The organism is Gandjariella thermophila, assembly GCF_005405885.1.
Classification (GTDB): domain Bacteria; phylum Actinomycetota; class Actinomycetes; order Mycobacteriales; family Pseudonocardiaceae; genus Gandjariella; species Gandjariella thermophila.
Map to the genome: position 1 here is coordinate 1 of NZ_BJFL01000026.1, position 57,671 is coordinate 57,671.

The window sequence follows — 57,671 nt, forward strand, 5'->3', positions numbered from 1 at the left end:
ATCGCCAACTTTAAAACTTGGAGGATCATGCACACCGACTACCGGCGGCCCATCGAGACCTTCTCGGAAACCATCTCAGCGGTAATCGCCCTACACTTCTACGCAACCGCCTGAATAAGCCTCATCGTTTTCCTACCACAGAACACGACTTACAGGCGGGGCCGTTGCGTTACCAGTCTACTACAGGACTTGCTGCCGACCAGATCGAGGAGCTTGTTGCTCGCATTTGGCAGATCGCCTCCTGCAATAAAAAGCAAGTCTGGCCTCCGGTGGTGGGACTGTATCGCGCTGTCGTACTCACCTTGGTATACGTCCGGCAGAATCTGAACCAGGCGGCTGTGGGCGACCTGTTCGGAGTCAGCCAGTCGACCGTATCGAGAGTTTATCGATCCATACTTCCGCTGATCGGGCAGGCGTTGTGCCTGCACGTTCCGAACCTCGAAGAGGCGATCCGCGGCCGACTCGTCCTGGTCGACGGAACCGATGTGCCCACCGGCAACCGCGCAGGTCACGAGGAGAATTACTCTGGCAAGCGCCGCCGGGCCGGACTCAACATTCAGGTTGCCGCCGATACCAACGGAGGCCTGTTGGGAATATCGATACCCTTGCCTGGGGCAATGCATGACCGAAAATCGTTTACTGAGTGCGGCTGGGAAGATCTTCTGGCCGATGTCCCAGTCATCGCCGACCCTGCCTACCAGGGAACTCACGCAATCACGCCTCGCAAGAAACCCAAGGGTGGCGAGCTCTCTATCGGCGACAAGGCAAACAACAAGATGATCTCCTCACTGCGCTCTGCCGTCGAACGATGCATCGCCCATGTCAAGAACTGGAAGATACTTGCCACCGGCTTTCGAGGGCGCCTCGCCGAGCTTCCGAATGTCATCCGAATCGTCACCGCACTGGAGTTCTACCGACTTGGCTGGTAAGGGCTCTGAATAACGCTCTATCATAACCGAAGTTATCATTCTCGTTGTCACGGCGACACCATGCGAACAATGATAGCTGCAGTTATCATAATTGGAGCTATCATTCTTCGCAGGGCGGGCGCGGACAGCGCGGTCTGTCCGTGACGGCAGGGATCAGCTCGCTGCGGCGGCGGGTTGGGGTGTGGGTTCGCCGTCGCGGGAGCGGAGACGCTGGGAGATGACCGTGCTGATGCCGTCGCCGCGCATGCTGACGCCGTAGAGGGCGTCGGCGACCTCCATGGTCGGCTTCTGATGGGTGATGATGATCAGCTGGGAGGTGTCGCGCAGCTCCTCGAACAGGGTGATCAGCCGGCGCAGGTTGGTGTCGTCCAGCGCGGCCTCCACCTCGTCCAGCACGTAGAACGGCGAGGGGCGGGCGCGGAAGATGGCGACCAGCATGGCCACCGCGGTCAGCGACTTCTCCCCGCCGGAGAGCAGCGACAGCCGCTTCACCTTCTTGCCCGGCGGCCGGGCCTCCACGTCCACGCCAGTGGTGAGCAGGTCGTCCGGGTCGGTGAGCACCAGCCGGCCGGCGCCGCCGGGGAACAACCGCTCGAACACGATCTCGAACTCGCGGGCCACGTCCTGGTACGCGGTGGAGAACACCTCGAGGATCTTGTCGTCCACCTCCTTGACCACGGTGAGCAGGTCGCGGCGGGTCGCCTTGAGGTCCTCGAGCTGGGTGGACAGGAACTTGTAGCGCTCCTCCAGGGCTGCGAACTCCTCCAGCGCCAGCGGGTTGACCTTGCCGAGCTGGGCGAGATCCCGCTCGGCGCGCTTGGCCCTCCGCTCCTGGGTGGCCCGGTCGTAGGGCATCGGCTGCGGCTCGCTGACCTGCTCCCCGCGCTCCCGGGCCGCCTCGTACTCGGCCAGCTCCTGCGGGCTGGGCGGCACCGGCACGTCCGGGCCGTACTCGGCGAGCAGGTCCTCCAGGCCGATGCCGTAGTCCTCGACGATCTTGGTTTCCAGCTGCTCCAACCGCAGCCGCTGCTCGGCGCGCAGCACCTCGTCCCGGTGCACCGCGTCGGTCAGCTTCTCCAGCTCGGTGGACAGCTCGCGGACCCGGTTCCGCACGGTGGCGAGCGCGCTCTCCCGGGACTCCCGCTCGGCCTGGGCGCGGTCCCGGTCGGCCTGGGCGCGGCGCAGCGAGTCGGCGATCCGGTCCAGGGCATGCTCGCCGGCACGGACCACGGCATCGGCGACCGCGGCGCCCCGCTCCCGGGCGGCGCGGGCCCGGGCGGCGCGCTCCCTTGCCTCGCGCTCGGTGCGGGCGGCCCGGCGCAGCGAGTCGGCCCGACCGGAGAGCGACCGGTGCCGTTCCTCGGCGGTGCGCAGGGTGAGCCGCGCGTCCATCTCGGTCTGCCGGGCGGCGGCCAGCGCCTCGGCGGCCTCGTCCCGCTCCCGGCTGTCCGGCTCGTCCTCGATGGGCTGCTCCTCGGCGGCGGCCAGCCGTTCCTCCAGCGACTCGAGCTGGGCCAGCGCCTCGTCGCGGTTGCGCTCCATCTTGTCCCGCTGGGTGCGGACCCGCTCCACCTCGGCGGCGGCCGCGTTGGCGGCCTGGCGCAGCCGGGACAGCCGCTCGGTGGACCGGGCCCGGCGCACCTTGGCCTCGTTGAGCCGCTCGCGGATCTCGGCCACCCCGGCGCGGCGGTCCTGCTGCTCGGCGCGGGCGCCGTCCAGCGCGGCGGACGCCTGCTCCAGCCGGCGCTCGGCGGCGGCGAGCTGGTCCTGCGCCTCGTCCACGGCGGCCTGCACCTCGAGGACGCTCTGCGCGCGCTCCGACCCGCCGACCGCCCAGTCCCGGCCGAACACCTCGCCGGCCCTGGTCACCGCCCGGACCTCGGGGTGCGCGGCGACCAGCGACCGGGCCGCGGGCAGGTCGTCGACCAGCGCCACCCGGTCCAGCGCGCGTTCCACCGCCGGCCGCAGCGCGTCCGGGGCACGCACCAGGTCGACCACCCAGCGGGCGCCGCCCGGCAGCACCGGCCACCCACTTCTGTCCACTGTGGACGAAGATCCGCCGACCAGCACGCCGGCCCGGCCGGCGTCGTCGGTACGGAGCAGTTCCAGCGCGGCCACCGCGTCGTCGCCGCCGGCCACGGCGACCGCGTCGGCGATCGGGCCGAGCGCGGCGGCCAGTGCGGCCTCCGCACCGGGCTCGACGGTGAGCAGCGCGGCCACCGAGCCGAGCAGCCCGGGCAGCCGGGACCCGGCGGCGAGCAGCGCGCCGGCGCCATCCTTGCGGGCCAGGCCCATGGACAGCGCGTCCACCCTGGCCTTCCAGGAGGCGATCTCCTTCTCCGCGGTGCGCTCGGCCCGCACCAGCTCGTCCACCCGCGCCTTGGCGTGCTCGTTGGCCTCGACGGCGCGGCGCAGCCTCTCGTCCAGGTCGGCGTCGCCGGAGTCCTCGGTGTCCGTGGTGGCCTGCTGCTCGGCCAGTTCCTCGGCGGCCGTCTCGGCACGCTCGGTGGCCTCGGCCAGCGTGGTGGACAGCCGCTCGATCTCGTCCGCGGTGTCGTTCGCCTTGCCGCGCAGCGCCTCCACCTGGCTGGACAGCCGGGCCAGGCCCTCCCGGCGGTCGGCGATCGCGCGGACCGCGGCGCGGTGCGCCTTCTCCGCCTCGGCGACCCGCTCTTCCAGCTCGGCCCGCCGGGTCAGCGCGTCGGAGAGCGCGGCGCGGGCGGCCTCCACGCCGGCGGCCAGCTCGGCCTCCTGCGCGGCGGCGCGCTCGGCCTCCGCCTCCAGGTGCTCGGGGTCGCGGCCGCCGCGTGGCTCGTCGGTCTCCGTGGTCAGGTGCCGGTGCCGCTCGGCGGCCAGCCGGACGGTGCCGCGCAGCCGCTCCTGGAGCGCGGACAGCTTGTACCAGGTGTCCTGGGCGCGGGTGAGCCGGGGCGCGTCCGCGGCGAGCTGCTCCTCCAACTCGGTCTGCTGGGCCTGGGCGAGTTGCAGCGCGCTCTCCACCTCGGCCCGCCGGGCCCGTGCGGCGGCCTCGTCGGCCTCCTCCCTGGCCAGCTCGGCGCGCTGGGTGGCCAGGTCGTCGGCGTGCAGCCGGAGCCGCGCGTCGCGCAGGTCGGCCTGCACGGCCTGGGCGCGCCGGGCGATCTCGGCCTGCTTGCCCAGCGGCTTGAGCTGGCGGCGCAGCTCGGCGGTGAGGTCGGTGAGCCGGGTCAGGTTGGCCTGCATCGCGTCCAGCTTGCGCAGCGCCTTCTCCTTGCGCTTGCGGTGCTTGAGGACGCCGGCCGCCTCCTCGATGAACGCCCTGCGCTCCTCCGGCTTGGACTCCAGGATCGAGGCGAGCTGGCCCTGCCCGACGATGACGTGCATCTCCCGGCCGATGCCGGAGTCGGACAGCAGTTCCTGGATGTCCATCAGCCGGCAGCCGTTGCCGTTGATCTCGTACTCGTTGGCGCCCTCGCGGAACATCCGCCGGGTGATGGAGACCTCGGTGTAGTCGATGGGCAGGGCGCCGTCGGAGTTGTCGATGGTCAGCGTCACCTCGGCGCGGCCGAGCGGGGCGCGGCCCGACGTGCCGGCGAAGATGACGTCCTCCATCTTGCCGCCGCGCAGGCTCTTCACGCCCTGCTCGCCCATCACCCAGGCGAGCGCGTCAAGCACGTTGGACTTGCCCGAGCCGTTCGGCCCGACCACGCACGTGATCCCCGGTTCGAAGCGGAGCGTGGTGGCCGAGGCGAAGGACTTGAAGCCCTTCAGCGTCAGGCTCTTCAAGTGCACCGGCGTTGACCTCTCGACCTTCGGCTGCGGTAGGTATCCGGTCGAGAGTACCGGGGTCCCCGGTCCGATCCCGTGACGCGACCCGCGGCGGGTGTCGGGCGGCGCCGCATCAAAGCTGGTCAGCACGCGGAAGTGGGTGACGCCACGCGCGTGGCGTCACCCACCGAAGGCGACGTGACCTGCGTTGATGACGGTCAGTGAGGTTCCAGCCGGACGAGGACGTTGTTCGAACTGTTGACCACGTCCATGTACTGGATCCTGTCCATCTGCATCGAGGAGGCCGCCGGTACGGTCTCGCTGCCCGGGTAGTCGTTGCGCCACCAGGCGCTGGACTCGGTGGTGCCGTCCTTGCCATGCACCACGAGCTGGCAGCGCTGGTTGGCCGGCAGGTTGTCCATGTGCAGCTGGACCTCGGTGCCCCAGCGCTGCGCGGCGAGTTGGGCATTGGCCTTGACACCTGTGGCAGGGTCGGTGGCAGTCCAGGTCACCGCGGCGGCAGCCGGCTGGGTGGGTTTGTCGAGCAGCTTCTCGCCGAGCACACCACCGGCCGCGATGATGCCCGCGACGAGGACACCCACCGCGCCGAGTACGAAGCGCTGCCGGGTGCGTCTGCGCAACTTCTTGGCGAGCCGGCGGCTCCGCAGCTTTGGTGGCCCGCCGGTGTCGGGCCGGCCTGGTGGCCCGATGCTGCCGCCCTCCCGCGGTCCGGGCAGCGGCGGCGGCCCATCCGGTGGTGGCGACCACTGTGCCGGTGCTGGCGCCTGGTACCGCCGCGTCACCCCGACCTCGGCCTCCACGAGGTCCTCCTCGGTGAGATGGCTGAGCAGCCCGGGTATCGGCGCGAAGCGAACCAACTCGTCCCGGCAGGTCGGACACGCGCTCAGGTGCTGCTCCAGCTCGACGCGGTCGCCCGGGTCCAGCGCCCCGAGCACGTAGGCGCCGAGCGAGATGGTGTGCTGGCAGGTCACGGCTCGGTCACCCCCCGTTCCTCCAACGCCCCACGCAGCGCCCGCAACGCGTAGAACGATCTCGACTTGACGGTGCCCGGCGGGATGCCGAGCACCTTGGCCGCCTCGGACACGGTCCGCCGGCGGTAGAAGAGCTCGATGATCACCCGCTGGTGATCGGGACTGAGCGCCCGCATGGCATCTGCCACCTGCCACGTCTGCAGGACGTGGTCGAACTGATCCGCGGCCGGCGGCAGGTTCTGGTCCTCCATCGGTACCTCCGCCACCCGGGCACCTCGGCGACGGTATCCGGAGACGATCAAGTTTCTGGCAACTGTGTACAACCACGGGCCCGCCCGCTCGGGTACCAGTGACTCCGAGTTCTTCCAGGCCCGCAGTAACGTCTCCTGGACGATGTCCTCGGCGTACTGGTAGTCCCCACCGACCGAGCGCAGCACGTAACTCAGCAGCGGCCCGCGCCACCTGCCGTACAGCTGCCGTACCACGTCATCGCCCCGCTCGGGGGTGTTGTCCACGCCCCTGTACTACGCCACGCCTCGCCGCACCGGTTCAGCGACGCGCCACCCGGTTATACCCCGTTCCTAAAAACCTCCGTCCCGACCATCCGACCGACGACGAAGGGACGTCCGTACCGTAGCCCGTCCGGACGCACCCGTTGATTTATGAACGGCGTCACGGTACGCATCCGAACCAACCGGTTCCCATCGCCGGAGATTCCATGATCGTGTCAGCGCGGCGGCATCCCAGCGGCGGGGCGCGCCGGGCCCACCGGCCCCGCGGGCCCCGGCGGCGGATCGCCGTGCCGGCCGGCTCGGGCCGGATGACCTCGGCCGGGGCCCGCGGCGCGGCGGGTGCGACACGATCGCGGTCGCGCGCGTCAGCCGCGAAGGGAGGCCGCATGTTTCGACACACGCAGCGGGAACCCCGAACCCGAACGTTCCTCACATTTCTTCCTTCCGTGCTGGCCGCGGTGGCGGCAGTGGCGGCGGCGAGCGGGTGCGCGACCCACCAGCCGGCCGAGTCGGCGGCCACGGCAGCCGCGCCGACCACGGCACCCGCCGGCCGCGCCGTGGACCTCGCCCTCCGCGACGGGACGCTGGTCGACGCCCAGGGCCGCGCGCTCTACGTCAACGACCAGGAGCGGGGCGGGGTGCTGCGCTGCGTGGGTCCCTGCCTCGACACGTGGATCCCGGTGGCCGCGCCGCGGTCCGGGGCGCCGGCCGGGCCGGTGCCCGGTCTCGGCGTGCTGCACCGCTCGGACACCGGCCTGGACCAGCTCACCTACCTGCGCCAGCCGCTGTACGAGTTCCGCGACGGGGACGCACCCTCCGGCTTCGGCGGGAACGGGGTGCGCGACACCTTCCACGGCACCGAGCTGACCTGGACGGTGGTGCGGATCACCAGCCCGGGCAACCCCACCGCGAGCCTGGACCCGGTGCGCTGACCCGCCGGCATGCGCGGGATCAGCGTTCGAAGAACCCCGGGGGCGCGCCCTTCGGCTCGGACCACCGCTCGACCACCGAGTCCACCCGGCCGGGCGCCTGCGGGGAGCGCAGCGCGTCCAGCAGCCGCCGGCAGCCGTCCTCCGGCCCCTCGGCGACCACCTCGACCCGGCCGTCGGACAGGTTGCTCGCGCTGCCGCGGAGGCCCAGTTCCAGCGCCACGCTGCGGGTGAACCACCGGAACCCGACACCCTGCACCTGGCCGTGTACCCATGCGGTCATACGCACGTTCGCCGCTGCGGTAGCCACGCCAGACATGGTGCCGCAGCACGGAAGCGACCCGCACGGTGGCCCGCGAGCAGGGCGGACGACGAGTCCGCCACGGCCGCAAGACCCCTGGACGTGACCTCGTGGTGGTACGGTGCCGCGCCGTGAACGCTGCGCCCCGCGGTGGGTCCCGCTCGCGGCTTGCCACCTCCCCGCTGGTGTCGCTCGCCGCCTCCGGGCTGGCCGTGGCCACGGTGTTCGCCTCGGTCGCGGCCATCGCCGCCGGGCACCGCGCGGACCGCGCGACCCCGCCGGGGCAGACCGTGCCCGGCATCAACGTGATCTCCCCGCAGGAGGTCAGCGTGACGTCCACGGTGAACACCGGCACGTCCATCGCGCCGGAGTCGGCCACCCCGACCGAGACAACCACCGTCTCGGCGTCGACCTCCCGCGGCCGTGTCACGTCCAGCACCGAGACGCCGGACGGCACCGCCGCGACGACCGCACCGGTGGTCGTCACCGACCGGACCACCACGTCCAGCCCGTCGAGGACGATCCTTCCGCCGCCGCCCACCCCGACGACCACGCCCACCCCCACGACGACGAGCACCACCCCCACGCCGTCCGGGGCGAGCGGTCAGGCCTCGAAGCGGTAGCCCATCCCCGCCTCGGTGAGCAGGTGGCGCGGGCGGGCCGGTTCCGGCTCCAGCTTGCGACGCAGCTGCGCCAGGTACACCCGCAGGTAGTGGGTCTCCGTCGCGTAGGCCGGCCCCCACACCTCCTGCAGCAACTGCTTCTGGCTGACCAGCCGGCCACGGTTGCGGACCAGCACCTCCAGCACGCCCCACTCGGTGGGGGTGAGGTGCACCTCGGCGCCGTCCCGGTGCACCCGCTTGGCGGCCAGATCCACGGTGAACGCTCCGGCGTCCACCACCGCCTCACCGGCGTCCTGCGGCTGGGCGGCGCGGCGGACCGCGGCGCGCAGCCTGGCCAGCAGCTCGTCCATGCCGAACGGCTTCGTGACGTAGTCGTCCGCGCCCGCGTCCAGCGCCTGCACCTTGTCCGAGGAGTCGGTGCGCGCGGAGAGCACCAGGATCGGCACCGTGGTCCAGCCGCGCAGGCCGGCGATCACTTCGGTGCCGTCCAGGTCGGGCAGCCCGAGGTCGAGCACGACGACGTCCGGCTTGCCCTCGGCGGCCACCTTGAGCGCCGCGGTCCCGTCGTAGGCGGTGAGCACCTGGTAGCCGCGCGCGGCGAGGTTGATCCGCAGTGCCCGGACGATCTGCGGCTCGTCGTCCACCACGAGCACCCTGGTCATACCGCACCCTCCGCGACCTGCACGGACGCCTGGTCGGCCGGCAGGGACACCACGACGGTGAGCCCGCCGCCCGGGGTGTCCTCGGCGCGGATGGTGCCACCCATCGCCTCGGTGAAGCCCTTGGCCACGGACAACCCCAGGCCGATGCCGCCCGCCGCGTCCCGGTCGCCGAGCCGCTGGAACGGCGTGAACACCGACTCGGACGCGCCCTTCGGCAGGCCCGGGCCGTGGTCCACCACGCGCAGTTCGACGGTGCCGCCGTACTCGCTGGCCCGCACCGCCACCGCGGGCTCACCGAGCGGCTCCGGCAGCCCCTTCCTGGGCACCGGGCGACCGTGCCGCAGCGCGTTGTCCACCAGGTTGGCCACCACACGTTCCAGCAGCCCGGCGTCGGCGAGCACCGGTGGGAGGCGCTCATCCACGTCCACCGCGACGGTGCGGCCGCCGTCCACCCCGGCCAGTGCCCTGGCCACCACCTCGTCGTAGCCGACCGGGCGAAGCCGCGGCGCGACCGCGCCGGTGGCCAGCCGGGAGGAGTCGAGCAGGTTGTCCACCAGGCCGGCCAGCCGGTCGGTGGACTCCTCGACGGTGGCCAGCAGTTCCCCGGTGTCCGCGTCGGACAGCCGCAGCTCGGGGTCGCGCAGGCTGCCGATCGCCGCCTTGATGGAGGTGAGCGGCGTGCGCAGGTCGTGGCCCACCGCCGAGAGCAGCGCGGTGCGCAGTTCGGTGGTCTCCGCGCGCCGCTGCGCCTCCGCCGCCCGCACGGCCATCCGCTGCTGGCGCAGCGCGAGCAGCGCCTGGCCGGCGGCGGCCTCCAGCACCCGCCGGTCGGCCGCGGGCAGCGCCCGGCCGCGCAGCGCCAGGTGCACCTCCGGGGTGACCGGCACGTCCACGTCCGCCTCGTCCGGCTCGTCGCACGGTTCCGGGCCGACGCAGGCCACCCGCTGCCACGTGCCCTCGTGTTTCTCCAGCAGCGCGACGGAGGTGAGCCCGAAGTTCTCCCGCACCTTCTCCAGCAGCCGGGCCAGCGGCTCCGGGTGGGTGAGCACGGTGCGCGCGTACGAGGCGAGCAGCGCGGCCTCGGTGCCGGCCCGGGCGGCCTGCTCGGCCCGCCGGGAGGCCCGGTCCACCACCAGCGACACCAGCACCGCCACGATCACCATCACCACCAGGGCGATCACGTTCTGCGGCTCGTAGATCGTGACGCTGTAGAAGGGCTGGGTGAAGAAGACGTCCAGCAGCACGGCCGCGACCGCCGCGGCGAGCAACGCCGGCCCGAGCCCGCCGACGAGCGCCACCACCACCGTGGCGAGCACGAACGCGACCGCGTCGGTGGCCTGGGAGACGTGGCCGCGGAGCACCGTGCCCAGCCCGGTGACCACGACCGGTAGCACCGGGGCGAGCGTCCAGCCGGCGAGCTTGCGGCTGCGCGGCAGCACGCCGCGCGCCCACTTCAGGCCACGCCGCCGGGCCGCCTCCTCGTGGGTGACCATGTGCACGTCGATCGGGCCGGACGCCTGCACCGTGGTGGCGCCGATGCCCTCCTCGAACAGCCGGGCCAGCCGGGACCGGCGGGAGGTGCCGAGCACGAGTTGGGTGGCGTTGACGCCGCGGGCGAAGTCCAGCAGCGCGGTGGGCACGTCGTCGCCGACCACGGTGTGGAAGGTGGCGCCCACGTCCTCGGCCAGCCGGCGGAACCGGCCCAGCGCGTGAGGCGGGATCCCGGACAGCCCGTCGCCGCGCAGCACGTGCACGACGAGCAGCTCGCCGCCGGCCTTGGTGGCGATCCGCCGAGCCCTGCGGATCAGCGTCTCGCTCTCCGGGCCGCCGGTGATCGCTACGACCACCCGTTCCCGGGTCTCCCAGGTGTCGGTGATCTCGTGCTCGGCGCGGTACCGCTGCAGCGCCACGTCCACCTGGTCGGCCACCCACAGCAGGGCCAGCTCGCGGAGCGCGGTGAGGTTGCCGGTGCGGAAGTAGTTGCCCAGCGCGGCGTCGATCTTGTGCGCGGCGTAGACGTTGCCGTGCGCCAGCCGGCGGCGCAGCGCCTCCGGGGTGATGTCGACCAGTTCGAGCTGCTCGGCGCGGCGAACCCACTCGTCCGGCACGGTCTCCCGCTGGGTGATCCCGGTGATCCGCTCCACGACGTCGTTGAGGCTTTCCAGGTGCTGGATGTTCACCGTGGACAGCACGTCGATGCCGGCGTCCAGCAGTTCGTCGATGTCCTGCCAGCGCTTGGTGTTGCGGGAGCCGGGCACGTTGGTATGCGCCAGCTCGTCCACCAGGGCCACCTCGGGCCGGCGGGCCAGCACCGCGTCCACGTCCATCTCGGTGAACTCGGTGCCCCGGTGGGTGAGCCGCTGCCGCGGCACCATCTCCAGGCCGTCGAGCAGTTGCGCGGTCTTGGCGCGGCCATGGGTCTCCACGAACCCGACCACCACGTCGGTGCCCCGCTCGGCACGCCGGTGCGCCTCGCCGAGCATGGCGTAGGTCTTGCCCACGCCGGGTGCGGCGCCCAGGTAGATGCGCAGCTCACCACGTCGTCGCCTGGTACCCGGTTGCACGTTGTCAGTCTGCGCCTCGTCCGCCTCGGCCACAGCTCTCACCCCGCTGGTCACCGGTGGGCACGGACCCGCCGCACCCACCGGGAGTAGTCAGTGCTGGACTGCCTGGCGCACGGCCAGGTTGAGGTCGAGCACGTTCACCGCCGGCTCGCCGAGCACGCCCAGCACCCGGCCGCGCACATGCCCGTCGACGATCTGGCGCACCACCTGCTCGGGCAGCCCGTTCACCCGGGCCACCCGCGCCACCTGGAGGTCGGCGTAGGCCGGGCTGATGTCCGGGTCGACCCCGGAGGCGGACGCGGTCACCGCGTCCACCGGCACCGCCGCCTCGGGCACGCCCTCCCGGTCGGCGATCGCCGCCCTGCGCTTTCGCACCAGATCGACCAGCTTGGCGTTGTCCGCGGCGAGGTTGGACCCGCCCGAGGTGGACGGGTCACCGGGCCCGAGCGGGTCGTTGGCCGACGCCGAGGGTCGGGTGTGGAACCACGGGTCGTGCGCCGGGTCCGCCGCGGTGAGGTCCACGCCGATCAGCGCGGAGCCCACCGGCCGCCCGCCGGCCCGCACGACCGAGCCCTCGGCCTTGCCGACCAGGCCGGGTGCCCGGCTGACACCCCACACCGCCAGCGGGTAGAGCACGCCGGTGACCACGGTCAGCACCAGCAGCAGCCGCAGGCCGGCGCCGGTCTGCCGGACAAGAGACGAGAACCAACGCACCAGAATCACCCGATTCCCGGCAGCAGACGGACCACCAGATCGACCAGCCAGATGCCCACGAAGGGCACGATGATCCCGCCCACGCCGTAGATCAGCAGGTTGCGCCGCAGCAACGCCGTGGCCGTGGTCGGCCGGTAGCGCACGCCACGCAGCGCGAGCGGGATGAGCGCCACGATGATCAGCGCGTTGAAGATCACCGCGGACAGGATCGCGGACTGCGGGCTGTGCAGCCGCATGATGTTCAACTTGCCCAGCTGCGGGTAGATGGCCACGAACATCGCCGGTAGGATCGCGAAGTACTTCGCCAGGTCGTTGGCGATGGAGAAGGTGGTCAGCGCACCGCGGGTGATCAGCAACTGCTTGCCGATCTCCACGATCTCGATCAGCTTGGTCGGGTCCGAGTCGAGATCGACCATGTTGCCGGCCTCCTTGGCCGCCATGGTCCCGGTGTTCATCGCCACGCCGACGTCGGCCTGGGCCAGCGCCGGCGCGTCGTTGGTGCCGTCACCGGTCATCGCGACCAGCTTGCCGCCCTCCTGCTCCCTGCGGATCAGGGCCATCTTGTCCTCGGGCCTGGCCTCGGCGAGGAAGTCGTCCACGCCGGCCTCCTCCGCGATGGCCTTCGCGGTGAGCGGGTTGTCGCCGGTGATCATGACGGTTTTGATGCCCATCGCGCGCAGCTCCGCGAACCGCTGCCGCATGCCCTTCTTGACCACGTCCGACAGCCGGATCACCCCGCGCACCACGGCGGCGCCGTTGGTCGACTCGGCCACCACCAGCGGGGTGCCGCCCTGCTGGCTGATCTCGTCGACGATCCGGTGCACCTCCTCCGGCACCGATCCGCCGTGCTCGGCCACCCACGTACGGACCGCGCTGGCCGCACCCTTGCGCACCCGCCGGCCGTTGAGGTCGGCGCCGCTCATCCGGGTCTGCGCGGTGAACGGGACGAACTCCGCGGACCGCTCGCCCGCCTGCGGTTCGCCGGGCAGCCCGTGCTCGCGGGCGCACAACGCGACGATGCTGCGCCCCTCCGGGGTGCCGTCGGCCAGGCTGGACAGCCGGGCGGCGCCGGCCAGATCGTCCAGTGTGGACGATCCGACCGGGATCAGCTCGGTGGCCTGCCGGTTGCCGTAGGTGATGGTGCCGGTCTTGTCCAGCAGCAGGGTGTCCACGTCTCCGGCGGCCTCCACCGCCCGCCCGGACATGGCGAGCACGTTGCGCTGCACCAACCGGTCCATGCCGGCGATGCCGATGGCGGACAGCAGCGCGCCGATCGTGGTCGGGATCAGGCACACCAGCAGCGCGGTCAGCACGATCACCGACTGCTGCGCGCCCGAGTAGCCGGCCATCGGCTGCAGCGCCACCACCGCGAGCAGGAAGATGATGGTCAGCACCGCCAGCAGGATGGTCAGCGCGATCTCGTTCGGCGTCTTCTGCCGCGCCGCGCCCTCCACCAGCGCGATCATCCGGTCCACGAAGGACTCACCGGGCCTGGTGGAGATCCGCACCACGATCCGGTCGGACAGCACCGTGGTGCCCCCGGTAACCGCGGACCGGTCACCGCCGGACTCCCGGATCACCGGGGCGGACTCGCCGGTGATCGCCGACTCGTCCACGGTGGCGATGCCGTCGATGACCTCCCCGTCACCGGGAATCACCTCGCCGGCCTCCACCACCACGGTGTCGCCGACCCGTAGCTCGGTGCCGGGCACCCGTTCCTCGGTCCCGTCCTCGCGCAACCGGCGGGCGACGGTCTCCTTCTTGGTGCGCCGCAGGGTTTCCGCCTGCGCCTTGCCGCGGCCCTCGGCGACCGCCTCGGCCAGGTTGGCGAACACCACGGTGAACCACAGCCAGGCCGCCACCCCGACGGTGAAAGCGCCCGGCTGGCCGATGGCGAACACCGTCACCAGCACCGAGCCCACCCACACCACGAACATGACGGGGTTCTTCAACTGGTGGCGGGGGTTGAGCTTGCGCAACGCGTCCGGCAGCGAGACCAGCAACTGCCGCGGGTTGAACACCCCGGCCGACACCCGGCCGACGTTCCGCAGGTGCCGCTCGCGCGCCTCGTCGATCGTCCGCTGTGGACGGTCGTGGTCGTGCAGGGTGGTCGTCATGCTGTCTTCTCCGCGAGTCCGCGCGCCGATACCGGAACCGTCATGCCAATGCCTCCGCGATGGGGCCGAGCGCCAGCGCCGGGACGAAGGTCAGCGCGGCGACCAGCAGGGCGGCGCCGGTGAGCATCGTGGCGAACAGCGGGCCGGTGGTGGGCAGCGTGCCGGCCGTCTCCGGCACCTTCCGCTGCGCGGCCAGCGAGCCGGCGAGCGCCAGCGTGGCCAGGATCGGCACGAACCGCCCGAAGACCATCGCGATGCCCAGGGTGGACTGGTAGAAGTCGTTGGTCACGGTCAGCCCGGCGAACGCGCTGCCGTTGTTGTTGGCCGTCGAGGTGTAGGCGTAGAGCACCTCGGACAGCCCGTGCGCACCGGAGTTGGTCAGCGAGCTACCGGTCACCGCGGGCAGCGCCAGCGCCAGCCCGGTGCCGACCAGCACCAGCAGCGGCATGGCCAGGATGGAGATCGACGCGAAGGTGACCTCCCGCCGGCCCAGCTTCTTGCCCAGGTACTCCGGCGTGCGGCCGACCATCAGCCCGGCCAGGAACACCGCGATGATCGCCAGCACCAGGATGCCGTAGACGCCGGTGCCCACCCCGCCCGGCGAGATCTCCCCGAGCAGCATGTGGAACAGCGGCCCGGCCCCGCCCAGCCCGCTGTAGCTGTCGTGCATCGAGTTCACCGCGCCGGTGGACGTGCCCGTGGTGCTGGTGGCGAACAGCGTCGAGGACGGGATACCGAAGCGCGTCTCCTTGCCCTCCATCGCCGCGCCGGCCAGCCGCGCGGCCGGGCCGTTCGGGTGCGCCTCCGCCCACCACGTCACGGTCAGGATGCCGGTCCAGAACACCGCCATCACACCCAGCAGCACGTGACCCTGGCGCGGGTTGCCGACCATCACCCCGACGGTCCGGGTCAGGCTGACCGGGATCACCAGCAGCAGGAAGATCTCGACCAGGTTCGACCACGCGTTGGGGTTCTCGAACGGGTGCGCCGAGTTGGCGTTGAAGATGCCGCCGCCGTTGGTGCCGAGTTCCTTGATGGCCTCCTCGCTCGCCGAGGGCGCGAGCGCGATGGTGTGCTGCGCGCCGTCCAGCCCGGTCACCGACACCCCGGAGCGCAGGCTCATCGCCGCGCCCAGGCCGACCAGCACGATGGCGAAGGCGAACGAGATCGGCAGCAGGATCCGTACCGTCGCCCGGGTGAGGTCCACCCAGACATTGCCCAACCGGTCGGTGCGGAACCGCACGAAACCGCGGATCACCGCGACCGCGACCGCCATGCCCATCGCCGCGGAGACGAAGTTCTGCACGGTCAGCCCGGCCATCGCCACGGTGTCTCCCATGACCTGCTCGGGCACGTAGGACTGCCAGTTGGTGTTGGTGGTGAAGCTGACCGCGGTGTTGAACGCCATCCCCGGCGGGATGGAGCGGCCGAAGTTCAGCGGCAGCAGCGGCTGGAACCGCTGGATCAGGTACAGCAGCAGCGCGGAGACGAAACCGAAGCCCAGCACGCCCGCGGCGTAGGTGGGCCAGCGCTGCTCCGAGTCCGGGTTCACCCGTACCAGCCGGTAGATCGCCTGCTCCACCCGCCAGTGCTTCTCGGTGGTGAACACGTGCGCCAGGTAGCCGCCGAACGGCCGGTACACCACGGCCAGGGCCACCACGAGGAGGCCGACCTGCGCCAGGCCGGCCACGATGTCCGTCATGACTGGCGCCTCCGCTGCAACGAACACGTCGGCGCGCATCAGAACTTCTCCGGTCGGATCAGCGCGTAGCACAGGTAGATGATCAGCAGCAACGCGAGCACGCCCCCCACGGCGTTCGCGACAGCCCCGGAACCGCTCACAGCCGCTCCAGTCCGCGCAGCGTCAACGCGAGCAGCAGGAACATTCCGATCAGGAGCGCCACGTACAGCACGTCGGCCATGTGTGCGCCGCCTCCTCTTCCGGTACAGGATCGGCCGCCCCGGCGACGGCCGTCGCGGTCCCAGCGTGCGTACCCGCACCCGGCGCGCGGTACCGCGCTGACACGTCCTTAACGGCGGCACACGGCGCCGCTTACGGGACTCTGATACGCCGAGTGACCTGCCACACCACCAGATCAGGACCGGGGGCGGGCGACGTGATTCCGGAACGCCGCGCCGACCGCCGTGGCGACGAGCGCGACGACCACGAGGAGCGCCGCGGCCTGCGCTGAGTACTCGGTCAGCACGAGATGCCCGGCGCGGCCGAGAACGAACCCGTCGTACAGCGCCCAGCACGCGGCTCCGGTCGCCACGGCGCCCGCCGTGGTGGTCACCGCCGACGCGCATGCCACGGTCGCCGCCAACGCGACCAGCGCCGCCGCGGGCACGTGGGTCGCGCCCGCCGCGACCGCGACCATGGTGGTCACGCTGCCCGCGGCGAAGCCCAGCGGGAAGCCGAACCCCACCTCGAGCCGTGGCCAGGACACCGCGGTGCGCATCACCCGTCCAGTGCACCGCCCGGGGCGCTCCGCCGGGCCGGTACTGCCGCCGTCTTGACGGGCGACGGCCGCATCTTGACGCCGCGTTGACGCCGCCTACCGGACGCGCGGTTGAGCCGCACGCCCCCTGACTTCGGCCGGCGTCGCGCCGACCGAGGAACGTGACAAACGACACGTTCGCCGATCCGGTCGGTCCGACCAGCGGCGACACAGCGCGTCGCGAACCGATCACTCGATGACCACTGGCGGTGGCATGCACGCAGATAGTTTCATAGCCGAAGAAAGTTGTTACCGTGGCGCAATAGCGGCGAAATGACGACGGGGAGGACCAACGTGTGTGGCATCGCCGGCTGGGTCTCGTTCGACCGTGACCTGGCCACCGAGCGGGCAACGGTCGACGCGATGACCGAGACGATGGCGTGCCGGGGACCGGACGCCCGGGGGACCTGGATTGACGGGCCCGCCGCGCTCGGCCACCGCCGGCTCGCGGTGATCGACATCGAGGGTGGCGCCCAGCCGATGAGCGTGGACACCCCGGACGGCGCGGTGGCCATGACCTACAGCGGCGAGGCGTACAACTACGCCGAACTGAAGGAGGAGCTGCGGCGGCGTGGCCACCGGTTCCGCACCGAGAGCGACACCGAGGTCGTGCTCCACGGCTACCTGGAGTGGGGCGAGGCCGTGGTCGACCGGCTCAACGGCATGTACGCCTTCGCCATCTGGGACTCCCGGACCCGCAGGCTGGTCATGGTCCGCGACCGGATGGGCATCAAGCCGTTCTACTTCTACCGCACCCCGGACGGGGTCCTCTTCGGCTCCGAACCCAAGGCGATCCTGGCCAATCCGCTGGCCAAGCGGGTGGTGGACGCGGACGGCCTGCGCGAGCTGATGAGCTTCAGCAAGACGCCGGGACACGCGATCTGGTCCGGCATGCGCGAGGTGGTGCCCGGCACCCTGGTCGTGGTGGACGCGGACGGGCTCCGCGAGCGAACCTACTGGAAGCTTTCGACCCGGGAGCACACCGACGACCAGGACACCACCGTCGGCCGGGTACGCGAGCTGCTGGACGACATCGTGCGCCGGCAACTCGTCGCCGACGTGCCGCGCTGCGTGCTGCTCTCCGGCGGCCTGGACTCCAGCGCCATCACCGCGCTGTCCGCGCGGCAACTGGCCGCGCACGACGAGAAGGTGCGCAGCTTCGCGGTCGACTTCGTCGGCCAGGCGGAGAACTTCAAGCCGGACGACCTGCGGGCCACCCCGGACACGCCGTACGTGCACGACGTGGCGCAGCACGTCGCCTCGCAGCACCGGGACATCGTGCTGGACCACCACACGCTCGCCGATCCGGAGGTGCGCCGCGCCGTGATCCGCGCACGGGACATCCCCGCCGGCCTCGGTGACCTGGACGCCTCGCTGTACCTGCTGTTCAAGGCGATCCGCGAGCACTCGACGGTGGCACTGTCCGGCGAGTCCGCCGACGAGGTGTTCGGCGGCTACGCGTGGTTCCACGACCCGGCGATCCAGCGGGCCGACACGTTCCCGTGGCTGGCGCACCGGATGATGGCCGAATCCAACCGGATGCGGCTGCTGGAACCGGGCCTGGAAAGCCGGCTCGACATGTTCGGCTACATCCAGGACCGGTACCGCGAGGCGGTCGCCGAGGTGGAACCGCTGCCCGGGGCGGACGAGCACGAGCAACGCATGCGGGTCATCAGCTACCTGCACCTCACCCGGTTCGTCCGGGTGCTGCTGGACCGCAAGGACCGGATGAGCATGGCCGTCGGCCTGGAGGTCCGGGTGCCGTTCTGCGACCACCGCCTAGTCGAGTACGTCTACAACACCCCGTGGTCACTGAAGACCTTCGACGGCCGAGAGAAGAGCCTGCTCCGGCACGCCACCCAGGACGTGCTGCCGCGGTCGGTGGTGCAGCGGGTGAAGAGCCCGTACCCGTCCACTCAGGACCCGCACTACGCGGGCGCGTTGCAGCAGCTCGGCAAGGAGTTGCTGGCCGAGCCGAGCCACCCGATCTTCCAGCTGGTGAACCGGTCCTGGCTGGACGAGACGCTGCAGCTCGACCCGGCCGCGATGCCGGCCATCGTGCGGAACGGCCTGGACCGGGTGCTGGACATCGCGACTTGGTTCGACCTTTACTCTCCACAGGTCAGGCTGTGAGCGTTGTTCAGAGCCGGTCCAGCGACCACGGGCCGCCCGGCCCGTGCGAGCGGCCGGTGTGGTGACGGTGCGTGTGGACCGCCCGAACGCGCTGAACGACGTGAACTTCTGAACAGGGCACGGTGCTGACCGGCCGGCGGTCGGTGACGTGGGCGGAGGCGAACATGGCTGGCGATGCGGGTGACCAGGAGGCGTTCCAGTTCGTGCTGGCGCTGCACCGCCTGCTCCGCACGCTCCGCCGCGAGGCCCCGGCCGCCGGCCTGTCGCCGACCCAGGTGATCGTGCTGGCGCAGCTGGTCACCACCGGCCCGCTACGCCTCGGCGAGCTGGCCGCCCAGGTGCCGTGCTCGCAACCCACCGCGACCACCGTGGTGCGCGGGCTGGAGGCGGCCGGGCTGGTGCGCCGCGAACCCGACCCCGCCGACCGCAGGGCGATCCGGGTGATGGCCACCGAGGAGGGCAAGGAGCAGATGGTCTCCATGGCCTACGGGCAGGCCGAGACCCTGGCCAAGCGGATGGCGCTGCTGGAGCCGCGGGAACGGGAGCTGCTGGCCGCCGTCCAGCCGGTGCTGCTCCGCCTCGCCGCCCCGGACGACTGCGGATGACCGGTCCCGCCCGTCTCGCGTTCAGCGGGCTGAACGGGAATTCGTGGGTACCCCTGACTCGCCGTTCAGCGGGCTGAACGGCGAGTCAGGGGTGCCTCGGAGCGCCGTTCAGCCCGCTGAATGCGGGAGCGGAGGCGCGGCGGGGGCTGGCAGCGGGGGCAGAAGAAAGATGAGCGGTTCATGAATGGCTCGCGACGCACCGCGGTACCGCAGCGCGGGCAGGGCCGGCCCGCCTGCCCGTACACGGCGAGCGAGCGGTCGAAGTACCCGGACTGGCCGTTGACGTTGACGTAGAGCGCGTCGAACGAGGTGCCGCCCGCGGCGAGCGCCTCGCGCATCACCTCGGCGGTGGCCGCGAGCAGGGCGGACGCCTGCGACCGGGTCAGCCGGTCGGTGGGCCGCCGGCCGTGCAGCTCGACCCGCCACAGCGCCTCGTCCGCGTAGATGTTGCCGATCCCGGAGACCAGCGACTGGTCCAGCAGCGCGCGCTTCACCTCGCTGTGCCGCCGGCGCAGCGCCGCGATCACCGGGTCCGGGTCGAAGGCCGGGTCGAGCGGGTCGCGGGCGATGTGCGCCACCGGCAGCGGCAGCCGGGTGCCAGCCACCTCGACCAGCTCGGCCATGGCCACCCCGCCGAACGTGCGCTGGTCCACGAACCGCAGCTCGGGGCCGCCGTCGGTGAACGGGATACGCACCCGCAGATGCTTCTCGTCGGGCGCACCGGGCCGCTGCACCAGCATCTGCCCGCTCATTCCGAGGTGGACCACCAGCGCCTCGCCGTCGCCGGTGGTGCCGGCGTACTCGCCGGACGTCTGCGGCCCGGAGGAGTCCAGCTCCAGCCACAGGTACTTGCCCCGCCGCCGGGCGGCGACCAGCGTGCGGCCGGCCAGCCGGGCGGCCAGGTCGGCCGGGCCGGGCAGGTGCCGGCGCACCGAGCGCGGATGCAGCACCTCGACGGCGCCGATGGTGCGGCCGGCGACATGCGCCTGCAGGCCACGGCGGACGACTTCCACCTCGGGTAGCTCGGGCACTGTGCCTCATTCAGAAGTACACGTCGTTCAGCGAGCCCGTCGCCACACCGGCCGCTCACACGGGCCTGGCGGCCCGTAATCGCTGGGCCGGTGCTGAACGACGCTCACGGTGCGTCCAGCTCCAGATCCGGCCCGGCTCAGGCGTCCGGCTCGGCCGGGTCAGCCCCGGCCGCCGCGTCCGAGGTGCCGTCGGTGCCGGCCGTGCCCGCCTGGGCGGTGTTGCCGTTCTCCAGCAGCCCGTACTGCTCGGACAGCTGCAGCCAGGCGGACTCGGCGGCCTTCTGCTCGGCCTCCTTCTTCGTCCGCCCAACGCCGACCCCGTAGTCGTTGCCGGCGACCACCACGGTCGCGGTGAACTCCTTACGGTGGTCGGGACCCTCCTCCTCGACGCGGTACTCGGGCACGCCCAGCCCGGTCGCCGCGGTGAGCTCCTGCAGGCTGGTCTTCCAGTCCAGTCCCGCGCCGCGCAGCGGCGCCTCGGCCAGCAGCGGGTCGAACAGCCGGTGCACCAGCTTCCGCGCGGTGTCGATGCCGTGCCGCAGGTACACGGCGCCGATCACCGCCTCCAGGCCGTCGGCCAGGATGCTTGCCTTGTCCCGGCCCCCGGTCAGCTCCTCGCCCCGGCCGAGCAACAGGTGGGGGCCGAGGCCGCCGTCACCCAGGCCCCGCGCCACGCCGGCCAGCGCGTGCTGGTTCACCACGCTGGCGCGCAGCTTGGCGAGCTGCCCCTCGGGCAGGTCCGGATGGGTCCGGTAGAGGTGCTCGGTGACCACCAGGCCGAGCACCGCGTCCCCGAGGAACTCCAGCCGCTCGTTCGGCGGCAGGCCGCCGTTCTCGTACGCGTAGGAGCGGTGTGTCAGCGCAAGCGTCAACAGCTCGTCGTCGAGTTCGACGCCGAGCCCCTCGATGAGCGGGGTGCGGTCGGCAGCTTGGCCCCGCGACGCCCTGCCCCCCACTGCGCGTGGCTACCTTCGCGAGGAGGTCACGCCGGCGCGACGACCTGACGGCCGTCGTACTGACCGCAGGACGGGCAAGCCACATGCTGCGGCTTCGGCTGGCGGCAGGCCCGGTTCGAGCAGGGCACCAGGTGGGGCGCCGTGGTCTTCCACTGGGCCCGACGCGAGCGCGTGTTGGAGCGCGACATCTTCCGCTTCGGGACGGCCACGTCTACTTCTCCTCCTCGGTCCCACCGAACCGCTCCCTCAACGCGGCCCAGCGAGGATCAATCTTGTCATGTCCGTGATCCGGATCGAGATCCGCCCACCGTCGGCCACAGTCCGGGCACAGCCCGGGGCAGTCCTCCGAACACAGCGGCACCGGCGTCAACGCCAGCACGATCGCATCCCGGACCACCGGCTCAAGGTCGATCCGGTCGTCCACGATCCGGCTGACCTCGTCCTCGTCCGTGGTGGCCGAGGTGGCGGTGTCCGGATACGCGAACAGCTCCGTCAGCTCCACCTCGACCGTGCCGGACAGCGGGTCCAGGCACCGCGAGCATTCCCCGACCGTCGGGGCGGTCACGGTACCGGAGACCAGCACGCCCTCCACCACGGCCTCCAGCAGGAGGCCCAGCTCCACCCGCGCGTCCGAGGGCACCTCGATCACCTCCGGCACCCCCAGCGGGGATCCCGCCGGCACGGACCGGTGGTAGCTCCGGCTGGAACCGGGACGCCGGCCGAGATCCCTGGTGTCGATCACCCAGGGCCCGGCGGGGGCGTGGTCGGCTGCGCTTCTGGAGGCGGTGCGGTGCTCAGACATGTGCTCGGTATCGCTCGACGGGGGACGGCAGTACGTCCAGCCCACCCAGGGTACGGGACATACCGCCCCGGCAGGAAATCGGACGGCCGAGCCGGGACCGTGACCCGTTTCACGCCTGGTAGTCGAAGGGCGCGGCGATCGCCCCGGCCGGACGACCCCCGCCGCGGAGCCGGGTCCGGCCCTTGCCCACGGTACGCAGCGTGTGCGAGAGCAGGTCCTCGAACTCGGCCAGCTTGCCGTCCACGTAGGCGTCGCACTCCTCGCGCAGCCGGTCCGCCTCGGCCTGGGCCTCGTCGATGATCCGCGCGGACTCGCTGCGCGCGGCCTTCGCCACCTCGGTCTGGGTGACCAGCCTGGCCTGCTCGGCGCGGCCCTCCTCCACCGACCGCTCGTAGGCGGCCCGGCCGGCCTCGAGCATCCGCTCCGCCTCGGCGTGCGCCCGGCCGACCAGATCCTCGTACTCCTCGCGGCCGGCGGCCACGGCCCGCTCCGCCTCGGCGCGCGCGTCGGCCACGATCCGCTCCGCCCTGGCCCGTGCCTCCTGCAGCACCCGCTCGGCCTCCGAGCGGGCCTTGCTGACGCCCTGCTCCGCCTCGTGCTCGGCCTTGCCGATCAGCTCGTCCCGCTGGTCCAGCACGTCCTGCGCGTCGTCCAGCTCGCCGGGAATGGCGTCGCGGATCTCGTCCAGGAGTTCCAGCACGTCGCCCCGGGGCACGACACACCCCGAGGTCATCGGCACGCCCCGCGCCTCCTCGACGATCGTGACGAGTTCGTCGAGGGCCTCGAACACCCGGTACACGGCACACTCCTCGTCGCGACACCACCCGTCGCTTCAGTCTGCCCTGATCCGTCCCGCCAGCCGCGGAGGCGGGCGGGGCGTGTCCAGCCCGTTCGGTCCGGGCACGCCCCGGCCGTCGGCCGCGGCTCACGCGTTGATGTCCACCACGACGAAGCTGGCGTAGTGGTCGCCGGTGTAGAAGTACTCGCCACCGTCGCCGGTGACGATGCGGCGGGCGCCGCGGTCGGGGCTGCCCGGCGTCTTCACCGTGTACTCGTGGTAGTAGCCGCTCGGGCAGCTTGGCAGGATGCCCTCGCGGTTGCTGAACACCGTGCCGTCCTGCGGATACGGGTACGGGCCGCCCCGCCGGATGAGCCGCACCGTGTCGGTGGCCTCGGGCGGCAGGCTGGACAGCGGGACCACGTGGAAGCTGGAGGTGTCGCCGCAGGACGCCTGGGCGGCCGCCGCGGGTGTCGCCGAGGCGGGTAAGGCGGCGCCGGCCGTGGCCGATGGTGCGGCTGTGGCGGCGCTCACCGCGCCCACCGTGCCGAGCACGGCGAGCGCCAGGGCGAGCAGGATTCGGATGGCGCGTGAAGTGACCTTGGTCATGCCCTCGGACGGTAACGCGGCACGGCGATCACCAGGAAACGTTCACATTAACCAGACGTGGCAGGTGACAAACTAACCGCGTGTCGCCGACCGATCCGGTGAGCCCGGGGCCTCCGGTGACCATTCGCCGGGCCCGGCGTGAGGACATCCCGGCGATCGTCGCGCTGCTGGCCGCCGACCCGCTGGGCGCCGAGCGGGAGAAACCCGGTGACCCGGCCTACCCGGCGGCGTTCGCGGAACTGGAGAAGGACCCGAACCAGATCCTGGTGGTCGCCGAGCGGGCCGGCGAGGTGGTCGGCACGCTGCAGTTCACCGTGATCCCCGGACTCTCCCGGCGGGGGCTGCGGCGGGCCCAGCTGGAGGCCGTGCGGGTCCGTGACGACGTGCGCGGCAACGGCGTCGGCGCGGAACTGCTGCGCTGGGCGATCGCCGAGGCGCGGCGGCGCGGCTGCGGGCTGGTGCAGCTCACCACCGACGTCACCCGCACCGACGCGCATCGCTTCTACCGCCGGTTCGGCTTTCAGCCCAGCCACATCGGCATGAAGCTGGCGCTGGAGCCCTAGGAGTCTCCGCCGTGCGTGCGTCAAGCCGCGGCACGCAGCCAACGTGACCACGGCGCACGCCGTGGCCACCACCGCGCGCGAACTCGCGGAAGGGAAGACTCAGGAGCGCTCGGCCAGGCGTTGCATCAGCCGCTTCTCCACCGACGGCGGCACCAGGCGGGAGACGTCGCCGCCGTAGGTGGCTACCTCCTTGACCAGCGAGCTGGCCAGGAAGCTGTACTGCGGGTTGGTCGACATGAACAGCGTCTCCACCCCGGAGAGCTGCTGGTTCATCTGCGCCATCTGCAGCTCGTAGTCGAAGTCGCTGACCGCGCGCAGCCCCTTGACGATCACGCCGATGTCGTTGGCCCGGCAGTAGTCGACGAGCAGGCCGTGCCAGGAGTCGATGCGCACGTTCGGCCACGGCACGGTGACCTCGCGCAGCATCTCCATGCGCTCCTCAACGGTGAACAGGCTGCTCTTGTTCTTGTTGATGAGCACGGCGACGACAATCTCGTCGAAGAGCTTGGCCGCTCTGCTGACGATATCCAGGTGGCCGTTGGTAACCGGATCGTAGGAGCCGGGGTAGACGGCGCGCCTCATGCCGCGGACGTTAGCACCCGAATACCGCAGGTCGTGCCGCCCGTGGCGGGCATCACGCGCCGGACAGATCACCCCGTTGTCCGGATGGCGTCACCTTCCTGGGCGGCCCAGTACACCACCGAGTCCCCGTACCGGCGGCTGCGCCGCACCGCGAAGCCCTCCGGCCACCGCGGTTCCGCGCTGCGCGCCGCCCGCTCCACCACGACCAGCGAACCGGGCGCGGTCCAGCCGTTCGCCGGCAGTTCCGCCAGCACGCCGGCCAGCGCGTCCTCGGCCAGCGCGTACGGCGGGTCGGCGAGCACGATGTCGTACGGGGCGTCGGCGGGCGCGGCCAGCACCGCCGCCGCGGTGCCGTGCCGGACCTCCACCCCGGGCAGGCCCAGGGACCGGGCGTTGCGGCGCAGCACCTCGGCCGCCCGCCGGTCGGACTCGACGAACAGCGCGTGCGCCGCGCCCCGGGAGAGCGCCTCCAGGCCGAGCGCGCCGGAGCCGGCGAACAGGTCCAGCACCCGAGTGCCGGACAGCCCCACGGTCGCGTCCAGCGCGCTGAACAGCGCCTCGCGTACCCGCTCCGAGGTCGGGCGGGTGCCGCGCGGCGGCACCACCAGCCGGCGCCCGCCGGCCGTTCCGGCCACGATCCGTGTCACGCCACCATCCTCGCGCACGACCACCCCGGCAACGCGCACCGACCGTACCGGCCGCCCCGATGGGTGTCCCCTGCCGATCTGGTCTGTCCCGGTCAGCGCTCCGGGGTGGCCAGGATCTTGAACAGCATGGTGTCCACGTTGGTCAGGGTCTGCACGTCGACGCTGCCGGTGCGGGTGACCAGCGCGGCCTTCTCCACCGGGCCGATCAGCCCGGCCAGCACCCACCGGCCGGCGCCGATGGCCACGCCGAAGCCGTGGTCGCCAACCCCGTTGACCACGGGCACGCCGAGCACCGTGGGCTCGCTGGCGATCTCGTTGTAGACGGTGGAACTGACCACGAGGAAGTCGACCGGGGCGGCCGGATAGGCGCGCCACACCTCGCCGCGGCGGGGAACGATCACTCGGGCTGGCCCTGCCCACCGGCGAGCAGACCGGTGAGCAGGCGGTGGCGTCGCCGGGCGAGCCGGCTGGCCAGCCGGGCCACCGGCGGGTTGGCGGCCACCCAGGCGTCGTGGGCGGCGCAGCGCCGCCGCATGTCCTCGGCGTCCAGCACGCCTTCCACCCAGCGGTCCACGCTCTGCTGGTCGGCCTCGGCGTAGCGGCGCACCGCCTCGTAGGCCTCGTCGGAGAGCCGAAGCGTGATCGTCCGCGCCATGGTCGGGCACGCTAACAGAGCACCCCGACAGCGAACCGCCGGCGGCCGCGCGTGTCCCGGGTGATCCCCGCACCGCTGGTCCCGCGGACCACGCCGGGGTGGGTTCGCGGGTTGCCCGACAGCCACGAACCCACCCCGGGATGGACCGGAATCAGCCGAGGACGATGATCAGGTCGCCGCCCTCGACCTGCTGCACCGAACCGATGGCCAGCCGCTGCACCGTGCCCGCCTTGGGAGCGGTGATCGCGGCCTCCATCTTCATCGCCTCGATGCTGGCCACCGTCTGACCGGCCTCCACCTTGTCGCCCTCGCCGACAGCCAGGGTGACCACGCCGGAGAACGGCGCCGCCACGTGGTTCGGGTTGGTCCGGTCGGCCTTCTCCGCGGCCGGCGTGTCCACCTTGATCGAGCGGTCCCGCACCTGGATCGGTCGGAGTTGGCCGTTCAGCGTGGCCATCACCGTGCGCATGCCGCGGTCGTCGGCCTCGCCGATGGCCTCCAGGCTGATCAGCAGGCGGACGCCGGGCTCCAGGTCCACCGAGTACTCCTCGCCGGGCCGCAGACCGTACAGGAAGTCCTTGGTGCGCAGCACGCTGGTGTCCCCGTACGCCTCGGTGTGCGCGGTGAACTCCTTGGTGGGGCCGGGGAACAGCAGCCGGTTGAGGGTGTGCCTGCGGTCGTTCGCCAGGCCCTCCCGGTCCTCCTCGGTCAGCTCGGTGACCCGCTTGGGCGCGGGCCGGCCGTCCAGCGCCCTGCTGCGGAACGGCTCCGGCCAGCCGCCGGGCGGGTCGCCCAGCTCGCCGTGCAGGAAGCCGATCACCGAGTCCGGGATGTCGAACCGGCGCGGGTTCTCCTCGAACTCCTTCGGGTCCACCCCGGCGCCGACCAGGTGCAGCGCCAGGTCGCCGACCACCTTGGAGGACGGGGTGACCTTGACCAGCCGGCCGAGCATCCGGTCCGCCGCCGCGTACGCGTTCTCGATGTCCTCGAACCGGTCGCCGAGGCCCAGCGCGACCGCCTGGGTGCGCAGGTTGGACAGCTGCCCGCCGGGGATCTCGTGGTGGTACACCCGGCCGGTGGGCCCGGGCACGCCGGACTCGAACGGCGCGTAGACCTTGCGGGTCACCTCCCAGTACGGCTCCAGGTCGCAGACCGCCTGCAGGTCCAGCCCGGTGGCGTACTCGGTGTGGTCGGTGGCCGCGACGATCGCGGACAGCGGCGGCTGCGAGGTGGTGCCGGCCATCGACGCGGTCGCCCCGTCGACGGCGTCCACCCCGGCCCGGATCGCGGCGACGTAGGTGCCGAGCTGGCCGCCGGCGGTGTCGTGGGTGTGCAGGTGCACCGGCAGGTCGAACTCCCGGCGCAGCGCGGTGATCAGCTTCTCCGCGGCCGGCGGCCGGAGCAGCCCGGCCATGTCCTTGATGGCCAGCACGTGCGCCCCGGCCCGGACGGTCTCCTCGGCCAGCTTGAGGTAGTAGTCCAGGGTGTACAGCGGCTCGTCGGGGTCGGCGAGGTCGCCGGTGTAGCACAGCGCCACCTCGGCGATCGCGCCGCCGGTCTCCCGGACCGCCTCGATCGCCGGCCGCATCTGGGACACGTCGTTGAGCGCGTCGAAGATCCGGAAGATGTCGATGCCGGTGGCGGTGGCCTCTTCCACGAACGCCTGCGTCACCGCCTCCGGGTACGGCGTGTAGCCGACGGTGTTCCGGCCGCGCAGCAGCATCTGCAGGCAGACGTTGGGCATCGCCTCGCGCAGCGCGGCCAGCCGCTCCCACGGGTCCTCGGCCAGGAAGCGCAGCGCCACGTCATAGGTCGCGCCGCCCCAGCACTCCACGGACAGCAGCTCGGGCAGCATGCGCGCCACGTACGGGGCGACGGCGAGCAGGTCCTTGGTGCGCACCCGGGTGGCCAGTAGGGACTGGTGCGCGTCCCGGAAGGTGGTGTCGGTGACGCCGACCGCCCGCGAGTCGCGCAGCCAGCGGGCGAAGCCCTCCGGGCCCAGCTCGTCCAGCCGCTGCTTGGACCCGGGCGGCGGCGCCACGGAGAGGTCGACGCCGTCCGGCAGCTTGGTGGACGGGTCCGGGGTGGACGGTCGCGGCCCGTTCGGCTTGTTGACGGTGACGTCGGCCAGGTAGGTGAGCAGCCGAGTACCGCGGTCGGCGGGCTGCCGCGCGGTGAGCAGGTGCGGGCGCTGATCGATGAACGACGTGGTGACCCGCCCGGCGCGGAAGTCCGGGTCGTCCAGCACGGCCTGCAGGAAGGGGATGTTGGTGGCCACGCCGCGGACGCGGAACTCGGCGACCGCGCGGCGGGCCTTCTGCACCGCGGACTCGAAGTCCCGGCCCCGGCAGATCAGCTTCACCAGCATGGAGTCGAAGTGGGCGCTGATCGCCGCGCCGGCGTGCACGGTGCCGCCGTCCAGCCGGATGCCGGAGCCGCCGGGCGAGCGGTAGGCGCTGATCATGCCGGTGTCCGGGCGGAACCCGTTGGCCGGGTCCTCGGTGGTGATGCGGCACTGCAGGGCCGCACCGCGCAGCTGGATGGAGTCCTGGGACAGGCCGAGGTCGGCCAGGCTCTCCCCGCCGGCGATGCGCAGCTGCGACTGCACCAGGTCCACGTCGGTGACCTCCTCGGTCACCGTGTGCTCCACCTGGATCCGCGGGTTCATCTCGATGAAGACGTGGTTGCCGTCGCGGTCCACCAGGAACTCCACGGTGCCGGCGTTGACGTAGCCGATGTGCCTGGCGAACGCGACGGCGTCGGCGCAGATCCGCTCCCGCAGCTCGGGGTCGAGGTTGGGCGCGGGCGCGAGCTCGACGACCTTCTGGTGGCGGCGCTGCACCGAGCAGTCCCGCTCGAAGAGGTGCACCACGTTGCCCTGCGCGTCGGCGAGCACCTGCACCTCGATGTGCCGGGGCTCCACCACCGCCTGCTCGAGGAACACGGTGGCGTCGCCGAAGGCGGACTCGGCCTCGCGCATGGCCGCCTCCAGGGCGTCGCGCAGCGCCTCCGGCCGGTCGATGCGGCGCATGCCGCGGCCACCGCCACCGGCCACCGCCTTGACGAAGACCGGGAAGCCCACCTCGTCGGCGGCCGCGACCAGCTCGTCGACGTCCGCGGACGGTTGGGAGGACCGCAGCACCGGAAGGCCGGCCTCGCGGGCCGCGGCCACCGCGCGGGCCTTGTTCCCGGCCAGTTGCAGCACCTCCGGGCTCGGCCCGACGAAGGTGATGCCCGCATCCCGGCACGCCTGCGCCAGGTGCGGGTTCTCGGACAGGAACCCGTAACCGGGATAGACCGCGTCGGCACCGGCCCTCTTGGCGGCCTTGATGATCTCCTCGACGGAAAGGTACGCCCGCACTGGATGACCGGGCTCCCCGATCTCGTAGGACTCGTCGGCCTTCAGGCGGTGCAGTGAGTTGCGGTCCTCGTACGGAAAGACCGCCACTGTGCCCAGGCCGAGTTCGTACGCCGCGCGGAATGCTCGGATCGCGATCTCCCCGCGGTTGGCCACAAGCACCTTGCGGAACATGCCGGCTCCCTCCGGTTTCCCTGTTCAGGGGTCGGTCGGAGAACCGTACCTCGTGCATCCCGTTAATCGGGAGCGGCGTCCCAAGTGACGGGCGTCATCATGATCGATCCTACGCTCGATTGAGATCCATCGTTCCGGGCTCGGTTCGCCGGCCGGCCACAAGACGTATGTACGCCTTGTGAGGCCAAAAACCTCGGATGTCCGATCTGCCACCGGCCCGCGTCCACGATCCGGGATACCCGAAACCGTCTCAGGAACTGGGACACGGTCCTCTCCCGGGACCCGCCGGCGGCATCCGGCGGGCCCGACGCCGCCTTCTCGAAACGGCCTTCCGGGTTTTTCCGGGCGGCGTTTCTGGAAGAGCGGGACTCGTGTCGGGCCCGCCGAACACCTTCGGTACTGTCCGAATGTTTTTTTCGGACTTGTCGCCAGGCTCGTTCCCGGCCTTTCGCCGAGAGCATTTCGGCGTTATGCCGGAATGCTCTTGGTGCTACGTCAGGCGCAGTTCCAGCTGATACCCTGGAAGGCCTGGAAGCGCGACCACTTCACGCTCCTGGTGTGGCCGGGCTGCACGATGTAGCAGGGCGAGTCCTGGTGCAGGGCAATCCGCACGCGGAAACTCACCGAATGCGGGCAGTGGTTGGTCACGTAGACGGTCTGCGTCACCGTGCCGACCGTGTGCCGCACCGTCGCACAGGACGGGGCGGCCGCCACCGCGGTGGACGCGAACGGCTCCGCCTGCGCGGCGGGACCGGCGAGCAGCGTCCCGCCGAGTATGCCGAACAGCGCGACCGCGGAGGCGACAAACCGGCGGAATGGCGTCATCATGTACTCCCCCTCTGGTTCGACCCCTATCGCGTGGGCGCGGACCGTGCGGACCGGCCCACGCGGGCCGCCGGAACGGATGACGAATTCCTGCGCGGCCGATTTCCCGTCGCGCCCGGCGAACCCTGACCGGAATACTGGCACCGGTCCGGTGACAGCCGCTACGGCCAGCCAGGGGAATCGAGTGACCCGTCCGGGGAACGTTCCGCCCGCGCGCATTCCGCCCCGCGCGGAAACGCGGCACCGGAATCCGGCGCGTCAACCCGGTGCCGGGGCTCCGTGCTGGAACGCGCCGCGCGGCTCCGCGCGCGGCTAGGTTTTCTCCAGGTACTCGGCACCCTCCGGGTCGACCAGTTCGGTCACCATCCGCGCCAGGCCGGTGTACGTGGCGAAGTACGGGTCCTCCCCGACGATCTCCTGGGCCACCGTGCGGGCCGCGGCGATCACGTCCTCGTCGCGCAGCAGCGAGAGCATGCGCAGCCCGGAACGGCGACCGGACTGCGCCGCGCCGAGGATGTCGCCCTCCCGGCGCATCTCCAGGTCCAACCGGGCCAGCTCGAAGCCGTCCAGGGTGGCCGCGACCGCGTCCAACCGGTCCCGGGACGCGGTGCCCTCCGGCATGTCGGTGACCAGCAGGCACAGCCCGGGGGCGTCGCCGCGGCCCACCCGGCCGCGCAACTGGTGCAGCTGGCTGACCCCGAACCGCTCCGCGTCCATGATCACCATCACGGTCGCGTTGGGCACGTTCACCCCGACCTCGACCACCGTGGTGGCCACCAGCACGTCCACCTCGCCGGTGGCGAACGCGCGCATCACCGCGTCCTTCCCGTCCGGGGAGAGCCGGCCGTGCAGCACGTCCACCCGCAGGCCGGCCAGCGGCCCGGACTCCAGCATCGGCGCAACCTCCTGCACCGCCAGCGGCGGCCGGCGACCAGCCTCGGCCTCGGCGGGCTCGTCGCCGCTGTCCTCCTCGCCGGCGGAGTCGCCGATCCGCGGGCACACCACGTACGCCTGGTGGCCGGCGGCCACCTCCTCACGGATCCGCTGCCAGGCCCGCTCCAGCCAGCCCGGCTTCTCCCCGGCCGGCACCACCGCGGTGTGGATGGGCGAGCGACCGGCCGGCAGTTCGCGCAGCGCGGAGACCTCCAGGTCGCCGTAGACGGTCATGGCAACCGTGCGCGGGATCGGTGTGGCGGTCATCACCAGCACGTGCGGGCTGGCGTCCTCGCCGGCACGGGCGCGCAGCGCGTCCCGCTGCTCCACGCCGAACCGGTGCTGCTCGTCCACCACCACCATGCCGAGGTCGGCGAAGGACACCCGGTCCTGGATCAGAGCGTGGGTTCCCACCGCGATGCCGGCCGCCCCCGAGGCGATGTCGAGCAGGGCCTGCCTGCGCGCCGCGGTGGACATCGAGCCGGTGAGCAGGACCACCTTGGTGGCCTGCTCGGCGGCGTCCAGCTCACCGGCGCGACCCAGGTCGCCGAGCAATTCGCGCAGCGAGCGGGCGTGCTGCGCGGCCAGCACCTCGGTGGGCGCGAGCATGGCCGCCTGCCGCCCGGCGTCGATCACCTGGAGCATGGCCCGCAGCGCGACCACCGTCTTCCCGCTGCCCACCTCGCCCTGCAGCAGCCGGTTCATCGGGTGCGCACCGGACAGGTCGGCCTCGATCGCCGCGCCCACCTCGCGCTGGCCATCGGTCAGCCGGAACGGCAGCCGCGCGTCGAAGGCGTCGAGCAGCCCGCCCGGCCGCGGCGGGCAGGCCGGCGCCGGCCGATGGACCGCCCAGTGCTTGCGCTGCGCCAGGACCAGTTGCACGGCGAGCGCCTCGTCCCACTTCAGCCGCTTGCGGGCGGCCTCGACATCGGCCCACCCGTCCGGCCGGTGGATGCGGCGCAGCGCGCCGTCCAGCCGGTCGACGCCGAGCCGCTCGCGCAGCTCCTCCGGCATCGGATCATCCAGGCCGTCCCAGGTGTCCAGCACCTGCCGCACGCAGCGGGCGATGGACCAGGACGGCAACCCCTGCGCGGCCGGATAGACCGGCAGCAGCGCGCCCGCGAACTCCTCCAGCCGCGACAGGTCGCCGTCGCTTTCCAAGAGCTGGTACTCGGGATGAGTGAGCTGGAGCTTGCCGCGGAACGAGCTGACCTTGCCGGCGAACAGGCCGGTTCGGCCCGGCCGCAGGTCTCGCTCCCGCCACTGCTGGTTGAAGAAGGCGCAGGTGAGCGACCGGTGCCCGTCGGTGATCACGATCTCCAGGATGTGGCCGCCGCGCCGCGCACCCGGGTTGCCGCGGTACTTGCGGCCGGACACCCGGTCGACCCTGGCCAGCACGGTGACGTGCTCGCCCAGTTCCAGCCCGGCGATGTCGGTGAGCTCGCCGCGCTCGGCGTACCGGCGGGGGTAGTGCCGCAGCAGGTCGCCCACGGTGGAAAGGCCGAGGGCGGACTCCAGCGCCCTGGCGGACTTGCCGCCGAGCACCCGCTCCAGGCTGTCGCCCAGCTCGATCGTCGTCCTCGCTCTCGATCCCACCCGGCTCACCCGCCCTCAACGTCGCGCCTCACACCCACTGTGCCCGCTCGTCGTTCGGGTTGTTCGGCGCCACCACCACGTCCACCGCGCAACCGTCACCACACCGACCACTCACTCGGGCCCGGCGGCATGCGGTCCCGGACAACCCTCACTGTGCCGCAGCGCCCCGACAGGCCGTGCCGAGCCCCGCGGCCGGCTGCGGTCACTCGACGCCGAGCAGCACCACCGCGTCCGGCTGGCCCCCGGGGTACACGGTCAATTCCACCTCGGGGTGGCTGTGCCGGAGGTGTTCCTCCAGCATCCCGGCCAGCCGCAGCGGGGCGGACTCGCCGAGCAGCACGGTGACCAGCTCGCCGCCGGAGGCCAGCGCGCGGTCGGCCAGCCGGCACGCCGCGGTCACCAGCTCGGCGTCACCGGCCGGGCGGTGCTCGGCCGGCCGGGGTTCGATGAGCACCACCTCGCCGTCCAGCAGGCCCAGCACGTCGCCGGGCTGGCACCGGCCGGCCCAGGTGATCGCCTCGCGCTGCGCCAGCACCACCTCGCCGCGCCGGGTGGCCGCGGCCGCCTCGGCCATGGCCACCACGTCGTCCCCGGGCCGCCGGGCCGAGTCGTGCACGGCCAGCGCGGCCAGCCCCTGCACCGGTGAGGCGGTGGGCACCACCACCACGTCCTGGCCGGCCCGGATGGCCTGCTCGGCGGCCGCCTCGGCGAGGGTGGTCAGCTCCCGGTCGTTGGGCAGCACGACCAGGTGCGCGGCGCGGGTACCGGCCAGCACGGCCAGCAGGTCGGTCTCGGTGGGCGGTCGCGCCGGGTCCACCGGCAGCACCGTGGCCCCCTCGCCGGAGAACAGCTCGGCCACGCCCTCGCCGCGGACCAGTGCCACCACGGCGCGCTCCCGCACGAACCGGTCCGCCCGCGCGGCCTCGGTGATCTGGTCGGCGAACCGCACCACGGAGATCCGGTGCGGCCGGCCGGTCTCGATGCCCGCCTCGATCGCCGCGCCCACGTCGTTGCAGTGCACGTGCACCGACCACAGGCGCTCGCCGTCACCCACCACCGAGACGCAGTCGCCCAGCCCGGCCAGTTCCCGCCGCAGCCGGGTGACCAGGTCCTTCTCCCGGCCCGGCACCAGGCCGTCCAGCAGGTACATCACCTCGTAGGCGTAGTCGCCGGAACCGCTCTCCCGCTCGGCGACCAGCGCGTCCGCGGCCCGGGCCACCCGCGACGGGGTGACCGGCCGCGCGGCGGCCGCCGGGTCCTCCCGTCCCTGCACCACCGCGGCCAGCGCGTCCAGCAACACGACGAGGCCCCGCCCGCCCGCGTCCACCACTCCGGCCCTGGCCAGCGCGGCGAGCTGGCGCGGGGTCTCCTCGAGCGCCTCGGCGGCCGCCCCGGCCGCGGCCCGGGTCACCTCGGCCAGGGTGTCAGAGCCGCAGGACTCGGCCGCCGCGCTGGCCGCGTGCAGCACCGAGAGCACGGTGCCGTCGACCGGTTCGGACACCGCGGCGAGGGCCAGTTCGTCGGCGCGGCGCAGCGCCGCGCGCACGGCCGGCCCGGTGGCCGACGGCGTGCCGTCGATCGCCTCGGCCAGGCCACGGAAGACCTGGGACAGGATGATCCCGGAGTTGCCCCGCGCGCCGGCCAGCGCGCCCTTGGCCAGCGCGGCGAGCGCGGCGCCGACCGCGAGCCCGTCCTCCGCCGACGCGCGCAGCAGCGCGTCCAGCGCCGCGCGCATGGTGGTGAGCAGGTTGGTGCCGGTGTCGCCGTCGGCGACCGGGAAGACGTTGATCCGGTCGATGGCGTCCCGCTGGGCGTCGAGCGCGTCCACGCAGGCGGCCGCCCACCGGCGGACCGCGGCGGCGTCCAACGCCTGCAGCACGGGTTGCCTCCCAACGGCCGAGGAGAGTTCGCTCCGCGGCGAGCGTAGCGACATTGTCCGTGCTTGTTCCTGAACGCGCGGGGCCGTCTTCCGGGCGGGAGTGCCCCTGGGCCGGGCCGGTTTGGTGGCGTGCTCGCGCACCGGATACCCTGTCCGGGTTGCTCCGGCCCCGGGATGCTCGGCGGCCGGGATTCCGGCGCGTCTGCGCTCCTGTCGTGGGCGCGGTGCCCAGTGATCAACCCGAAGGAGTGTCTGACGTGGCTGCCGTTTGCGACGTCTGCGGCAAGGGGCCGGGCTTCGGCATGTCGGTCTCGCACTCCCACCGGCGGACCAAGCGCCGGTGGAACCCGAACATCCAGACCGTGCGCGCGAAGATCGGGCTCTCCCAGCGCAAGCGACTGAACGTGTGCACCTCCTGCCTGAAGGCGGGCAAGGTCGTCCGCGGCTGACCGCCCTGGGCGGTCGCCCACGGCGCCGCCACACGTTGCGGCTCGCGCGGCCCGGGCGGTTCCTCGACGATCGTCGAGGAACCGCCCGGGCCGTTCGCTGTTCCGTGCCAGCCCGGCTCAGGACGCGGCCACCGTCTCCTTCGCCTCGGCCGGGGTGAGCACCTGGGCGTTGGCCAGGAGCTTCTCCACCAGTTCCGGCATCCCCACGCGGCCCTCCAGGCCGGCCAACTGCTCGGCGCTGGTGTGCGTGGCCACCCTCGGCGGGGTGAGCAGTGCGCAGCAGTCCTCGTCGGGCAGCACGGAGATGTCGCCGGTGCCGATCCGGCGGGCCTCGGCGATGATCTCCTCCTTGTCCCAACCGATCAGCGGCCGCAGCAGCGGCAGGGAACTGGCCTGCTCGATGGTGGCCAGGTTGGACAGCGTCTGGCTGGACACCTGGCCCAGGCTGTCCCCGGTGACCAGCGCCTGCGCGCGGAGCCGCCGGGCCAGGGCCTCGGCGGTGCGGATCATCAGCCGCCGCTGCGCCACGATCTGCACCTCGCCGGCGCCCGCGGTGGCCAGCGACCGCTGCGCGTTGCCGATCGGGACCACGTGCAGCCGCGAGTCGCCCTGGAACCGGTCGAGCTGGCGGACCAGCGCGTACGCCTTGTAGGTGGACGAGGGTCCGGTGAACGGGGCCCCGGTGAAGTGCACGAAGTCGCAGCGCAGCCCGCGGCGCATCGCCCGGTAGGCGGCGACCGGCGAGTCGAACCCGCCGGAGAGCAGCGCCAGCGCCCGGCCGCTCGAGCCAACCGGCAGCCCGCCCTGGCCGCGCTGGCGGTCCACCGACACGAACACCTCCCGGCGGTCGACCTCGACCACGATCTCGACCTCGGGATGGTCCAGGTCGACCGGCCAGCCCCGCTCCCGGCACACCCGGGCGCCGACGTGGGCGGCCAACTGCTCGGAGGTCAGCGGGAAGGACTTGTTCCGCCGGCGGGCGCGCACCGCGAACCGGCGCGGGGTGTCGTCCTCGCCGAACCGCTCGCGCAGCAGGTCGAGCGCGGCGTCCGCGGCGGCGTCCGGCGTCTTGGCGGCCCGCAGTGAGGGCTGCACGACGCTGAACCCGATCACCTCGCGGGCCCGGGCGGTCAACTCGGCCAGCGGGAGGGTGGAGGTGACCACCAGCACGGCGCCGCGCCGCCAGACCCGGGCGGGCTCGGCCCCGGCGGCGAGCACACGCTCCAGGTTCCGCAGCAGGTGCCGCTCGAAGGAGCCGCGATTGCGGCCCTTCAACGCCAACTCCCCGTACTTGAGCAGGACGCACGGCTGCGGCACCATCCACCTCACCTCCATCGTCCGTGCCTGTTCCGCGGGATGTCCGGCGACGTGCCCGTCGACCGTGCGGGACCCGTTCCGGCCGGCCACCGCACCCGCCACGCGCGGCGCCGAAGCCAGCGCGGCAGCCGGTTCGCGAGGCGCTGCGGGCGGGCGGCAGCCGACCGCGCTGCCGGCCGGCGTGGCGTGAGAGCCTCGGCCGGCGCGGGAACCGGTGGCGTGGACGGGGCGGTGCGCCATCCGCGTGCCATCCACGTACGGTACCCGCATGCCGGCTCCGGCGACCCGGCATGGATGTTCCGGCCCGGCGCGGCGCAGGGGTTTTGCCCGGCGGGTGGCGGGGAACGCCAGGGCTCGCGGAGTGCACGGGCGCCGGCGTTCGCGCGTGCGGAGGTTTCGCGTGGAGCTGATCGAGGAGACGCCGTACCGGTTCCGGATCGACCGGCACGGGCAGATGCGCGTACCGGGGGTGGTGTACGCGTCGCGGGCGCTGCTCCCCGACCCCGCCGCCGACCGCTCACTCGACCAGGTGGTCCAGGTCGCCACGCTGCCGGGCATCGTCGGCGCCTCCTACGCGATGCCGGACATGCACTGGGGCTACGGCTTCCCGATCGGCGGCGTGGCCGCGACCGACGTGCGGGACGGCGGCGTGGTGTCGCCCGGCGGGGTCGGCTTCGACATCTCCTGCGGGGTGCGGCTGCTCGCCGCCGACCTCGACCGGCGCGAGTTCGGCCCGGTGCGGGAGAGGCTCATGGACGCGCTCGGCCGGGACATCCCGCGCGGCGCCGGCCGGGGCGCGGTGTGGACGCTGGCCGGCCAGCCGGAGATGGCGCGGGTGCTGCGGGAGGGGTCGCGGTACGCGGTGCGGCGGCGCGGCGGCGGGGACCGTGACCTCTACCGCTGCGAGGACGGCGGCGCGGTGGACGACGCCGACCCGGAGCAGGTCAGCGCCAGGGCGATCGACCGGGGCCTCGGCCAGGTCGGCAGCCTCGGCTCCGGGAACCACTTCCTCGAGGTGCAGGCGGTGGAGGAGGTGTACGACGAGCGGGTCGCCGAGGCGTTCGGGCTGCGCCGCGACCAGGTCTGCGTGATGATCCACTGCGGCTCGCGCGGCCTGGGCCACCAGATCTGCACCGACCACGTCCGGGCGATGGAGAAGGCCATGCCCCGGTACGGCATCCAGGTCCCGGACCGGCAGTTGGCCTGCGCCCCGGTGGAATCCCCGGAGGCCCGGGCCTACCTGGGCGCCATGGCCGCCGCGGCCAACTACGCCAGGGCCAACCGGCAGGTGCTCGGCGACGCGGCGGACCGGGTGTTCCGCGCGGTCACCGGCCGCACGCTGGAACTCGTCTACGACGTGTCGCACAACCTGGCCAAGATCGAGACGCACGAAGTGGACGGCGAGCGGCGGGAGTTGTGCGTGCACCGCAAGGGCGCCACCCGGGCGCTGCCGCCGCACCACCCCGACCTGCCGCCGGACCTGCGCGAGGTCGGCCAGCCGGTGCTGATCCCCGGCTCGATGGGCACCGCGTCGTACGTGCTCACCGGGGTCCCCGGGGGCGGCGCGTTCTTCTCCACCTGTCACGGCGCCGGCCGGCTGCGCAGCCGGCACCAGGCGGCGAAGTCGGTGCGCGCCAAGGATCTGCGGCGCGATCTGGAGCGGCGCGGTATCGCGGTGCGCGGCGCGTCCGCCCGTGGGCTCGCCGAGGAGGCGCCGGCCGCCTACAAGGACGTCACCGAGGTGGTCGCCGCGGCCGAGGGCGCGGGGCTGGCCCGCGCGGTCGCGCGGCTGTGCCCGCTGGGAGTGGTGAAGGGTTGACCAACCACGCGCCGCGACCACCCGGCGCGGGGAGTCGCGAGGAGGAGCGGATGAGCGCCGGCGGGTCCGCCCGGGGGCACCGGGCGCTGCCGCACACCGCGGACATCCGGATCGAGGCGTGGGGCCCGACCCGCGAGGCCTGCCTGGCCGAGGCGGTCGCCGCGGTGGTCGACGGCTTCGCGGACACCGCCGACCTGGCCGGCGCGCCCGCGGTGCGGGCCGCGTCCGCCGACCTGGACGCGGACACCGACGAGGACGCCCTGCTCGCCGTGCTGGACGAGGTGATCTACCTGCTGGACACCGAGGACGCGGTGCCGGTGACGGCCGAGATCGAGCGCACCGCGGCCGGCGTGCGGGCCCGCATGCGGCTGGTCTCGGTGCGCGGGCTGGACCTCGGCGGCGCGATCCCCAAGGCGGTGTCCTTGTCCGGGCTGTCGATCGGCGCGGACGGCGACCGGTGGTCGTGCACCGCGACCATCGACGTCTAGGACCGGAGGGTCAGGGCAGCTTCCAGTCGACGGGCGCGGCGCCCTGCTGCTCGAGCAGCCGGTTGGCGCGGCTGAACGGGCGGGAGCCGAAGAATCCGTTGTGCGCCGACATCGGGCTGGGATGGGCGGACTCGATGCACGGCACCGGGCCGAGCAGGGGCCGCAGGTTGCGCGCGTTGCGGCCCCACAGGATGGCCACCATCGGCTCGTCGCGGGCGGCCAGCGCGCGGATCGCCTGCTCGGTGACCTCCTCCCAGCCCTTGCCCTGGTGCGAGTTGGGCCGGCCGGGCGCGACGGTGAGCACCCGGTTCAGCAGCAGCACGCCGCGCTCGGTCCACGGGGTGAGGTCGCCGGTGGCCGGCGGCGGGTAGCCCAGGTCGTCGCCGTACTCGCCGAAGATGTTGACCAGGCTCTTCGGCAGCGGGCTGACGTGCGGCGCCACCGAGAAGCTCAGGCCCACCGGGTGGCCGGGCGTGGGATACGGATCCTGGCCGACGACGAGCACCCGGACGGCGTGGAACGGCTGCTGGAAGGCGCGCAGCACGTGCTCGCCGGCGGGCAGGTACCGGCGGCCGGCGGCGACCTCGGCGCGCAGGAAGTCACCCATCGCCGCGATGCGGTCGGCGACCGGGGCGAGCGCCTCGGCCCAGCCCTCTTCCACGACTTCGTTCAGCGGACGTGCGGGCACGGCAGGTGACCATAGCGAGCCGGGCGGCCGTGGCGGTGCGCGGGTCGGCAGGTGACGCGGCACGCGCCGGGCGGCTACCCGTCCAGCCGACGCAGCTTGTTCCGGTACAGCCCGATGTTGGCCACGTACCGGTCCACGGCGAACTGCCACGCGCCCTCGGGAACCTGGTAGCCCTCGCGGAGCCTCGCCGGCACGCCGAGCGCCATCGACCGCGCGGGCACGTGCCCGTCAAAGGACACCACCGCGCCGGCACCGACGATCGCGCCGGTCTCCACCACGGAACCGTTGAGCACCACCGAACCCGAGGCGATCAGGCACCGGTCCGCGATGGTGGCGCCCTCGATGTGCACGTTGTGCCCGATCACGCAGTCGGCGCCGATCGTCACCGGGTGCACCTCGGTGCAGTGGATCACCGTGCCGTCCTGCACGCTGGTCCGCTCGCCGATCTCGATCCGGCCGTAGTCGCCGCGCAGCACCGCCTGCGGCCACACCGACGCCTGCGCCGCGATCCGCACGTCACCGATCACGGTCGCATCGGGATGCACGTAGGCATCGGGGTGGATGTCCGGCTCGAGCTCGCCCAACGCGTACACGGCCATCGGTGGTACCTCCTCAGCCACGGCGGCACTCCAGGGTTCCGCGCGCACGGTGCTGGCGAGTATCGCGCACGCCCGCGCGAGGCCGTCCGGCGTGGTCGCCCGGTGGCGGGTGCCGGGCCGGCGGCGGTTCAGTCCGCCGCGGCCGCGACCCCGGCGTCGGTCGCCGTGCCGACGCCCGCGGTGCCGGCGTCGGCCGGGCGGTCGGCGCCGGCCACCGGCTTGGCGAAGCACACGCTGTCCGGATGGCAGCGGTAGGCGCCGAAGTTCGGCACCCGCCGGTACCCGGAGGACTGGTACAGCGCGACCGCCTCGGGTTGCTTCAGCCCGGTCTCCAGCACGATCCGCCGCCGGCCGGCCTCGGCCGCGCTGCGTTCCAGTTCCGCGAGCATCGCCCTGGCCAGCCCCCGGCCGCGGGCCGCGGGCACCACGTACATCCGCTTGATCTCGGCGTCGCCGTCGAGGAACTCCGGTTCGTCCGCGTCGTGCGCCCGCCACCCGCCGCAGGCCACCGGCACGCCGTCGAGGTAGCCGACCAGGAACAGGCCGCGCGGTGGGGCGAACTCCGCCGGGTCGACCGGGGTGATGTCCTCCTCCCCGTACCGGCGCACGTACTCCCGCTGCACCTCGGCGATCAGTACGCGGGCATGGGGATGGTCATAGGGCACGACGCGGGTTCGCACGACGGACCAGCGTAAGCGAAACAGTGCCCGATTCAGGAGTTCGCGTCATTCAGCGACCCCGTGCGGTCCACCCGCCCGTCACCACACCGGCCGCTCGCACGGGCCTGGCGGCCCGTGGTCGCTGGGCCGGTTCGCCAATGACGCTCACTGGCGCCAGTGTTCCCAGCCGCTGGGCCCCTCGTAGGGCAGGCCGTCCACGGTCACACCCTGGCCGGCGCGCACCGTGCCGATGGTGCGCCAGCCGTCGGGCACCTCGCGCGGGTCGGGGAAGGCGGCGACCAGGGCGTGGTCCTCGCCGCCGGTGAGCACCCAGTGCCTCGGGTCGGCGCCCAGCGCGGAGGCCACGTCGATCAGCCGCTGGTGGACCTCGAGCAGTTCGGTGCGGATGTCGACGGCCACCTCGGAGGAGTCCGCGATGTGGCCGAGGTCGGCGAGCAGGCCGTCGGAGACGTCGAGCATGGCGGTGGCGCCGGCGCGGGCCGCCTGGGGACCGGCCGCGTACGGAGGTTCCGGCACCCGCTGCGCGTTGACCACCGAAACCGGGGAGCGGAAGCCCCTGCCCAGGACGGCGAGTCCGGCCGCGGCCCAGCCCAACCGGCCGCACACCGCGATCACGTCGCCGACCTGGGCGCCGAATCTGGTCACCGGTTCGCGCCCGCCGAGGTCGCCGAGCGCGGTGATCGAGATCACCAGCTTGTCGGCGGTGACCATGTCCCCGCCGACCACCCCGGCGCCGCACTGGTTCGCCTCCTGCCACAGGCCGGCGACGAGATCGTCGACCAGGGTCGTGGAGGTCTCCGGCGGGCAGCCGAATCCGACCAGGAGCGCGGTCGGCATGGCGCCCATCGCGGCCACGTCGGCCATGTTCACCGCGGCCGCCTTGCGCCCCACCTGCTCCGGCGAGGACCAGTCCAGGCGGAAGTGGACGCCCTCGACCAGCATGTCGGTGGTGGCCACCACCCGGCCGTCCGGAGCGGCCACCACGGCGGCGTCGTCGCCGGGCCCGAGCAGGGTGCTGGCCGGCTGCGCCCTGCCCCGGGTCACCCGGTGGATGAGACCGAACTCACCCATCCGAGCGACTGTGTCGTCCTCGGATGGCGGCTGCGGACGCAAAGCGACCTCCTCTTCCCAGCTAGCCCGAGCGACCGGCTCCCTGCCTGGGGTACTTTGCTCGACACGTTTACCTAGCCAGAGCACAGTCCTACCCCGAGCAGACTTCTCCACACGAAGGGGCGCGCCGTGGTCCAGGCATACATCCTCATCCAAACCGAGGTCGGAAAGGCGGCCGCGGTCGCGTCGGAAATCGCCGGCATCCCTGGCGTCACCACCGCGGAGGACGTTACCGGGCCGTACGACGTGATCGTCCGCGCGGAGGCGGACACGGTGGACCAGCTCGGGCAGCTCGTGGTGGCCCGCATCCAGAACGTGCAGGGCATCACCCGAACCCTCACCTGCCCGGTGGTCCATCTCTAGCCCGTGCTGTCCTAGCGGGGTGGCATCCGCGCAACGACCTGACGAACGGCCGCGGGCCGGCCTCCCCCGTCCCCTGCTGATCGTCGCGATTGGACTGCCGGTGCTGCTGGCGGTCGGCGTCGCGGTGCTGGGCATCGTGCTCGGTTCGGGCGGCCAGCAACCCGCCGGACCGCCCGCCGGTACCGGTACGGAACGCACCGGACCGCTGCCGGTCCCGCCGGTGGCCGCGCCCGCGGCCCCGTCACCCCAGTGCGGTGCGCTGGTCGAGGCGCTGCCCGCGGAGCTGGCCTCGGGCCAGGCCCGGCTGCCCCGCCGCGCCCTGGCCCAGCCCGCCCCGCCCGGCGTGCTGGCCTGGGGCGACGCCCAGCACGATCCGGTGGTGCTGCGCTGCGGTATCGAGCGGCCGGCCGAGCTGACCCCGACCGCTGAGCTGCTGGAGGTCTCCGGGGTGAAGTGGCTGCGGATCCCGGGTGTCGGCGCGGCCACCTGGGTCGCCGTGGACCGCCCGGTGTACGTCGCGCTCACCGTGCCGGACGGCTCCGGCACCGGCCCGCTGCAGGACGTCACCACGGCGGTGCGCGCGGCCCTGCCGGCGGTGCCGGTCAACACCGGCGGCTGAGCCCCTCCCTCCTCCCGCATTCAGCGGGCTCAATGGCGGTTTCGGGTGCGCGGAAACGCCCATCGAGCCCGCTGAATGCGCGGTGTGTGTTGCTGGGAGGGTTCAGCGCAGCCCGGTGCCGCGGGCCAGCGCGGTGTCGATCAGGGTGGACAGCAGCGTGGTGTAGTCGAGCCCGGTGACCGCCCACATCCTCGGGTACATCGAGATCGGGGTGAACCCGGGCATCGTGTTGATCTCGTTGATGGTCAACCGGCCGTCGGCGCCGACGAAGAAGTCCACCCGGGCCAGGCCCTGGCAGTCCAGCGCGCGGAAGGCGTCCACCGCCATCGCGCGCAGCCGGTCGATCACCTCGTCGTCCAGCTTCGCCGGGATGTCGAACTCGCAGATGTCGTCGAGGTACTTGGCGTCGAAGTCGTACCAGCCGGCGCCCTCGCCGACGATGCGGATCTCCGCGGGCAGCGACGCCTCCACCCGCCCGTCCGGGAACTCCAGCACGCCGCACTCCACCTCGCGGCCCGGCACCTCGGCCTCGACGAGCACCTTGGGGTCGGTCCGCCGGGCGAGCGCGATCGCGTCGGGCAGTTGGGCGGGGTCGGTGACCCGGGTGATGCCCACCGAGGACCCGGCCCGCGCCGGCTTGACGAACACCGGCAGGCCCAGCCGCTCCAGGTCCGCCGGATCGACCGTGTCCTGGCCGCGGCGCAGCACCACGTACTCGCCGACCGGTAGGCCCTCGGCGGCGCACAGCTTCTTGGCGTACTCCTTGTCCATGGCCACCGCGCTGGACAGCACGCCGGCGCCGACGTACGGGATGCCGGCCAGTTCCAGCAGGCCCTGGATGGTGCCGTCCTCGCCGTAGGCGCCGTGCAGCACCGGGAAGACCACGTCGACGCCGGAGAGCACCTGGCCCTCGCGGCCGCGTTCCAGCATCACCACGCCGCCCCGGGTCGGGTCGGCGGGCAGGGCGAGCGCCATGCCGTCACCCACGGCGGGCAGCCGGCGGTCCTGGATCTCCAGCGCCTTCGGGTCGTCGGTGCCGAGCACCCAGGCACCCTCGGGGGTGATGCCGATCGGCACCACCTCGAACCGCTCCCGGTCCAGGTGGGACAGCACGCTGCGGGCCGAGACGCAGGAGACCCCGTGCTCGGTGCTGCGGCCACCGAAGACGACCGCGACCCGGACCCGGCCACCACCGGCTACCGCCGGTCGAACCTCGTCACCCGTCGCGTTACCCGCCGTGTCACCCGGACGAGGATCCCCGCTATCCCGCTGCGTCATGCGCGCGACCATACCGGGACGGCGGTACCGCTGGGCTGTCCCCATTCACTCTCACGAGCCCGGATTCGTGTCGGCCGTGGTCGGGACGTGTGCCTGCGCGGCGGTCACGTCGGCGGACACGGGAGCCGCCGAGCAGGCGGTGAGCAGCCCGACGAGGCCCGGCAGTGCGGCGACGAGCTGGTCCCGGGAACAGGCGGCGTAGCCGAGCAGCACGCCGTGCCAGCGCGGCCGGCCGGCGTGGTGCCGGGCGAGCCCGTCCAGCCGCAGGCCCCGCCGCTCGGCCTCGGCGAGCGCGTCCCGCTCGGCCCGGGCCGAGGGCAGCGGCACGACCAGGTGCGCGCCGGCGTCGTCGCCCAGCACCGGCAACTCCGCGTCGGCCAGGGCATCGACGAGGAGCCGCCGCCGCTCGGCGAACTCCCGCCGAAGCCGGCGCAGGTGCCGGCCGAGGTCGCCGTGCCGGGCCAGCTCGACCAGGACCCGCTGGCCGGCGGCGGCCGGGCCGGTGCCGGTCTGATCGCGGTAGGCCAGCACCTCGGCGGTCACCGCGGGCGGGGCCACCATCCAGCCCGCGCCCAGCGTCGGAGTGAGGATCTTGCTGGTGGTGCCCAGGTGGACGACCACGTCCGGGGCGAGCGCGGCGAGCAGGGGCAGCGGTGCGACGTCATAGCGCAACTCGCCGTCGTAGTCGTCCTCGATCACCAGCCAGCCCTCGGCCCTGGCCCGCTCGACCAGCGCGACCCGCCGGGCGGCGGCCATCCGCCCGCCGAGCGGGTACTGGTGCGCCGGTGAGCAGTACACCGCGCGCACGCCGGCCGGGACCACGCCGACGTCGAGCCCCTCCGGGTCGACCGGGGCCGGCAGTACCCGCATCCCGGCGGCCCGGAACGCCCCGACGGCGCGCTGGTACCCGGGCTCCTCGACGGCCACCGCGTCACCCGGCCGCAGCATCGCGGCGGCCAGTTCGGTGACCGCGGCCGTGGTACCGCCGGTGGCCAGCACCACGTCCTCGCTCAGGCCGCCGTTCACGCTCAAGCCCCGGTGCCGCAGCAGGTGGTCGGCGACCACCGCGCGGTACTCCGGGAGACCGGCCCGCTCGGGGCGGTGCAGCGGGGCCGCGTCCGCGGCGGCCCGCCACGCCCGGCGCCAGGCCGCGCGATCCAGCCCGCCCGCCCACGGCGCACCCGGCGCGAGGTCGACGAACTCGCTGGTGGCCTGCCGTGCCGGCGGCGGCTGCTGCCTCGGCCGCAGCGCACCAGGCGGCGCCGTGGTGACGTAGGTGCCGGAGCCGTGCCGCCCGGCGATCCACCCCTCCGCGTGCAGTTGCTCGTACGCGGCCGCGGTCACCGTCCTGCTGACCTTCAGCCGTTCGGCGAGCGTGCGCGTGGACGGCAGCCGGTCACCGCTGCGCAACTGGCCGGCCGCCGCGGCCGCGCGCAACGCGTCGGCGAGTTGCACGGCCAGCGGTTCGGTGGCCGACCGGTCCAGGGTGATCGGCAGTTCCGGTGGCGTGGTGTCCGTCGCCGTCACCGTCAATTGGCCCTCCCGGAGCCTCGACAACGTCCGGCTCCAGAATGCCACTCACCGGCGAACCTGGCCGCCTGGCCCGACTCCCCTGCAAAGTGGCATGTTGATTTCGGCCTGGAATGGCAGTTTCAGAAGGCCACTCGCCCGCGACAGCCTGGTGGCATGAGCCGAGTTCCACTCTCGCCCACGCCGCGCAGCACCATCAACCGCAATCGGAAGCGGGCCGCCACCGACCGCGCGGCGCTGGACGCGCTGCTGGACGCGGCACTCGTCTGCCACCTCGGGATCGTGGTGGACGGCAGCCCGGTCGTGCTGCCCACCGGGTTCGGCCGCGACGGCGACGTCCTGTACCTGCACGGATCGACCGGCGCACGAAGCCTGCGCCTGGCCGAGCGGGGCGCGGACGTGTGCGTCACGGTCACCATGCTGGACGGCGTCGTCTACGCCCGCTCGGTGTTCCACCACTCGGTCAACTACCGCTCCGCCGTGGTGCACGGCCGAGCCCGCGCGGTCACCGACGAGGCGGGCAAGCGACACGGCCTGCGGGTGCTGACCGAGCACCTGGCCCCCGGGTCGTGGGGCCACGCGCGGCGGCCGGACCGCAGGGAACTCGCGGCGACCGCCGTGCTCGCGCTGGACCTCACCGAGGCGTCGGTGAAGATCCGCACCGGTCCGCCCGCCGACGACGAGGCGGACGTGGCCGCCGGCACGGCCTGGGCGGGCGTGCTCCCGCTGCGCCGGTCCTGGGGCGAGCCCGAGCCGTGCCGGCTGCTGCCCGCCGGCACGCCGGTGCCCGACCATGTCCGGGGCCGACCGGCCTTGGGTTGACCACGTCCGGCCGGTCCCGGGCCGACCAGTGCCCGCCGCCCGGGCCAGGTGCGCACCGGCTGCCGCAGGACTCGTCTCAGCGACCCCGCAGGGAACGGCGTAGGCGCTGCACGAGCGTCGCCCGAATTCGGCCGGTCCGTGGGCGTGGCGCGCGCCCAGCCCGCGCGACGAGCGAGTCGCTGACGGGGTAACCGGGTGGACGCAATCTGCCGAGCCTCGGCCAGTACAGCGCCGCATACTTCAGCCAGGTGTCGTCGCGGACGTGGATGTACGGGTAGTACACGGCAATCGGATCCACCCTTGGCGCCCTCTGCCCGCCGCGCGGTCAGCCGGGATTGGTCACCGTGAGCCGGCCCCAAGATTGTCGGCTGGGTACCTTCCCCGGCCGTCGAACGGCGCGGGGTGACCGGCACGCCCACCACCAAGTGTTGCACTCAACAAAAAGTGCTACACTCGTCATGTGCCTACATCTCGACCGCGACACATGGTCACCGAAACCGACGAGGTGGCCCGCGCACTCGACGAGGCCGCCGAGTGCTGGCCGGCGGAACGCCATTCCCGGAGCCGGCTGCTGCTCCGCCTCATCGAAGAGGGACACCGCGCACTGCGCGAGGAACGCCAGCGTGCCATCGACGAGCGGCGTTCGGCGATCGACGAAACCAGCGGCATGCTGACCGGCGTGTACGGCAAGGACTATCTGGAACGGCTCCGCGAGGACTGGCCGGCGTGATCGTACTGGACGCCAGTGTGTTGATCGCCCACTTCGACGCCATGGACGCCCATCATGAGCAGGCTACGACCCTGTTGCGGGCCGCCGTCCGAGAATCCTTCGGCGCGAGCATCGTGACTCTCGCGGAAGTGCTTGTCGGCCCGCACCGTGCGGGCCGCTCGGATGAGGTCGTGTCGATCCTGCACCGGCTTGGCGTGTCAGCGGTCGAGATGGGTGTGCGGTCGGCGCCGCGCCTGGCCGCGCTGCGGGCGACCACCAATCTGAAGATGCCCGACTGCTGCGTCCTGCTGGCCGCCGAGGAGTCCCGCGCGAGCATCGCCACGTTCGACGATCGGCTCGCCAAGGCCGCCGCGCAGCGTGGCATCGTTGTCGAGGGCGCTCACTGATCCCGCGCACCTCCCGTTCCGCGCTGCGGGACCGGACCGCGGGCGGGGTCGAAGCGGTAGGGCGTCATGGTGTGCCGGGCCGGCCGGTAGACGTGCACGCTGACCGCCGGATCGGCGCCGTCGTTGCTCACCCGGTGCACGTGGTTCGGGCCGAACACCCGGGACTGGCCGATGGCCACCTGGTGCAGCACCAGAGCCGGGCGGCCGTCCGGTTCCACCCTGGCCACCCGCTCGGTGAGCGTGCCGGAGACCACGGTGAGCGCGCCGGCCGCGCCGCCGTGGTCGTGCAGGTCGGTGTGCTGGCCAGGCAGCCAGGACAGCAGCCACACCTCGTGGTCCTCGGTGCGGTCGATGAGCGCGGACCAGCGCTCGCGCGGGTCGTAGCGGAGCAGGTGTCGCCACCGGTCGCGGTCGGCGGCGTACTCCCGGGCGATCAGCGCGGGGTGGCTGGTGGCGCGCTGGCTGGGCAGGGCAACGGTGTTGGGGGGAACGGCGAACACGCTCGATCTGTCCTCACGGGATGCTACTGGGGCGCGGACCGCACCGCTGGCGACACCGGAGGAACGACACCGGAGAGATCGCGTGCGGCGGCGGGCCCGCGGAAGGAGACGGGTCCGGGCATCACCGACACGGACAGAGCGCGCTGGCGACGCGGCGGAGGTCGATGTGACCCCGCCGGTCGATCATGGCGCGCAGCAACACACCCTGAGCGAACCAGCCGCGAGGGGCCGCGGTCAAGCGCGACCATCCCGTGAGCACCGGATCGTGGGCAACGCCACGGGGGCAGGTCACCGTCCCGCCGGCGTCAGGCCGCGGCGTCGAGGGCGGCCGGGTCCTCGCAGCCGGCGGAGAGGCGGACAGCCCCTGGGGCACGGGGTCGCCCCACCGCGCGCGGCGGACGGCGCTGCTGTGCAGCGCGGTGATCGCGGCCATGCGACCCGGCCGGGCTCGGTCATGGCTGCTTCTCCGCGAGTCCGCGCGCGGGTACTGCATGCTCACGACCATTCGTGCTTCTGGGCGCGGCCGAGCAGTTCGGCGGCCATGTCCTCCGGGCGCAGGCCCTCGTGGCAGACGCGGTGCACGCCGTCGGTGATCGGCACATCGACGCCGTGCCGGCGGGCGAGTTCGCGCAGCGACGAGCAGGACTTCACGCCCTCGGCGACCTGACCGTGCGCGGCATCCTGCGCCTGGGCCAGCGTCTCGCCCCGACCCAGCCGCTCGCCGAAGGTGCGGTTGCGGGACAGCGGCGAGCTGCAGGTCGCCACCAGGTCGCCGAGCCCGGCCAACCCGGCGAAGGTGAGCGGGTCGGCGCCCAGCGCGACGCCCAGCCGCGCGGTTTCCGCGAGCCCCCGGGTGATCAGCGACGCCGTGGTGTTGTGGCCGTAGCCGAGGCCGGCCGCCATCCCGCAGGCCAGCGCGATCACGTTCTTGCACGCCCCGCCCAGCTCGCAGCCGATCACGTCGGTGTTGGTGTAGGGGCGGAAGTAACTGGTGACACACGCGGTCTGCAGGGCGACCGCGCGGTCGTGGTCGGTGCAGGCGATGACCGTGGCGGTGGGCTGCTCGGCGGCGATCTCCTTGGCCAGGTTGGGCCCGGACACCACGGCCACCTGGGTCTCCGGCACCTCGGCGACCTCGCGGATCACCTCGCTCATCCGCTTCAGCGTGCCCAGCTCCACGCCCTTGGCCAGGCTCACCAGCGTGCCGCCGGCGGGCAGCAGGTCCCGCCAGCCGATCAGGTTGTCCCGCAGGGTCTGGCTGGGTACGGCGAGCACCACCACGTCGGCGCCCTTCAGCGCCTGCTCCGGATCGGCGGTGCAGGACAGGTTCTCCGGCAGCCGCACCCCGGGCAGGTAGTCGGGGTTGGCCCGGTGTTCGGAGATCATCGTGGCCACCTGAGGGCGCCTGGCCCACAGCACCACGTCCCGTCCGGCGTCGGCGAGCACCTTGGCGAACGTGGTGCCCCACGAACCGGCGCCGAGCACCGCGAACCGCTGTGTTTCCCCGTCCGCGCCGGACATCTCAGGACCCGGCCTCCCCGGTGCGCTCGCCGCCGCCGTCCACCGCGTCCGGGCCGGGCAAGCCCGCCGACTCCGGCCCCGCGTTCGACGCCGCCCTGGCCCGCACGGGCTGGTAGAAGCCGGCCGGCGCCGGCTCCGGCCGGATCTCCGCGAGCAGGTCCTTCACCCGGCCCATGAGCAGGTCGGTGACCTCACGCAGCACGGCGTTGCTGGCCGGCCTGGCCCGGAACTCCGACAGGTCAACGGGGTCGCCGAAGCGGTGGGTGACGGTGCCTCTGGGTACCGGGCGGAACTTCTTGTTGTAGCCGTCGTAGATGGACCGGGTGCCCCAGCGGGCCACCGGGATCAGCGGCACGTCGTGGTCCAGCGCGAGCCGGGCCACCCCGGTGCGGGGCTGCATCGGCCAGCCGTCCGGGTCGCGGGTGATGGTGCCCTCCGGGTAGATGACCACCACCTTGCCCTCCTCCAGCGCCCGGTGCGCGTCGCGCAGGCTCTGCTGCGCGTTCGCCGTGCCCCGGTACACCGGGATCTGCCCGGTGGCGACCAGCACCTTCCGCAGCACCGGCACGTCCCAGAGGGTGTTCTTGGCCAGGAACCGGGGAATGCGGCCGCGGTCCCGCACGCACACCGCGTCGTAGAGCGGGTCGATGTGCGAGACGTGGTTCATCACCAGCAACGCCGGACCGGTCTCCGGGATACGCTCCGCGCCGATCAGCACCCGGCGCGCGAGCAGGTTGGTCACCGGGTAGAAGACCGCCGCGGCCACCCCGACCCAGAGACCGCCCTTCTCCTTGGCCACGTTCGCCCCTTTCCGTGTTGACCGCGATGGACCCGCCAGTCGGCGTAGTTTCCCTTTCCGACCGGGCGAGGTCCAGAGCCGGGGCCGGCCCGGCGGGTCGGCGACCGGCCCGGCCGGCGGGCTTCGGGGCAAGATGGCGGGGTGGGAATCCCCATGGGTGACGGCACGGGTGTCCGGCGGCGCGGCCCCGCCGGCGGCGGGGTCGACCTGGTCGTCCCGGTCAAGCCGTTGCGGCGGGCCAAGTCGCGGCTGGTCGGCGCCGCGGACGGCGGCGCCGGCGATCCGGTCGCGCACGCCGCGCTGGTGACCGGGCTCGCGCTGGACACGGTGGCCGCGGCGCGGTCGGCGAGCAGGGTGCGCCGGGTGCTGGTGGTCACCTCCGACCCGGAACTCGCCGCCACGTTGCGGGCCGAGGGCGTGGACGTGATCCCGGACACGCCGGCGGCCGGCCTGAACGCCGCCTTGCGGCACGGCGCCGAGGTGCTCGGGCAGCGCGGCGACGGCCGGGCCGGAACGGTCGGCGCGCTGCAGGCCGACCTGCCGGCGTTGCGGCCGGCGGAGTTGGACGCGGCGGTGGACGCCGCGGCCGGCCGGAGGGCGTTCTGCCCGGACCGCCACGGCACCGGCACCACGCTCCTGCTCGCCGCCCGGGGCGAGCCGCTGCGCCCGTCGTTCGGGCCGGGCTCGGCCGCGGCGCACGCCGCATCCGGGGCGGTCATGCTGGACGGCGCATGGCCGTCGCTGCGCTGTGACGTGGACACCGCCGAGGACCTGGCCGTCGCCGCCGAACTCGGCCTGGGCCCGCGCAGCACCGCGCTGCTGGGCGCCGCGTGCGGCGCGTCCCGGCCCGCGCCGTGACCGCCGTGCCGGGGTGACCGCGCGGCGTAGAGTGCGGGCCGTGGATCGCTCCGGTGCCCCCGACGACCCCGCGGATCCTCCGGTGCGGGAACCGGGTCGTCCGCGGCGGACCGGCGCCGCCGAGCAGGCGACCGTGCACACCATGCACGCCGACGGTTCGGTGACCCTGCTCTCCGACGGCGGGGTGCTGTTCGACGCGGGCGCGGCCGCGGTGGCGGAGGGCGGCTGGCGGGCGTTGCGACCGGGACAGCGGGTGACGGTGCTCCGACGGGGCCGGGTGGTCGTCGCCGTCGTTCACCCGGTGTGACCGCCAGGCTTACCGCGAAGGTTTCCCGGGGCGGTTACTCGGGCAGGATCTCGGGTTGGCAGACCCCCTGGCCGAGTGAGGGACAATACCCGCGTGAGCACAGACGACAGGGAAGACCCACCCTCGGCGGGCACCGGCTCCGAGGACTCTCCCGCCCGCGCGACACCGGACCGTACGGCCCGGCGGGCGCGCGCCACGCAGCGTCGCAGTGCCCGCCCGACCACCCGCCGCAGCCGGACCCGCGCCGGCTCGGGGACCACCTCCGCGCCGGCCACGGACCGTGCCACGCGACCCGTGGCGGACGGGGGTGCCTCGGCGGAGTCCGAGGACCCGCCCGCGCCGGCCGTCCCGACCGAGACGACCGCGGCGGGAACGAGCGCCGCCGCCGACGGCGCCGCCGTGGCCGGCACCGCCGGCACCACGCGGCGGCCGGCGGAAGGCACGGCCGAGGAGGCGGCCGAGGCGACCCCGTTGTCCCCGGTCGCGCTGCGCTCGGTGCCCTCCGCTCCGCCGGCGGTCACTCCGGCCACCGTGGTCACCGACCTGCCCGAGGACCGGTACTTCAACCGGGAGCTGTCCTGGCTGGACTTCAACGCCCGGGTGCTCGCGCTGGCCGAGGACACCTCGGCGCCGCTGCTGGAGCGGGCGAAGTTCCTCGCGATCTTCGCGTCGAACCTGGACGAGTTCTACATGGTCCGGGTGGCCGGGCTGAAGCGCCGGCACGAGACCGGTCTCTCGGTCCGCAGCGCCGACGGGCTGACCCCGCGCGAGCAGCTCGCCGCGATCTCCAAGCGCACCCAGGAACTGGTCCAGCAGCACGCCAGGGCGTTCCTGGACGACCTGCGGCCGCTGCTGGAGAAGCAGGACATCCGGTTCGTCACCTGGGCCGACCTCACCACGTTCGACCAGCAGCGGCTGTCCGCGTACTTCCGTGAGCAGATCTTCCCGGTGCTGACCCCGCTCGCGGTGGACCCGGCGCACCCGTTCCCGTACATCTCCGGGCTGTCGCTCAACCTCGCGGTCACGGTGCGCGATCCGGAGAGCGGCACCGAGCACTTCGCCCGCGTCAAGGTGCCGGACAACGTGCCCAGGCTGGTCCGGGTGGACGCGGACCGGGGCGGCACCACGTTCCTGCCGCTGGAGGAGCTGATCGCCGCGCACCTCGGCGAACTGTTCTCCGGGATGGACGTGTCCGAGTGCCACACCTTCCGGGTCACCCGCAACGCCGACCTGGAAGTCGAGGAGGACCGCGACGAGGACCTGCTGCAGGCCCTGGAACGGGAACTGGCCCGCCGCCGCTTCGGCCCGCCGGTCCGGCTGGAAGTGGCCGAGACGATGAGCGACCACATGCTCGACCTGCTGCTGCGCGAGCTGGAGGTCGACCCGGACGAGGTCGTCGTGGTGCCCGGGCTGATCGACCTGTCCTGCCTGTGGCAGCTCTACGGGCTGGACCGCAAGGAGCTCAAGGACCCGCCGTTCGTGCCGGCCACCCCGCCCGCGTTCGGCGAGCGGGAGACGCCGAAGAGCGTGTTCGCCACGCTGCGCGAGGGGGACGTGCTGGTGCACCACCCGTACGACTCGTTCTCCACGAGCGTGCAGCGGTTCATCGAGCAGGCGGCCTCCGATCCGAAGGTGCTGGCCATCAAGCAGACGCTGTACCGCACCTCCGGTGACTCGCCGATCGTGGACGCGCTGATCGACGCGGCCGAGGCGGGCAAGCAGGTGGTCGCGCTGGTGGAGATCAAGGCCCGGTTCGACGAGCAGGCCAACATCAAGTGGGCCCGCGCGCTGGAGAAGGCCGGCGTGCACGTGGTCTACGGGCTCGTCGGGCTGAAGACCCACTGCAAGACCGCGCTGGTGGTCCGGCAGGAGGGCTCCACGATCCGCCGCTACTGCCACATCGGCACCGGCAACTACAACCCGAAGACCGCCCGGCTGTACGAGGACATCGGCCTGCTGACCGCCGAGCCGACCATCGGCGCCGACCTCACCGACCTGTTCAACGTGCTCACCGGCTACGCCAGGCAGCAGACCTACCGGACCCTGATGGTGGCCCCGCACGGGGTGCGCGGCGGGCTGATCGAGCGCATCGAGCGGGAGGTGGAACACGCCCGGCGCGGTCAGGTGGCGGGGGTGCGGCTGAAGCTGAACTCCCTGGTCGACGAGCAGGTCATCGACGCGCTGTACCGGGCGTCCCAGGCCGGTGTCCCGGTGGATGTGGTGGTGCGCGGCATCTGCGCGCTCAAGCCGGGTGTGCCGGGCCTCTCCGACAACATCCGGGTGCGCTCAATCCTGGGACGCTTCCTGGAGCACTCCCGGATCTTCCACTTCGTCGGCTCGGACGAGCACTGGATCGGCAGCGCGGACATCATGCACCGCAACCTGGACCGGCGGGTGGAGGTGCTGGTGCGGGTCGCGGACCCCAAGCTGGTCGGCCAGTTGGACGCGGTCCTGGACTCGGCGCTGGACCCGTCGACGCGGTGCTGGGTGCTCGGCCCGGACGGCGAGTGGGTGCCGTCCCCGGCGAACGGCTCGGAGGTCCGGGACCACCAGGTGGAGTTGCTCCGCGCGCACGGGGCGACCTGACGGCATGGTGCGGAACTGGCCCGCGATGAGGAGGGAGGGCGAAGCCCCGGGACCAGGCGGGCGAACGTAGGACACCGGACGAGCGCACAGACGGCCGCGGACACGAGGGAGAGGGCGACCAGTGGGTAGGGCCGACGACGGCGGGCCTGACGCGACGGGCGACGCGGTGCGGGCGGCGGGAGCGGTGCTGTGGCGGCCGGGTGACGGCGCGCGCGGGCCGGCGGCCGGGAACCGGGACATCGGGATCGAGGTGGCCCTGGTGCACCGCCCCCGTTACGACGACTGGTCGCTACCGAAGGGAAAGCTCGACCCCGGCGAGACCGAACCGGTGGCGGCGGTCCGGGAGATCGCCGAGGAAACCGGGTATCGCGCCGTGCTGGGACCGTTTCTACGCCGGATCCGCTATTCGGTGACCCGGAAGCGTGATCTGCCGCCTCGGCGGGCCGGCAGGGTCTCGCCCAAGGTGGTCGACTACTTCGCCGCCCGTGCGGTCGACGGCGCCTTCCGGGCGAACGCCGAAGTGGACGAGTTGCGCTGGCTGCCGCTCGGCGAGGCGGAAGCGCTGCTGAGTTACCCGGGCGACCGCGAGGTGTTGGCCGCTTTCCGCGCGCTGCCGTATCCGCTCACGTCGGTGCTGCTGATCCGGCACGCCGAGGCGGGGAGCCGGGACGAGTGGCCGGGCGAGGACGACCTGCGGCCGCTGACCCCGGCGGGCAAGGCGCAGGCGGAGGCGCTCCGCGAACTGCTTCCGCTGTTCGGCGTGGACCGGGTGTACTCGGCGCCCCCGCTCCGGTGCGCGCAGACGGTGCGGGGGCTGGCCGAGGACCTCGGAACGCCGATCCGGCAGGAGCCCCTGCTCGGCGAGAAGGGCTACCTGCAGGATCCGGCGGCGAGCGAAGCCAGGCTGCTGGAGATCGCAGCGACCGGTGGCACGCCGGTCGTCTCCAGCCAGGGCGGGGTGATTCCCGCCCTGGTCGCCGGAATCGCCGAGCACGACGGACTCGCGCTCGGCGAGGTGCACAGCAGGAAGGGCAGCCTGTGGGTGCTTTCGTTCGTGCAACCGAAGCAACCGGACGGAAATCCCGGTAGCGGGGGCACCCGCCCCACTGCCCGGCCCCGGCTGGTCGCCGCGCACTACATTCCGACGGCGCTCGCGGAATCCTCGGTACCGGTGCGGCGGGCGAACCCGAGCGGATGAGCCCGGCTCCCGAGCACCGCGCCACGTACCGCATACGGCGCCTGAGTGCCGCACAGCGCGGCCGAACCAGCGTAACCGCCCAACGGGACCCTTCCACGGGAACGGCCCGACGGAACCCCGCTGCGGGCGGTATATCCGGCGCCGTGGACCCGAGCTGTGTCTTTCGCCGACTTTGTCCGCGGCTTCGCCCGCCTCCGTGCGCGGGAGACCAATCCACGCACGCCCGCGATCGCGTCGCCGGGGCTTGCGAGCTGGCGGCCAGACGGCGGTGATGTGGTGGTAGGGCCGGGACGTCACGGCTAGCCCCGGCCGTCATCCGGAATTCAGCCGATAGGGTTCACTTCTTTCCGCGGCTGGACCTCTTCGGAGCGGTGCTGGTCGCCTTCTTGGCCGCCGGACGCGCGCTCTTCGCTGTGCTCTTGGCCGCGCCCTTGGCCGAAGTCGCCTTGGTGGCAGGCTTCTTGGCGGCCGCCGACGCCCGCGCCGACGTGCTGGCCTTGCGCGCGGTCGGCTTCGGCGCCGCCTTCGTGGCGCCGGCCTTCGCCGTGCTCGCCTTGGCCGTGGTCGCACGCGTCGTGGCCTTGCGCGTGGTGGTCGCGGTGGCGGTGGCCCGGGTCGACGTGCTCCGCGCGGCGGTCGACCGGCTGCCCGCCTTGGCGGCGGTCGCCTTCGGCAGCTTCTTGGCTCCACTGACGACGTCCTTGAACGTGGAGCCGGCGCGGAAGGCAGGCACGTTGGTCTTCTTGACCTTCACGGCCTCACCGGTGCGCGGGTTGCGCGCGGTCCGCGCGGCCCTGGCGCGCTTTTCGAAGACGCCGAAGCCCGTGATGTTGACCTTCTCGCCCTTCTGCACGCTGCGCACGATGACGTCGACGAGACCGTCGACCGCGGCACCCGCGGCCTTCTTGTCGCCGATGCGCTCCGCAAGCGCGTCGATGAGCTGACTCTTGTTCACTTCAGTCCCTCCCAGGACGGTCACGACCCTACGGTTGGGCCGACTCTAGGATCACGGTAAGCCCACCGCACCGCAAATTCCACGTGCCACGCCCGATTTTTTGTTGCGGTGTGGGATGTTCCGCTCTTCAGAGGGACGGATGAGCGCTTGCCAGCCGCCGAGGGCCGGAGTTCGGGAGGTCTTTGGGGCCGCCGGATCGCCTTTCGGCTCGCCGGTTTCCGGTCTGTGCGGCGGATCCGGCGGCCCCGCCAGTCAGCCCGCGGCGGGTAGGGTTTTTGGTAGCCACACTGGACGATCGTGCTCGAACGCGTCGATGTCCTCGACGTACCGGAGAGTCAGGCCGATGTCGTCCAGTCCCTCCAGCAGCCGCCAGCGCGTGTAGTCGTCGATCGTGAACGGAGCAACGAAATCCTTCGCCCGCACGGTCTTGTCCGTCAGGTCGACGGTCACCTGGGTGCCCGGCTCGCTCTCCAGCAGCTTCCACAGCTGCTCCACGTCCGCCTGCTCGCACTCGGCCGCGAGCAGGCCGCCCTTGCCGGCGTTGCCCCGGAAGATGTCGGCGAACCGCGAGGAGATGACCACCCGGAACCCGTAGTCCATCAGTGCCCAGACGGCGTGCTCCCGGGACGAGCCGGTGCCGAAGTCCGGCCCGGCGACCAGCACGCTGCCGTGCCGGAAGGCGTCCTGGTTGAGCACGAACTGCTCGTCGCCGCGCCAGGCGGAGAACAGCCCGTCGGCGAACCCGGTGCGGGTGACCCGCTTCAGGTACACCGCCGGGATGATCTGGTCCGTGTCTACGTTGGACCGGCGCAGCGGCACTCCGACCCCGGTGTGCGTGGTGAACGGCTCCATGACTCGCTTCTTCCCTCCCGCTCGGCTACTCAGTCCAGGTCCTCGGGCGAGGACAGCCGGCCACGCACCGCGGTGGCCGCGGCCACCAGCGGGGAGACCAGGTGGGTGCGCCCACCCTTGCCCTGCCGGCCCTCGAAGTTGCGGTTCGACGTGGAGGCGCTGCGCTCCCCCGGCTTCAACTGGTCCGGGTTCATGCCCAGGCACATGGAGCAACCCGCGGAGCGCCACTGCGCGCCGGCGGCGGTGAAGACCTCGTGCAGGCCCTCCGCCTCGGCCTGCTCGCGGACCCGCATCGAGCCCGGCACCACGAGCATGCGCACGCCGTCGGCCACCTTCCGGCCGCGCAGCACCGCCGCGGCCGCCCGCAGGTCCTCGATCCGGCCGTTGGTGCAGGAGCCGAGGAACACCGTGTCGACGGTGATGTCCCGCAGCCGCGTTCCCGGCTTGAGGTCCATGTAGGCCAGCGCCTTCTCGGCGGCGATCCGGTCGCTCTCGTCCAGCAT

At 72.8% G+C, this 57,671-nt stretch carries 56 protein-coding genes (1 of these 56 running past the window's edge); 18 read left to right on the plus strand and 38 right to left on the minus strand.

The features are described from left to right. Positions 1-164: 164 nt before the first annotated feature. Entirely contained in the window at positions 165-929 is a 765-nt protein-coding gene (locus tag FFT21_RS20640) for a transposase family protein (protein WP_137815571.1), read from the plus strand. 153 nt (positions 930-1,082) lie between these two features. On the opposite strand, the gene smc is transcribed toward FFT21_RS20640, so the two are convergent. The 3 genes from smc to FFT21_RS20655 form a co-directional block, all read right to left on the minus strand. Beyond that, a complete protein-coding gene (smc, locus tag FFT21_RS20645; protein ID WP_137815572.1) occupies positions 1,083-4,700 on the minus strand; it encodes a chromosome segregation protein SMC in 3,618 nt (1,205 codons plus the stop codon). Positions 4,701-4,894: 194 nt separating this feature from the next. Continuing rightward, a complete protein-coding gene (locus tag FFT21_RS20650) occupies positions 4,895-5,668 on the minus strand; it encodes an anti-sigma factor family protein (RefSeq protein ID WP_192909660.1) in 774 nt (257 codons plus the stop codon). Next, positions 5,665-6,183, minus strand: coding sequence for a sigma-70 family RNA polymerase sigma factor (locus FFT21_RS20655; RefSeq protein WP_137815574.1), 519 nt, complete (start codon positions 6,181-6,183; stop codon positions 5,665-5,667). The genes FFT21_RS20650 and FFT21_RS20655 overlap by 4 nt, the downstream gene beginning before the upstream one ends. Before the next feature lie 455 nt (positions 6,184-6,638). Here FFT21_RS20655 and FFT21_RS20660 point away from each other — a divergent pair, with 455 nt between their 5' ends. Then, entirely contained in the window at positions 6,639-7,112 is a 474-nt protein-coding gene (locus FFT21_RS20660) for a COG4315 family predicted lipoprotein (protein ID WP_137815575.1), read from the plus strand. Between the two features lie 19 nt (positions 7,113-7,131). Here the strand turns inward: FFT21_RS20660 and FFT21_RS20665 are convergent, their stop codons facing one another. After that, positions 7,132-7,428: an acylphosphatase gene (locus tag FFT21_RS20665; RefSeq protein ID WP_137815576.1), complete on the minus strand. Its 297-nt coding sequence runs from the start codon at positions 7,426-7,428 to the stop codon at positions 7,132-7,134. Between the two features lie 113 nt (positions 7,429-7,541). Here FFT21_RS20665 and FFT21_RS20670 point away from each other — a divergent pair, with 113 nt between their 5' ends. Then, positions 7,542-8,033, plus strand: a complete 492-nt coding sequence (locus tag FFT21_RS20670; RefSeq protein ID WP_137815577.1) for a hypothetical protein — start codon at positions 7,542-7,544, stop codon at positions 8,031-8,033. On the opposite strand, the gene FFT21_RS20675 is transcribed toward FFT21_RS20670, so the two are convergent. The 7 genes from FFT21_RS20675 to FFT21_RS20705 form a co-directional block, all read right to left on the minus strand. Continuing rightward, positions 8,015-8,695, minus strand: a complete 681-nt coding sequence (locus tag FFT21_RS20675) for a response regulator (RefSeq protein ID WP_137815578.1) — start codon at positions 8,693-8,695, stop codon at positions 8,015-8,017. The genes FFT21_RS20670 and FFT21_RS20675 overlap by 19 nt on opposite strands. After that, positions 8,692-11,292, minus strand: coding sequence for a DUF4118 domain-containing protein (locus FFT21_RS20680; protein ID WP_225978600.1), 2,601 nt, complete (start codon positions 11,290-11,292; stop codon positions 8,692-8,694). Before FFT21_RS20680 ends, FFT21_RS20675 begins: the two co-directional genes overlap by 4 nt. Positions 11,293-11,349: 57 nt before the next feature. Next, complete coding sequence (kdpC, locus tag FFT21_RS20685) at positions 11,350-11,973, minus strand: K(+)-transporting ATPase subunit C (protein WP_137815580.1); 624 nt, start codon at positions 11,971-11,973, stop codon at positions 11,350-11,352. Between the two features lie 5 nt (positions 11,974-11,978). Then, complete coding sequence (gene kdpB, locus FFT21_RS20690) at positions 11,979-14,090, minus strand: potassium-transporting ATPase subunit KdpB (RefSeq protein WP_137815581.1); 2,112 nt, start codon at positions 14,088-14,090, stop codon at positions 11,979-11,981. A gap of 40 nt (positions 14,091-14,130) precedes the next feature. Beyond that, positions 14,131-15,792, minus strand: a complete 1,662-nt coding sequence (kdpA, locus tag FFT21_RS20695; RefSeq protein ID WP_137815582.1) for a potassium-transporting ATPase subunit KdpA — start codon at positions 15,790-15,792, stop codon at positions 14,131-14,133. Between the two features lie 38 nt (positions 15,793-15,830). Then, positions 15,831-15,932, minus strand: coding sequence for a K(+)-transporting ATPase subunit F (kdpF, locus tag FFT21_RS20700; protein ID WP_137815583.1), 102 nt, complete (start codon positions 15,930-15,932; stop codon positions 15,831-15,833). Positions 15,933-16,186: 254 nt separating this feature from the next. Then, complete coding sequence (locus FFT21_RS20705; protein ID WP_137815584.1) at positions 16,187-16,552, minus strand: hypothetical protein; 366 nt, start codon at positions 16,550-16,552, stop codon at positions 16,187-16,189. A 330-nt stretch (positions 16,553-16,882) separates the two neighbouring features. On the opposite strand from FFT21_RS20705, the gene asnB reads away from it, so the two are divergent. Both asnB and FFT21_RS20715 read left to right on the plus strand, forming a co-directional pair. After that, positions 16,883-18,721 carry an asparagine synthase (glutamine-hydrolyzing) gene (gene asnB / locus FFT21_RS20710; protein ID WP_137815585.1) on the plus strand — a complete coding sequence of 613 codons (1,839 nt, stop codon included), beginning with the start codon at positions 16,883-16,885 and terminating at the stop codon, positions 18,719-18,721. 164 nt (positions 18,722-18,885) lie between these two features. Beyond that, a complete protein-coding gene (locus FFT21_RS20715) occupies positions 18,886-19,326 on the plus strand; it encodes a MarR family winged helix-turn-helix transcriptional regulator (RefSeq protein ID WP_137815586.1) in 441 nt (146 codons plus the stop codon). A gap of 65 nt (positions 19,327-19,391) precedes the next feature. Here FFT21_RS20715 and mutM read toward each other — a convergent pair whose 3' ends face one another. The 6 genes from mutM to FFT21_RS20745 all read right to left on the minus strand — a co-directional run bounded on the left by mutM (position 19,392) and on the right by FFT21_RS20745 (position 23,502). After that, complete coding sequence (gene mutM, locus FFT21_RS20720) at positions 19,392-20,357, minus strand: bifunctional DNA-formamidopyrimidine glycosylase/DNA-(apurinic or apyrimidinic site) lyase (RefSeq protein WP_137815587.1); 966 nt, start codon at positions 20,355-20,357, stop codon at positions 19,392-19,394. A gap of 137 nt (positions 20,358-20,494) precedes the next feature. Continuing rightward, positions 20,495-21,313: a ribonuclease III gene (rnc, locus tag FFT21_RS20725; RefSeq protein ID WP_137815588.1), complete on the minus strand. Its 819-nt coding sequence runs from the start codon at positions 21,311-21,313 to the stop codon at positions 20,495-20,497. Positions 21,314-21,339: 26 nt separating this feature from the next. After that, positions 21,340-21,522: a 50S ribosomal protein L32 gene (rpmF, locus tag FFT21_RS20730; RefSeq protein WP_137815589.1), complete on the minus strand. Its 183-nt coding sequence runs from the start codon at positions 21,520-21,522 to the stop codon at positions 21,340-21,342. 2 nt (positions 21,523-21,524) lie between these two features. Further along, positions 21,525-22,115, minus strand: coding sequence for a YceD family protein (locus FFT21_RS20735; RefSeq protein ID WP_137815590.1), 591 nt, complete (start codon positions 22,113-22,115; stop codon positions 21,525-21,527). A 109-nt stretch (positions 22,116-22,224) separates the two neighbouring features. Continuing rightward, positions 22,225-22,914, minus strand: coding sequence for a DivIVA domain-containing protein (locus FFT21_RS20740; RefSeq protein WP_137815591.1), 690 nt, complete (start codon positions 22,912-22,914; stop codon positions 22,225-22,227). 126 nt (positions 22,915-23,040) lie between these two features. After that, positions 23,041-23,502, minus strand: a complete 462-nt coding sequence (locus tag FFT21_RS20745) for a guanyl-specific ribonuclease (protein WP_137815592.1) — start codon at positions 23,500-23,502, stop codon at positions 23,041-23,043. An 80-nt stretch (positions 23,503-23,582) separates the two neighbouring features. On the opposite strand from FFT21_RS20745, the gene FFT21_RS20750 reads away from it, so the two are divergent. Beyond that, positions 23,583-24,065, plus strand: coding sequence for a GNAT family N-acetyltransferase (locus tag FFT21_RS20750; RefSeq protein ID WP_371856845.1), 483 nt, complete (start codon positions 23,583-23,585; stop codon positions 24,063-24,065). Between the two features lie 99 nt (positions 24,066-24,164). Here the strand turns inward: FFT21_RS20750 and coaD are convergent, their stop codons facing one another. The 8 genes from coaD to FFT21_RS20790 form a co-directional block, all read right to left on the minus strand. Continuing rightward, entirely contained in the window at positions 24,165-24,647 is a 483-nt protein-coding gene (coaD, locus tag FFT21_RS20755) for a pantetheine-phosphate adenylyltransferase (protein ID WP_137815593.1), read from the minus strand. Positions 24,648-24,715: 68 nt separating this feature from the next. Then, positions 24,716-25,294 (minus strand): 16S rRNA (guanine(966)-N(2))-methyltransferase RsmD, encoded by a 579-nt coding sequence (rsmD, locus tag FFT21_RS20760; RefSeq protein WP_137815594.1) that lies wholly within the window; start codon positions 25,292-25,294, stop codon positions 24,716-24,718. Positions 25,295-25,386: 92 nt separating this feature from the next. Continuing rightward, positions 25,387-25,695, minus strand: a complete 309-nt coding sequence (locus tag FFT21_RS20765; RefSeq protein ID WP_192909661.1) for a MazF family transcriptional regulator — start codon at positions 25,693-25,695, stop codon at positions 25,387-25,389. After that, positions 25,692-25,949 carry a YlcI/YnfO family protein gene (locus FFT21_RS20770; RefSeq protein WP_137815595.1) on the minus strand — a complete coding sequence of 86 codons (258 nt, stop codon included), beginning with the start codon at positions 25,947-25,949 and terminating at the stop codon, positions 25,692-25,694. The genes FFT21_RS20765 and FFT21_RS20770 overlap by 4 nt, the downstream gene beginning before the upstream one ends. 151 nt (positions 25,950-26,100) lie before the next feature. Beyond that, complete coding sequence (locus tag FFT21_RS20775; RefSeq protein ID WP_137815596.1) at positions 26,101-29,481, minus strand: pyruvate carboxylase; 3,381 nt, start codon at positions 29,479-29,481, stop codon at positions 26,101-26,103. A gap of 495 nt (positions 29,482-29,976) precedes the next feature. Next, on the minus strand, positions 29,977-30,306 hold the full coding sequence (locus FFT21_RS20780; RefSeq protein WP_137815597.1) for an alpha-amylase inhibitor: 330 nt from the start codon (positions 30,304-30,306) through the stop codon (positions 29,977-29,979). Positions 30,307-30,618: 312 nt separating this feature from the next. Further along, the gene (gene recG / locus FFT21_RS20785) at positions 30,619-32,835 is read right to left on the minus strand and encodes an ATP-dependent DNA helicase RecG (protein ID WP_225978601.1); all 2,217 of its coding nucleotides are present in this window, start codon (positions 32,833-32,835) and stop codon (positions 30,619-30,621) included. A gap of 202 nt (positions 32,836-33,037) precedes the next feature. Beyond that, entirely contained in the window at positions 33,038-34,711 is a 1,674-nt protein-coding gene (locus tag FFT21_RS20790) for a DAK2 domain-containing protein (protein WP_137815642.1), read from the minus strand. A gap of 260 nt (positions 34,712-34,971) precedes the next feature. On the opposite strand from FFT21_RS20790, the gene rpmB reads away from it, so the two are divergent. Then, the gene (gene rpmB, locus FFT21_RS20795; protein WP_137815598.1) at positions 34,972-35,163 is read left to right on the plus strand and encodes a 50S ribosomal protein L28; all 192 of its coding nucleotides are present in this window, start codon (positions 34,972-34,974) and stop codon (positions 35,161-35,163) included. 117 nt (positions 35,164-35,280) lie between these two features. Here the strand turns inward: rpmB and thiI are convergent, their stop codons facing one another. After that, positions 35,281-36,480, minus strand: coding sequence for a tRNA uracil 4-sulfurtransferase ThiI (gene thiI / locus FFT21_RS20800; protein ID WP_137815643.1), 1,200 nt, complete (start codon positions 36,478-36,480; stop codon positions 35,281-35,283). 400 nt (positions 36,481-36,880) lie between these two features. On the opposite strand from thiI, the gene FFT21_RS20805 reads away from it, so the two are divergent. After that, positions 36,881-38,299, plus strand: a complete 1,419-nt coding sequence (locus tag FFT21_RS20805; protein ID WP_137815599.1) for an RtcB family protein — start codon at positions 36,881-36,883, stop codon at positions 38,297-38,299. Positions 38,300-38,349: 50 nt separating this feature from the next. After that, on the plus strand, positions 38,350-38,787 hold the full coding sequence (locus FFT21_RS20810) for an archease (RefSeq protein ID WP_137815600.1): 438 nt from the start codon (positions 38,350-38,352) through the stop codon (positions 38,785-38,787). A 10-nt stretch (positions 38,788-38,797) separates the two neighbouring features. Here FFT21_RS20810 and FFT21_RS20815 read toward each other — a convergent pair whose 3' ends face one another. The 4 genes from FFT21_RS20815 to FFT21_RS20830 all read right to left on the minus strand — a co-directional run bounded on the left by FFT21_RS20815 (position 38,798) and on the right by FFT21_RS20830 (position 41,867). Beyond that, entirely contained in the window at positions 38,798-39,475 is a 678-nt protein-coding gene (locus tag FFT21_RS20815; protein WP_137815601.1) for a uracil-DNA glycosylase, read from the minus strand. A 74-nt stretch (positions 39,476-39,549) separates the two neighbouring features. Further along, positions 39,550-40,074, minus strand: coding sequence for a gamma carbonic anhydrase family protein (locus tag FFT21_RS20820; protein ID WP_137815602.1), 525 nt, complete (start codon positions 40,072-40,074; stop codon positions 39,550-39,552). Between the two features lie 128 nt (positions 40,075-40,202). Continuing rightward, positions 40,203-40,754 (minus strand): GNAT family N-acetyltransferase, encoded by a 552-nt coding sequence (locus FFT21_RS20825; protein ID WP_137815603.1) that lies wholly within the window; start codon positions 40,752-40,754, stop codon positions 40,203-40,205. 144 nt (positions 40,755-40,898) lie between these two features. After that, positions 40,899-41,867, minus strand: a complete 969-nt coding sequence (locus tag FFT21_RS20830) for a thiamine-phosphate kinase (protein WP_137815604.1) — start codon at positions 41,865-41,867, stop codon at positions 40,899-40,901. Positions 41,868-41,993: 126 nt separating this feature from the next. On the opposite strand from FFT21_RS20830, the gene FFT21_RS20835 reads away from it, so the two are divergent. Together FFT21_RS20835 and FFT21_RS20840 are read left to right on the plus strand one after the other, a co-directional pair. After that, positions 41,994-42,227 carry an Lrp/AsnC family transcriptional regulator gene (locus FFT21_RS20835; RefSeq protein ID WP_137815605.1) on the plus strand — a complete coding sequence of 78 codons (234 nt, stop codon included), beginning with the start codon at positions 41,994-41,996 and terminating at the stop codon, positions 42,225-42,227. 19 nt (positions 42,228-42,246) lie between these two features. After that, positions 42,247-42,846, plus strand: a complete 600-nt coding sequence (locus FFT21_RS20840) for a DUF3515 domain-containing protein (protein ID WP_225978602.1) — start codon at positions 42,247-42,249, stop codon at positions 42,844-42,846. 102 nt (positions 42,847-42,948) lie between these two features. Here the strand turns inward: FFT21_RS20840 and FFT21_RS20845 are convergent, their stop codons facing one another. Together FFT21_RS20845 and pdxR are read right to left on the minus strand one after the other, a co-directional pair. After that, positions 42,949-44,124 carry a D-alanine--D-alanine ligase family protein gene (locus FFT21_RS20845; RefSeq protein WP_137815606.1) on the minus strand — a complete coding sequence of 392 codons (1,176 nt, stop codon included), beginning with the start codon at positions 44,122-44,124 and terminating at the stop codon, positions 42,949-42,951. Positions 44,125-44,175: 51 nt separating this feature from the next. Further along, positions 44,176-45,651, minus strand: coding sequence for a MocR-like pyridoxine biosynthesis transcription factor PdxR (gene pdxR, locus FFT21_RS20850; RefSeq protein WP_137815607.1), 1,476 nt, complete (start codon positions 45,649-45,651; stop codon positions 44,176-44,178). Between the two features lie 159 nt (positions 45,652-45,810). Between pdxR and FFT21_RS20855 the strand changes: the two genes are divergently transcribed. The 3 genes from FFT21_RS20855 (at position 45,811) to FFT21_RS20865 (ending at position 47,592) form a co-directional block, all read left to right on the plus strand. Continuing rightward, positions 45,811-46,476, plus strand: coding sequence for a pyridoxamine 5'-phosphate oxidase family protein (locus FFT21_RS20855; protein ID WP_137815608.1), 666 nt, complete (start codon positions 45,811-45,813; stop codon positions 46,474-46,476). Positions 46,477-46,960: 484 nt separating this feature from the next. Then, entirely contained in the window at positions 46,961-47,206 is a 246-nt protein-coding gene (locus FFT21_RS20860; protein WP_192909662.1) for a hypothetical protein, read from the plus strand. Next, positions 47,203-47,592 (plus strand): type II toxin-antitoxin system VapC family toxin, encoded by a 390-nt coding sequence (locus FFT21_RS20865; protein WP_137815610.1) that lies wholly within the window; start codon positions 47,203-47,205, stop codon positions 47,590-47,592. The genes FFT21_RS20860 and FFT21_RS20865 overlap by 4 nt, the downstream gene beginning before the upstream one ends. Here FFT21_RS20865 and FFT21_RS20870 read toward each other — a convergent pair. The 3 genes from FFT21_RS20870 to FFT21_RS20880 all read right to left on the minus strand — a co-directional run bounded on the left by FFT21_RS20870 (position 47,586) and on the right by FFT21_RS20880 (position 50,412). Beyond that, positions 47,586-48,092, minus strand: a complete 507-nt coding sequence (locus FFT21_RS20870) for a cysteine dioxygenase (protein ID WP_137815611.1) — start codon at positions 48,090-48,092, stop codon at positions 47,586-47,588. The two genes, FFT21_RS20865 and FFT21_RS20870, sit on opposite strands and share 7 nt — an antisense overlap. A 495-nt stretch (positions 48,093-48,587) precedes the next feature. After that, positions 48,588-49,613 carry an NAD(P)H-dependent glycerol-3-phosphate dehydrogenase gene (locus FFT21_RS20875; protein ID WP_137815612.1) on the minus strand — a complete coding sequence of 342 codons (1,026 nt, stop codon included), beginning with the start codon at positions 49,611-49,613 and terminating at the stop codon, positions 48,588-48,590. 1 nt (position 49,614) lies between these two features. Further along, positions 49,615-50,412 carry a lysophospholipid acyltransferase family protein gene (locus FFT21_RS20880; RefSeq protein ID WP_137815613.1) on the minus strand — a complete coding sequence of 266 codons (798 nt, stop codon included), beginning with the start codon at positions 50,410-50,412 and terminating at the stop codon, positions 49,615-49,617. A 153-nt stretch (positions 50,413-50,565) separates the two neighbouring features. Between FFT21_RS20880 and cofC the strand changes: the two genes are divergently transcribed. The 4 genes from cofC (at position 50,566) to FFT21_RS20900 (ending at position 55,361) form a co-directional block, all read left to right on the plus strand. After that, positions 50,566-51,270 carry a 2-phospho-L-lactate guanylyltransferase gene (gene cofC / locus FFT21_RS20885; RefSeq protein WP_137815614.1) on the plus strand — a complete coding sequence of 235 codons (705 nt, stop codon included), beginning with the start codon at positions 50,566-50,568 and terminating at the stop codon, positions 51,268-51,270. A gap of 40 nt (positions 51,271-51,310) precedes the next feature. Then, positions 51,311-51,577, plus strand: coding sequence for a hypothetical protein (locus FFT21_RS20890; RefSeq protein WP_137815615.1), 267 nt, complete (start codon positions 51,311-51,313; stop codon positions 51,575-51,577). Between the two features lie 471 nt (positions 51,578-52,048). Next, entirely contained in the window at positions 52,049-54,163 is a 2,115-nt protein-coding gene (locus tag FFT21_RS20895) for an RNA degradosome polyphosphate kinase (RefSeq protein ID WP_225978603.1), read from the plus strand. Between the two features lie 166 nt (positions 54,164-54,329). Continuing rightward, positions 54,330-55,361, plus strand: coding sequence for an NUDIX hydrolase (locus FFT21_RS20900; RefSeq protein WP_137815645.1), 1,032 nt, complete (start codon positions 54,330-54,332; stop codon positions 55,359-55,361). 337 nt (positions 55,362-55,698) lie between these two features. Here the strand turns inward: FFT21_RS20900 and FFT21_RS20905 are convergent, their stop codons facing one another. The 3 genes from FFT21_RS20905 to leuC all read right to left on the minus strand — a co-directional run. Then, positions 55,699-56,340, minus strand: a complete 642-nt coding sequence (locus tag FFT21_RS20905; protein WP_307722952.1) for an HU family DNA-binding protein — start codon at positions 56,338-56,340, stop codon at positions 55,699-55,701. Positions 56,341-56,568: 228 nt separating this feature from the next. Beyond that, positions 56,569-57,168, minus strand: coding sequence for a 3-isopropylmalate dehydratase small subunit (gene leuD / locus FFT21_RS20910; protein WP_137815617.1), 600 nt, complete (start codon positions 57,166-57,168; stop codon positions 56,569-56,571). Positions 57,169-57,197: 29 nt separating this feature from the next. Beyond that, positions 57,198-57,671, minus strand: the 3' end of a protein-coding gene (gene leuC, locus FFT21_RS20915) for a 3-isopropylmalate dehydratase large subunit (RefSeq protein ID WP_137815618.1). Its footprint extends 930 nt past the window's final position; 474 of the gene's 1,404 nt are visible here — the last part of the coding sequence; its start codon lies beyond the right edge, outside the window — the gene reads right to left on this strand; it ends in the stop codon at positions 57,198-57,200.

Bases quoted from the DNA above. Each gene is read 5' to 3' on its own strand.
- kdpB (WP_137815581.1), bottom strand. From the start codon at position 14,090: ATGACGACCACCCTGCACGACCACGACCGTCCACAGCGGACGATCGAC.
- FFT21_RS20820 (WP_137815602.1), bottom strand. From the start codon at position 40,074: ATGGCCGTGTACGCGTTGGGCGAGCTCGAGCCGGACATCCACCCCGAT.
- FFT21_RS20780 (WP_137815597.1), bottom strand. From the start codon at position 30,306: ATGACGCCATTCCGCCGGTTTGTCGCCTCCGCGGTCGCGCTGTTCGGC.
- FFT21_RS20675 (WP_137815578.1), bottom strand. From the start codon at position 8,695: ATGACCAGGGTGCTCGTGGTGGACGACGAGCCGCAGATCGTCCGGGCA.
- FFT21_RS20810 (WP_137815600.1), top strand. From the start codon at position 38,350: ATGAGCGCCGGCGGGTCCGCCCGGGGGCACCGGGCGCTGCCGCACACC.
- coaD (WP_137815593.1), bottom strand. From the start codon at position 24,647: ATGAGGCGCGCCGTCTACCCCGGCTCCTACGATCCGGTTACCAACGGC.
- kdpA (WP_137815582.1), bottom strand. From the start codon at position 15,792: ATGACGGACATCGTGGCCGGCCTGGCGCAGGTCGGCCTCCTCGTGGTG.
- FFT21_RS20845 (WP_137815606.1), bottom strand. From the start codon at position 44,124: ATGACGCAGCGGGATAGCGGGGATCCTCGTCCGGGTGACACGGCGGGT.
- FFT21_RS20665 (WP_137815576.1), bottom strand. From the start codon at position 7,428: ATGTCTGGCGTGGCTACCGCAGCGGCGAACGTGCGTATGACCGCATGG.
- FFT21_RS20715 (WP_137815586.1), top strand. From the start codon at position 18,886: ATGGCTGGCGATGCGGGTGACCAGGAGGCGTTCCAGTTCGTGCTGGCG.
- FFT21_RS20875 (WP_137815612.1), bottom strand. From the start codon at position 49,613: ATGTCCGGCGCGGACGGGGAAACACAGCGGTTCGCGGTGCTCGGCGCC.
- cofC (WP_137815614.1), top strand. From the start codon at position 50,566: ATGGGTGACGGCACGGGTGTCCGGCGGCGCGGCCCCGCCGGCGGCGGG.
- FFT21_RS20770 (WP_137815595.1), bottom strand. From the start codon at position 25,949: ATGGCGCGGACGATCACGCTTCGGCTCTCCGACGAGGCCTACGAGGCG.
- FFT21_RS20855 (WP_137815608.1), top strand. From the start codon at position 45,811: ATGAGCCGAGTTCCACTCTCGCCCACGCCGCGCAGCACCATCAACCGC.
- FFT21_RS20735 (WP_137815590.1), bottom strand. From the start codon at position 22,115: ATGTCTGAGCACCGCACCGCCTCCAGAAGCGCAGCCGACCACGCCCCC.
- leuD (WP_137815617.1), bottom strand. From the start codon at position 57,168: ATGGAGCCGTTCACCACGCACACCGGGGTCGGAGTGCCGCTGCGCCGG.
- FFT21_RS20860 (WP_192909662.1), top strand. From the start codon at position 46,961: ATGGTCACCGAAACCGACGAGGTGGCCCGCGCACTCGACGAGGCCGCC.
- FFT21_RS20745 (WP_137815592.1), bottom strand. From the start codon at position 23,502: ATGACCAAGGTCACTTCACGCGCCATCCGAATCCTGCTCGCCCTGGCG.
- FFT21_RS20775 (WP_137815596.1), bottom strand. From the start codon at position 29,481: ATGTTCCGCAAGGTGCTTGTGGCCAACCGCGGGGAGATCGCGATCCGA.